Here is a 57,671-nt window from a genome sequence, read left to right as displayed (position 1 = left end):
TGCTTCCGAGCAGGATGCCAAGCAAAAGGACGGGCGCCGCAAGGGTCTGATCGGGGCCTTCCAACGCGGCGGCAAACGCGGGGCTGCCACGGAATCCGCCGCCGAACTGAGCAGGCGTCAGGAAGCCCAGCAGGACGACGTCGTTGAACCCACCCCACCTCAGAGCACCGGGGACGCACCGCGAGATGTGGACACCGCGGACCAGATTGCCCAGCAAACCCAGGCCGCAGAGGAGGATGAACCCGCCAATGTGATCGACGCCGCCGCCCGCGGTGCCAGTGAGGGTCTGGGTCTGGCGCTGAATGTGGGCGCCATGCTGCTGGCTTTCATTGCCTTGATCGCCCTGGTCAACACCCTATTAGGGGCTGTGGGTGGGGTGTTCGGGCTGGAAGCGCTGACCATGGAGCAGATCTTGGGTTACGTGTTCGCGCCGGTCATGTTCCTGATCGGTGTGCCGTGGAACGAGGCTGTTGACGCCGGCAGCTACCTGGGCCAAAAGCTGGTGCTCAATGAGTTCGTGGCCTTCAGCGCTTTCGGTCCGGAGGTGGAGAATTACTCCGCCAAGACGCAGGCTATCGTGACCTTTGCGCTGACCGGCTTTGCCAACTTTGCCACCTTGGCCATCCAGATCGGTGCCTTGGGTGGACTGGCTCCCACACAGCGCAAGCGCATTGCCAAACTGGGCCTGCTGGCAGTGCTTGCCGGGACTCTGGCCAACCTGATGAGCGCCGCGATTGCGGGCATGCTGATCGGCTGAGCGAGTTCTGGCGCCGTTGGCCCGGGACCATTGGGGGCCGGGCGGTGGGCGCTGACCGCCCCATCCCCAGCCGAGTTCGCAGTTTTGAGGCTGCTGACCCAATCACGGGCCCAGATATTGCGCATTGGGCACCGATCAGTAGCGTGGTTGGCATGACCGGCGTCAACAGGCCCACACCAGAAAACTCCTTCGACCACGTCAGAGCCTCAGACGGTGAGACGGTCGGCACAATCTTGATGACCGACGACGGCGCATTCCTCCCCATCGACCTCCTGGGACGCCCCCTGGGAGAACCCACTGACCTGGCAACAGCGGAAGAGCGTCTGGAAGTACAGGGTCTACGGCACTTGGCTGAATCCTGGTGGATCGACGTTACAGACGGGCGCCGGGTCAAGGTCACAATCCAGGAAACCGGGCCGTTCGGCGTCCTGGTGCGAGTGGATGACTTTGGTGCCATGGACCTGTATGGGACCACGCATGTCATCAAGTCCCCAGCCACGGACCTCCACAGCTCCCCATGATCCGCACCTGATTCTCATTTCACACCTGCCCGTGCAACCCTGACTGGCCCCGCCACAGGTGCGCCGGCCCGCGACGCCGAGTTCTCATGTTTGAGGCTTCTGCCGCGCTCAGGGACCACAGATGTGCGCATTCGGTGACCGGAAGACGCAAAACTGCGCATTCGCCACTAGAGAGTATGTGGAACTCCGAGTCCCACCAATCGTGGATTCTTGCGTACAGTAGTGATCCGGCCCACACGGCTTGCTCCACTCAGTCTCATCGCAGACTGCCCGTACCGCGCCATAGGATCCAGATGACCCGCTACCCGCACCTGTTCACACCCGTCACCCTGGGCCACCTCACCTTGCCCAACCGCGTGATCATGGGGTCCATGCACACCGGGATGGAGGATGACCCGGAGCAGTTCCCGGAACTGGCGGCCTACTTTGCCGAGCGCGTGCGCGGCGGCGCCGCACTGGTGGTCACCGGCGGCTTCAGCCCTGATGACGCAGGTGTTCTTTACCCCGGCGGCGGCCAGTTGACGACGACGGCGCAAGCCACCCAGCACCGCACCATCACGGACGCGGTGCATCACGCCGGGGGCAAGGTCCTTCTGCAGCTGCTGCACGCCGGGCGGTACGCAGCCCACGAACAGGCGGTGGCACCGTCTGCCTCCCAGGCCCCCATCAACAGGTACCCGGCTGAAGAAATGACCGCCCAGCAGGTGACTGAGACCATCAGCGCTTTCGCGCGAGCTGCCGCCCTGGCCGCTGAAGCCGGTTACGACGGCGTGGAGATCATGGGCTCGGAAGGGTATCTGCTCAACCAGTTCTTGGCGGAACGTACCAATCAGCGGACGGATGAGTGGGGCGGGGACGGTGAGCGCCGTCGTCGTTTCCCGGTGGAAGTGGCCCAGGCTGTGCGGGCGGCGATCCCGGACGCCATGGTGATGTACCGGATTTCGCTGCAAGACCTGGTGGACGGTGGACAGAGTTGGCCGGAAGTTGTGGCGCTGGCCCAAGAGCTTGAAGCCGCAGGTGTGGACGTGTTCAACACGGGCATCGGGTGGCATGAGGCGCGCGTGCCGACCATTGTGACTTCCGTGCCCAGAGCGGCCTTCACGGAGGTCACGGGGAACCTGCGCGCGGAGGTGAACGTTCCCGTGGTGGCATCCAACCGCATCAACATGCCGGAGACCGCCGAGCGCATCCTGGCTTCCGGGCAGGCTGATCTGATCTCCATGGCACGTCCGTTTCTGGCTGATCCGGAGTGGGTCACCAAGGCTGCTTCTGGGCGTACGGATCAGATCAACACGTGCATTGCCTGCAACCAGGCCTGCCTGGATCACACGTTTGCGCACAAGCGAGCCACGTGCCTGGTCAATCCGCGCGCCGGGCACGAAACCACGTTGAACCTGAGCCCCACCCGCACCGCCAAGCGCATTGCAGTGGTGGGAGCGGGGCCTGCCGGAATGTCCTGTGCGGTGGCTCTGGCGCAACGCGGGCACCGGGTGGACCTGTTCGAGGCCCGCGATCACTTGGGCGGCCAGTTCGCCCTGGCTCAGCGCATTCCTGGCAAGGAGGAGTTCGCAGAGACCATCCGGTATTTCACCCGGCAGTTGGAGCTCCACCATGTGGCGGTCCACCTGTCCCTGGAGGTTGATGCGGAGCACTTGGCCAGTGGCGCGTTCGACGACGTTGTGGTGGCAACCGGCGTGGCTCCCCGTGTTCCGGAAATCCCCGGGCTGGATCACCCATCCGTGATGACCTACCCGGAACTGTTGACCGGCGCCCGCACGGCTGGGCAGCGCGTGGCCGTGATCGGTGCCGGCGGGATCGGGGTGGATGTCTCAGAGTTCCTGACTCACGCCGATTCTCCAACGCTGGATCTTGCAGCGTGGCGGGGGGAGTGGGGCGTTGGTGATGGTCAAACCCCGGGTGGCCTGGGGACGGCGTCGCCGGCACCGTCCCCGCGGGAGGTGTTTCTGGTGCAGCGCCGCTCCACGGCCATTGGCAAGGACCTGGGCCTGACCAGTGGTTGGGTGCACCGTGCCTCCCTCAAACACAAGGGAGTCCAGTTCATCACCGGGGCCACCTACGAACACATTGACGACGACGGCCTCCACCTCACCATCCCAGCCGATCCCACTGCTCCGGAGGGGAGCCAGCGGACGGACATGGTGCTGCCCGTGGATTCGGTGGTGATCTGTGCGGGTCAGACCTCACGCAACGAGCTGGCGGCTGACCTGCAGCAACGCGGTGTTGGGGTCCACGTGATCGGCGGTGCAGACGTGGCTGCGGAGCTGGATGCCAAACGTGCCATCAACCAGGGCACCCGACTGGCGGCACAGCTTTAATCCCAGCCGTGAGATCACCGGTTGTTGTTGAGAACACCGGCTATAGGCGGTGCTCTCAACAACAACCGGTGATCTCGGCGGGAGAGTGGTCAGACGAAACGCACCCAGTTGGCGCCCTTGCCCGTTTCCGCACGGTCCAACAGCGTCAGCTGCGCTCCGTCCACGCTGTAGAGAGAAACCTCCGTGGAACGTTCGCCGGCAGCCACCAAGAGTGAACCGTCCGAGCTGGTGGCAAAGCCGCGGGGCTGGCTTTCGGTCACAACGTACTCCGACGACGGTGTCAGGGAACCATCCGCGGCAACATCCACCGCGGCCAGGGTGCTCTCGGTCCGCTCGGAGACCCACAGGTGACTTTGTCCGGCGCCCCAGTGGATGTCGGCGCCCCAGATGGCGTGTTCTTCCAGGGGGTCTCCGTCCAGGACACCGCGCTGCAGGTCAGCCTCCGGATTGACGGAATCTGTGGCATCCACTGCGGTCAGCTCACCCGTGGTGGTGTCCCGGGCAAAACGCAGTACCTCCCCGGAGAACTCGGTCAGCACATAGAGGGTGTCTTGGGCATCGTTGAAAATCAGGTGGCGCGGGCCGGAACCTTCCGGTGCCGCTACGGTTTCGGAGGCCAGCGGGGTGAGCGTGAGGTCATCCTCCAGTGCGTACTGCGCCACCGCATCCGCACCCAAGGACACAAAGTAGGCGAACCGGCCGTCCGCGCTCGTGGCAACCGAGTGGAGATTGGGGAACTCCACGGTTGCCACTGGATCGCCCACAGTGCTGCCATCAACGGGTGCGGTGAAACCGTAACCAGCCCCGTATGCAGCACCGAGCAAAGCGGTTCCATTCCTGGTCAGCCACAGGTAGTTCATGCCACCTTGCGGTAGGTCTACGCGACCCACCTGCTCCAATGCACCGGTCTCTCGATCCAGGCTCAAAGTGACGATCCCCGCGGGATCACCCTTGACGGCAGCGTGCACCAGATTGCGCTGCGCATCCACCGCGAAATTGGAGCAGCCCGTCAGCCCATCCGTCACGGACAAACGCTCCAAAGAACGCCCGTCACAGCGGAACACGGAAATGCTCCCCTCACCGGCGTTGGCCACCAGGACCAGGGATTCAGTAGTCATGAGTCAACTCCCATATACGACGTCGGACAAGTACAGAGTGCTGGACAAGGCCCTGATACCCGGGCCCGCCTTTGACTCACGGAGCCACCGGGTAACCACTGCGGATGGCCACCCGGTTCCAGGCATTCATCACGATCACGATCCAGTTGACGGCGGAAACCTGATCGTCAGTCAGTGCACTGGTGTCCACAGTGCGCCCCGGAACACTGAGTCGCGTGACGTCCTCCGCCAGCATGAGCGCTGCCTGCTCTGCCTTGGAAAAATACTGCGACTCCCACCAGGCCGCCACCACTGCGAGTCGATCGGTGGACTCCCCCAACTCCAGGGCATCACGGGTGTGCATCCGGAGGCAGAACGCACAGCCATTGATCTGGGAAACTCGAATCTTGACGAGCTCAACAAGTTTCTTGTCCAGCCCAGCTGCGGCGGCAGCCTCCTCCGCGGCTGCGCTGAGCCCCACAACTTGTTGATAAACCGCAGGATGTTTCTTACTGATATTCACTGTGGACATTTTCTCTCCGCCCCTCCGTGTGATCTGTTCCTTACACCCATGCTCCCACGCAGCATGTGCCCGGTCGAGAAGCACATACTGCACGTCCCAGCTTTCACTCCCAGGCCAGCTCCGCAGCCCCGGGGTAGGCGGGCGGCTGCCGGTAGTCGAGTGGCTCACCGCCGATCATCAGTGGTGGAGGTACGTACTCCAAGACACCGAATGCACTGTTCTTGTGTAGCAGCTTGGGCACCGGGGCGGCAGCTGTCTTCGGCTCAGCCACGGTCTCAACGGCGGCTTTCGGGGCCGAGAGACGCATGAGTTCGGTTGCCGTACGCGCCAGGGACAGGTGAACGCGGCCCCCGCAGCCGGATTCACGACGCCGGGCCAGCAGACCAAGTACCCCAGCGGCAATGCCATACCCGGTGGCGTGATCCAACGCCTGGCATGGCAGCGCCCCAGGGCGGGCGTTGTGGTCCCGGTACATCCATGCAATACCGCTGGCGGCCTGCACAATCGAGTCGAATCCACGCAGTTCACCCCACGGGCCACGAGTGCCCCAGGCATTCAACTCAGCCACCACCAAGTGCGGGAATGTGGCCAGCAGCGCTGCAGGTTCCAAGCCAAACTTGGCCAGCGCCCTGGGCCGGTACCCCATAACCACGACGTCGGCCGTCCCCACCAGCTCCATCACCCGCGCCTTGACCTGCGGGTCCGTGAGATCGGCGTAGGTGCTGCGCTTGTCAAATCCGGCGTCGATCTGTTGATCCAGCAACTCCGGCATCCCGGGTGGGTCAATCCGCAGGACATCAGCGCCCAGGGCACCCAGCAGCCGCGTGGCGATGGGGCCAGCGATCACCCTGGTGAAGTCCAAAACCCGCAGGCCGGTCAAGGGATAGCGGGGGTCATCGCTCGGAGCCCACGACCTGGTACTGACGGCAGCCGTGGTGGGACCGGTGGCTGCCGGGTTCATTGCGGGCAGGGTTGAGGTTGTTGCGGGCGGAGTTGCCGTGGATGCGGTTGTTGCAGAGCGTTCCAGCAGAGGTTCAAGCTTGATCCAGGGCTCACCCGCAACCACTCGGGCCATGACGCTCTCAGCCCACTCGTCAGGTGTCCGCACACGAGCAGCGATACCCCCGGCGGCTTGGATTCGGGCCTCCGCATCAGCACCCGCCAACGCGGACAGAACGGGGACCAGATGAGCTGCGGCGTCGTCGTCGGGCAGGTGGGGGTCGAGACCAAGGGAAGACAGTAGGCGGCGGGCATGGTGCGGGTAATTGCCGTGGGTGCGCAGCCATCCGTCGCGGGTGCGCCAGAAACCGGACAGCGGCGCAAAACCCTCTGGCCGGCGGCCGGCAATCCGCAGGTGTCCCAGGGAGTCGAAGGCGGCAAAAGTGGCCGGGGCGGACACCGTGTAGCGGTCGGTGGAGTCCGTCAGCCTTCCCAAAGCCTGAGTCACGGCCTCCACAGACTGCACCGCCAGTTGCTCAACGGCCAGAGGACCGTCCCACACTCGCTGAAATCCGGTCACCGGCACCACCCCAACGGCCCCTTATGAAGTGGCGGGAAGTTCAAAGTCAAAGTATTTGACCAGGACTCGGGCAATACCTTCATCGTTGTTGGAGGTGGTGACCACATCCGCAGCCGCCTGCGCCTCCGGGATGCCGTTACCCATGCAGACCCCAAGGCCCGCGCGGCGCAGCATGTTGACGTCGTTGCCGTTGTCGCCAAAGGCGATCACCTGATCCACGGTGAGCTCGTTGGCATCGCAGTAGTCCTGGATGGCAGAACCCTTGTCCACGCCGTATGCCGTGGCCTCCAGGTAGATGGGCGAAGAAAAAGCCAACTCGATCCGGCCCGTGAAATCCTCCACCAACTCTCGGTAGAGAGGTTCCATGGCCTCCCGGTCGGCGCAGAACAACACCTTGGTGGGCCCTTCAACTTCCGTCAGGTCGGCCACCACCTGGATGGCCAGATCATTACCTGCGGCCTCGTACTGCACGCGCGGATGGGAACCATCCACCACAATCAGCTGATCCCCGTGCGGCAACATGACGGTGATGCCGTGAGCTTCAGCACGCCGAATCAGCTCGGTGGAAACCGCTTCAGGAAGTGGATGGCGCGCAATCTCTGCACCCGTGGCCTGATCCACCACCACGGAGCCGTTCATCCCGGCGAACACCAGGTTCTCCCCCAGGTCCAACGTGCGGGCCAGCATGCGCAATCCCGGAATGGGGCGCCCGGAAGCCAGCATGATCCGGGTACCTGCGGCGTGCATGGCCTCAAAGGCGCGGCGTGTTCCCGGCTGAATCCCGCGGGAGGAATCCAACAGGGTCCCGTCCATGTCAAAAGCAACCAGGCGATAGTTGGTCATGGGGTGCGTGCTCCTTGGGTAGCTGGGTACTTTCGAGCCTATCGGGAACCACCGCCCCCTCCGCCCTCCCTGCCCCCTCTGCCCCCCCTGCCCTCCCCGCCTGCCCCCTCTGCCGAGTGTTTGAGTTTGGTCGTTTTTGGGCCCTCCTGACGACCAAAGTCACACACTCGGCAGGGAGGTGGGGGGGGTCAGACCCGGGGGTCCGCTACTACTCGGGCTATGTGTAGGGCCAGATATGCCGTTTCATCCGGTGTGACGGTGGTGTCCAGGCGCAGATCCAGCAAAGTGGCCACCAGCTCAGCGCAGCGGTACGCCTCCGGCTGGGATTCACGGATCGCTTTCCCGACGGCGGAGGGCTCCCCCTCCAACTGCTTGCCCGATTGGATACGGACAAACAGGTAGCGCAGATGCGTGATGAAGCGGGCCACGCTGATGCTGTGGTTGTCCAACGTCCGCCCGTAGGTCTCTCCCACCACATCCAAGAGTTGCTGCAGGATGCCGGTGAGTTTGTAGGTGTAAGACAGATCACCGGTGGTGAAACCTACGTTGACCAGGTGCAATGCAATGGCAACGGCCTCACCGTCCGGTAGCTGGACCTCACTTTCCGCGTTGACCGCTTCCAAGACTCTGCGCGCCTGGGCCAGTTCGGTGGGGAACAGATGCCCCACTTCCGTCTCCAACGGGTAGTCCAAGCGGATGTCTTCCCGGACCCGTTTGATGGCAAAACTCAGGTGATCGGACAGGGTGACCAGCAGGGACGGGCTGGTGTCCGCCACATCGGAGAGACCGGCGGCCTCCAGCGCAACTACCGCCAGCTTGACGTGCTCCGGTGGAACGGCGGCAACCAGCTGGCCCAGGTGGTCAATATCGCGTCCATCCACCGGCGCAAAGGTCCGAACCACTTTGGACTGATCCACGCGCTGGCCCGGTTTGGCCTGGAAGCCCAGGCCACGGCCGGTCAGCACGACGTCGTCGCCGGCAGCCGTTCTGGCCAGTACCACGTTGTTGTTGAAGACCCGCAGGATCTCCACGTCTCCCCCTCCCTCCAGACCCACCAACCCACCGCCCCCCCTACCTTGCTGCCGAGTGTCCGAGTTTGGTCGATTTCGGGGCCTGGAATCGACCAAACTCGGACACTCGGCAGCAAGGGGAGGCAGGGGAAAGGGGTTAGGCGGTTAGGGAACCACCGTTGGTGGCGATGACGTCCTTGTACCAGTCAAAGGACTTCTTGCGGTAGCGCGCCAGGGTGCCCGTGCCGTCGTCGTTGCGGTCCACGTAAATGAAGCCGTAACGCTTGGACAACTGCGCGGTGGAGGCAGAAACCAGGTCAATGCACCCCCAGGTGGTGTAACCCAGCAGGTCAACGCCGTCTTCCAAGGCTTCGCCCACCTGGTAGAGGTGCTGGTTGAGGTAGTCAATGCGGTAATCATCCACCACGGTCTGAACTCCATCCACCTCCACCAGTTCATCCTTGGCGCCCAGGCCGTTCTCCACGATGAACAACGGCTTTTGCCACCGGTCCCAGTAGTCATTGAGCACAATGCGCAACCCCACGGGATCAATCTGCCAGCCCCATTCGGACGCCTTCAGAGTGGGGTTCTTGATGCCACCCATGATGTTGCTTTCGCCAAGCTCCTGGGAGGGATCAGCGGATTCGCAGATGCTGCTGTAGTAGCTGAAGGACACAAAATCCACCGTGTTCTTCAAGTCCTCACGGTCCTGATCGGTGATTTGCAGCTCCACTCCGTTCTCACGCAGGGCGCGCAAGAAATACCCCGGATAGTGGCCGCGGCAGTGAACATCCCCAAAGGCATAGTTGGAATGCTCCGCGTGCATCACTTTGAGCACATCCTGCGGGTCCGGGGTCAGCGGATAAGTGGGCATGGCGATCAGCATGCAGCCCACCTTCAGATCAGGGTTGATCTCATGCGCCAAACGAGTCACCCGGGCCGATGCCACCAATTCGTGGTGAATGGCCTGGTACAAATCCTGCTTGGTCAGCTGCTCCTTGGGCGTCAGGATGCCACCAGCCATCAGCGGGGCGTGCATGATCGCATTGATTTCATTGAAAGTCAGCCAATACTTCACGCGCTTCCCAAACCGCTCAAAGAGCACACGGGCGTAATGCTCAAAGAATTCGATCAGGCGACGATCCGTCCAGCCGTCGTATTTCCGGGCCAGATTCAACGGTGTTTCGTAGTGAGAGATGGTCACCAGCGGCTCAATACCGTGTTTCTCCAGCTCATCCAGTACACGATCGTAGAATGCCAGACCTTCCTCATTCGGCGTTTCGTCGTCGCCATTCGGGAAAATACGGCTCCAGGCAATGGAGAATCGGAAAGTCTTGAATCCCATCTCCGCAAACAGGGCAATGTCTTCTGCGTAGCGGTTGTAGAAGTCAATGCCTTCGAGTTTCAGATTTTCGGGCGTGGGCTCGTCCGTGGGCGGCCCCACAATGCCCTGCGGCATGATGTCCTGAATGGACAAACCTTTACCGTCTTGGTTGTAGGCGCCCTCAAACTGGTTGGCAGCGGTGGCACCACCCCACAGGAATCCTTCGGGGAATGTGACAGACATGGTTTTCTCCTTACGTTGTGTACGTCAGTTTCTCAGTTGCTTGCTGTTACAGTCACGGAATCACGACGACGGCCGGCGCACCAGCCTCCACCGGGCCCGCCACCGCTGGAGTCACTTCCTGCAATTTGGCGGTATTGGTGACGGTGACAATGGTGGTGGTGTCGTACCCGGCTGCCTGCACGGCGGCAAAGTCCACCTCCGCCAGAATCTCCCCGGCATTCACGGTCTCACCCTTGGCCACTTTCACGGTGAAGTGCTGGCCTTTGAGTTCAACGGTGTCAATGCCAATGTGCACCAGCAGTTCCACACCGTCGTCGGACTTCAATCCAAAAGCGTGCCCGGAGGAAGCCACGGAAATGACCTTGCCGGTGATCGGCGACCGAACAGTGCCTTCATCCGGCACAATTCCCACACCTTCACCCAGCGCCTTGGAGGCAAATACCTTGTCCGGCACCTCTTCCAAGACCACCATCTGCCCGGACACCGGGGCAACGACGTCGACCACCCGGTGGCGCGTAGCCGTGGCAGTTCCAGCGGCTGCAGTAGCCACAGCCGGGTTGACGCCGGTGGGCGCGGAGGGGTCCTGCGGGGCCGGTGCCACTTGGTCCGGCGGGGCCGGAACAGCAGCTTCAGTGGCCGTTGCTGCGACGTCGTCGGGGGTTTCGCGGTCCATGAACAGGAACGTGAGAACGAAGGCAATCGCCATAGCCACACCGCACCCAATCAATGTGAGGGCAAAGCTTCCCACATAAATGTAAGCGGGCAGGGCGAGCGCGGAGGGCACCACGAAGGTGTTGGCGGCGCCGCCACCGAGCCCGATGATGGCACCACCCACGGCACCGCCGACCACACCGAAGTAGAGCGGCCGCTTCAGGGGCAGGTTCACACCGTAGATCGCGGGTTCGGTCACACCGGCCATGATGCCGGACAGGGCTGCGGGACCAGCCACTTGACGGCGCTTGGCACTGCGGCTGCGCAGGAATACGGCCAGAGTGGCTGCCCCCTGAGCCAGAACCGCTGCGATGACCGGTCCGAAGAGCAAGCTGTAGCCCACGGTGGTGAGGTCATTGATGGCGATGGGAACCAGGCCCCAGTGCAGGCCAAAGATCACCAGGACTTGCCACAAGCCACCCATCAGAGCGCCGCCCAGCCAGGGGGCCAGATTGAACAGATAGGTGATGCCACCGGCCAAGCCCTGCGCCGTGTAGGTGGAGATGGGACCGATCAGAATCAGCACCAGTGGCACCATCACAAATAGGGAGATCAACGGCTTGGTGAAATTCCGGATGGCGGTTGGCAGCACCTTGTCCATGCCGCGCTCCAGATAGCTCAGGAGCCAGCCGGCAACGATGATCGGGATGACCGATGACACGTAGCTGGTCATCACCACCGGAATACCCATGAAGTGCACGGGCTCTCCAGTCTCATTCAGCGCAATGATGGTCGGGTAGAGCAGTGCGCCTGCAATGGCCACCAGGACAAACTGATTGACGCCGAATCGCTTGGCCGTTGTGATGGCCAGTAGAACCGGCAGGAAGTAAAGCACCGAGTCAGCTGCGGCATCCAGAATTACAAAAGTTTGGGACTCCGCGTTGAGAATGCCCAAGGTGACAGCCAAGGCCACAAAGGCCTTGAACAAACCTGCACCGGCCAGGGTCCACACCACCGGCAGGAAGATGGCGGAGATCAGCTGAATGAACTGATTGAGCAGACTCTGCTTCTGTCCGGTGCCCTGCTCTTCAACATCACCCGCTGCCGCCTTGTCAGGCAGATGCTTGACGAAAGCGTCATACACCGTGGTGACATTGTCCCCAATGACCACCTGGAACTGACCACCCGTGGAAACTGTGGTGATCACACCCTCCAGCTGCTCAACAGCCTGCTTGTCCACTTTGGAATTGTCCTTCAGGAACAACCGCAGTCGGGTAATACAGTGCGTGGCACTGTCCACGTTCTCAGCTCCGCCGACTTTGACCAGAATGTCGTCGGCAAGTGCTGGATAGTTCACCTTTGCCATGGTGCTCTCCCTTGTCAGTTCCGCCCCGTACGTCGTCGTCGGGGTCCGTGGTTGCGCTCGTGAGGAGTGTTTCCGGGCAATAAAAAAGACCTGAGACGCACGCGCAGTGCATCTCAGGTCTTGCCTTGGGCCAACTCCCCGCCGGGAGGCCAAGTAACAATCCTGTGAGCGTTAACTCACCGTGAACTGTAGACGTAGATCACACGGGTCGCAACCGGTTGCCCACAAGTTGCCACCCCCGGCCCCACACGGCTGCCGAGTGTCCGAGTTTGGTCGTTGCAGCGCCCTGGAATCGACCAAACTCGGACACTCGGCAGTCGTGGGCGGGCAGGGGCGTTAGAGGGGTGGCCAGGGGATGCGGTAGCCGCCGGTTTCGTCGAACGGCAACACGCCAGCTTCCAACAACTCCCGCGCTCGCAGCTGGATGGCGTACTGCTCCACCGGAAACAGCAATTCCTCCAGTTCTTCCGGCAACCCTTCCAGCAACCTTTCAAGGTCGCTCACCAAGTCAGGCGGGATTGACTGCCCCGCAAACTCCCAAATCACCGTGCGCAGCTTGAAGGGTGCAGAGAAGCACAACCCCTGGTCAATTCCCCACACCCGACCGGATGTATCCAGCAGCACATGGCCACCCTTGCGGTCGGTGTTGTTGGCAACGACGTCGAACACCGCCATCCGCAGCAACTCCCCATGAGTTTCCGGGTGGGAATCGTAGAGCGTGAAATAGTGCTGGGCCGGGTTGTGCGGAATGAATTTCTGGACGGAGCCGGGGCCGAACGGGGCGTCGTCACGCAGCACCGTGGGCGGAATCAATCCCCACCCGAGCGCCTCCGAAAGCACGTAGGCCGCACGTTCGCGCCGGTAGATTCTGGGTGGGAAATCCCGCAGCGGCCGCTCCCCTTCTTCGGGTTTGTAAACCGCCATGGTCTGCCCGGATTCACCGTTGACCTGCACCAACAGAGCGGAGTTGCTGCTGGACTCGATCAGCCCCACCAGTTCGATCTCACCGGTGGTCAGCAGGGCTTCGTCGTCGTTCATGGGGTGTCAGGGCTCAGAAAACCAGCGGCGCCACAGGACCGTCCGTGGAATTGACCCGCAACACCTGCGGGGCCTGCCCGGGGTGATAGGCGATCACGGACACCGAACACGGGTCCACCACAATCCGCTGGAACTGATCCAGATGGCTGCCCAGCGCGTGGGCCAGCACTGCTTTCAGAGGGTCGGCGTGGGAAAAACACACCACAGTTTGCCCGGGGTGCGCCTCCCGAATCCGGTCCACAGCATCCACCATCCGCGCCTGCATGTGACTGAAGCTCTCCCCGTTCGGAAAGCGGAACGACGACGGCGCCCGCTGCACCGCCGACCATTCCGGCAGCTTCATCAACTCGGACAGAGTCCGTCCGGTCCAGTCACCGAAGTCGCACTCGATGAGGTCCGGCTCAATGCGGGCGGTCAGGCCGGTGGCTGCCTCCGTGGGTTCGACAGTCTCCCGGGTACGTTCCATGGGGGAGGTGTAAATAGCGCTCACCGGTACACCTGCTAGTCGGTCAGCCACGTGTAACGCCTGGTCAAGCCCCTGTTGGGACAGATGGAGCCCGGGCGCGCGACCCGGTAGAACCTGGCCCGTGGTGGGCGTCCGGCCGTGGCGCACCAGGATCACGGTGGTGGGCTTGTCCTCGGCTGATCCGGTGCTGGGCTGGCTGTGGGTCACAGGCTCCACGCTACTCGTCAACGCACTGTCGGACCGAGATAGCCCCTTGCTATATTGTGGTCATGAAGGAGTTCGACACTTCCCGAGCCGCCGAATTGGTGCGACTGGCTCGCACAGACGCCCAGCTGACGCAGGCCCAACTGGCGCAGCGCACGGGGATGCGGCAGCCCAGTCTTGCCCAGATTGAACTGGGTACCCGCAAGGTGTCCTCCGAGATGCTGGAACGGATTCTCCGTGCTGCCAATTACCGCCCGTCATTGCCGGTGGCAGAGCACGCCCAAGAAATCAAAGCCGCAGCCCAGAAGTACGGTCAAAGCAACGTCCGAGTATTTGGGTCAATGGTCAGGGGGCAGGATGACTTCAACAGCGACATCGACCTCTTGGTGACACCATCACCCGAGACTGACTTGTTCCACCTTGCCCTGTTCGCACGCGACGTTCAGCGGCTCACCGGCTTCCCCGCCGATGTTGTGGCCGACACCAGCGTTATCCCGACCATGAGGGAGATCCAAGCCGAAGCTGTTGCCCTGTGACACCGGAAGATCAGGGGAGCGGCTTTACACCCCGGCCTCGCAGGCAACCTGAGCATAGAACTCAGACCGACGCGCAGAACCTTCGCCTGGAATTGGAGCGCATCCTTCAACGAACCACAGCGGTAGCGGAATCTGATCGCCGGGTCTTCACAGAAGGCAGCACAGCGTACGACGTTGCGAGCATGGCCATCATCCGCCTTGCCTCCCTCTTGGAACGCCCGGAATTTGAGCGTTTGGCGCAATCTTTGGAAGACCATGAGGTGGCGGCCATCCGCACCACCCGTAACATCGCAGCTCATGGTGGCTATACCGGCATGAATGACGATCTTTTCTGGGCCGCCGTGACGGCGCGCCTACCGCCTATCATTCAACGACTACTTAGCGAGATTTGACCCCATGGCTTGGCGTGATTTTGGAAACCTTTAGCACGCTACTCGTCAGAGTCCGAACCTCGAATGCGTCGCCACATCGCGTGCAGGCGCTCAACAGCCTCTTCCTCTGTCATTGATGCAATGTCCCGCGCCGACAATCCGCCCTTGCTGAGACCATCGACCACGTACAGCGGCAGAGACGGTGAATCGCGCTGGACCGGTCGGCTCCGACTGGGCACCACGTGTTCCCGTGCGCATGCCCAGAACTCATGGGCCGTGACTTCCAACTGGTCACGTAAAACGTGTGTCCACAGGGAAGGGCGATATTGCGTTCGATCCACTGGCCGTGAAATACGTGTTCGCAGGATTCGCCCGTCGTGAAGGCTGAGTTCATAGGTGCGATGATGTGCAACCGGCTTACCCGTTGCCCCACGCACCAGGACCCACCCTTCGGTGATGCAGAAGTCGTCGTGATCCTCACGTGTGGCCAGAGGGTATTTACTCACCCCTCCGCCTTGAGCCAGTCGCCTCCGCTTTGAGCCAGTCAATGAGTTCCTGGTCTGAGGAGAGATTGATCAGTTGGACCAGGCCCCAGCGGTCTGCGTGGTTAGGGGCCAGTCGAAGTCGTGCACCCCAGTCTGCCGCGTATTCACGCAGCACCACGATCAGGTCATCAAGTGCCTCTTGCAATGTGGATCCCTCCGCAGCAAAGGGCAGACCCTCCATGAAGATCACATACCCGTTGTCCTCCAGGACCGTCCGCGCATGGGCCGGGCACGTCAGCTCCAGGTAGCGGCGTAGGTGTGGTGCAGAAACCAGCGCCGTGTGCGCGGAGCCCCGCCGCACCGACACCAAGAAGTCATTTTCAGCAGCGTCCAGAACTTGCTTGAAGTTCTGGCGAGCTTCCGAGGACGAATAGCTCAGCTGAGGAGTGGCAGTCATACCCCAATGATCAACTTGTACATTCTGTACGTCAACCATTGGCGCAGCCTCATCCGCCGAGCGTCGAGTTGTGCCGCCCATCAGCGCTGATGGACTGCGCAACTCGACGCTGGGCGGGGGCAGATGGGAGGAGTCAGCAAGTCACCCACTTGACGCAAGGTCTAGCGTTGGAACTGTGACTGAGCGCCCCAGCATCAAGACCCTTGGCGAACTGCGTGCAGCAGGGATCGAGTACCGCCCGCTGCGTGAGGAAATCCGCTACAACCTCCTGAGCGCCCTTGCGGAAGGCCGTGATCCGTGGCCCGGCCTCCACGGCTTGAGCAACACCGTTCTGCCCCAGGTGGAGCGCGCTTTGATTGCCGGACATGACATGGTGCTGCTGGGCGAACGCGGCCAGGGCAAGACCCGTCTGCTGCGCACCATGGTGGGACTGCTGGACGAGTGGAGCCCGGAAGTTGAGGGTTCTGACCTGCACGAACACCCCCTGGACCCCATCACGGAAGCCACCCGAACCCGGGTCGACAACGAGGGGGATGACCTGCCCATCACGTGGCGCCACCGGGACGAACGCTACGTGGAAAAGTTGGCCACTCCGGACACCTCCGTGGCCGACCTGATTGGTGACGTTGACCCCATCCGTGTGGCCGAAGGCCGCCGCCTGGGAGACCCGGAGACCATCCACTACGGCCTGATTCCACGCGCCCACCGCGGCATTGTGGCCATCAACGAACTCCCTGACCTGGCCGAACGTATCCAGGTGTCCATGCTCAACGTCATGGAGGAACGCGATGTCCAAATCCGCGGATACGTCCTGCGCCTACCCCTGGACGTCCTGGTGGTGGCCTCCGCCAACCCGGAGGACTACACCAACCGCGGCCGGATCATCACCCCGCTCAAAGACCGGTTCGGGGCTGAAATCCGCACCCACTACCCGCTGGAACTCGCAGATGAGATCGCTGTGATCCGCCAGGAAGCTGAACTGGTGGCCCAAGTCCCGGACAGCCTCCTGGAAATCCTGGCGCGCTACACCCGGCTGCTGCGGGAGTCACCGGCCGTGGACCAGCGTTCCGGTGTCTCCGCCCGGTTCTCCATTGCCGGTGCGGAAACCACGGCTGCCGCAGCTCTGCGCCGGGCCACCGTCCACGGTGAAGACCAGGCAGTGGCACGTCTGGTGGACATTGAGGCCGCCGTGGAGGTCTTGGCCGGCAAGATCGAGTTTGAATCCGGCGAAGAAGGCCGGGAGTTGGCCGTCTTGGAGCACCTGCTGCGCCGAGCCACCATGGAAACCGTCCAGTCCGCCTTCCGCGGCATCAATTTGGGCCCGCTCATTGAGGCACTGGATGGCACCGTGACCATCAGCACCGGCGGCAACGTCCCAGCACAAGAGTTCCTGGGTGCACTCCCCCCACTTAACAACGACGACGAACCGGGCCACCCCACGGGTGAGGACACCCGAGAGAGTGAGCGGGGCGTCGTCGTCAATCTGTATGACAAACTGGCCGCGCAATTGGAGGCCAAGACTGCCGGTGAGCGAGCCAACGCGATTGAGCTGGCTCTGGAGGCGCTGTTCCTGTCCCAGAAAATCTCCAAGGATGCTGATGCGGAAGGGACCATCTACGGCTGAGCCGCGGATTCGGAGAAGATGATGGCAAGGCATCGCCACTACAGCAGATACGGCCGCTACACGGGTGGACCGGATCCCATGGCGCCACCGCCCGATCTGACGGAAGCTCTGGAAACCATTGGGCGTGACGTCATGGAGGGCTACTCCCCGCAAGAGGCCCTGCGGGAGTTCCTGCGCCGCGGTGGCCGCAATCAACGCGGCCTGGACGACCTTGCCCGCAAGGTTCACCAGAGGCGCGCTGACCTGCTGAAACGCCACAAACTGGGTGGCACGTTGGACGAGGTCAAGAAGCTGCTGGACCAAGCCCTGCGCTTGGAACGCGAGCAATTTCTGCGGGATGCGCGTATGGACCCCATGGACCGGCAGTTTCGTGAAATGCAGTTGGACGGGCTTTCCCCCTCAACAGCGGCGGCCGTGAGCGAACTGACCGACTATGACTGGGCCTCCCCATCGGCTCGGGAGAAGTTCAATCAGATCAAGGACCTCCTGGGCCGGGAGGTCCTTGACCAGCGGTTTGCAGGGATGAAACAAGCCCTGGAGAACGCCACGGATGCGGACCGCGAGCGCGTGAGCCAGATGCTTGGCGACCTCAATGATCTGCTGGCCAAGCACGCTCGAGGTGAGGACACGGAGACGGACTTCCAAGAATTCATGGACAGACACGGGGAGTTCTTCCCGGAGAACCCGCAGTCCGTGGACGAGCTGATTGATGCCATGGCGCAACGTTCTGCCGCTGCCCAACGCATGATGAACTCCATGACACCTGAGCAGCGGCAGGAACTCATGCAGCTCTCTGCCCAGGCTTTCGGTTCGCCTGAGTTGATGGCGCAGTTGGGTCAGCTGGATGCCAATTTACAGGCGTTGCGCCCGGGTGAGGACTGGACGGGTTCTGAGCGGTTCGAGGGCCAGGAGGGCATGGGCTTGGGTGACGGCACGGGGTTGCTGCAGGACATCGCTGACCTGGATGCTCTGTCAGATCAACTGGCGCAGAACCATCAGGGTGCGGGGCTGGATGACATTGACGTTGAGGCTCTGGCGCGTCAGCTGGGTGATGAGGCCGGGGTGGATGCCCGCACCCTGGCGGAGTTGGAGCGTGCGCTGCAGGATTCCGGGCTGTTGCAGCGTGCTTCCGATGGTTCCCTGAAACTTTCACCCCGGGCCATTCGCCGGTTGGGGAAGTCGCTGCTTCAGGACACCGCCCGTCAGCTCAGCGGACGCACCGGTTCCCGCGATACCCGCCAGGCCGGTGCCGCCGGGGAGCCCACCGGGTCCACCCGGCCGTGGCAGTTCGGCGACGTCGAACCGTGGGACGTCACGCGGACCATCACCAACGCGGTGCAGCGCACGGTGGCCGACGGCAGTTCGGCAGCCCGCGGGGTCCGGGTCCACGTGGACGACGTCGAAGTCCAGGAGACCGAGGCCCGCACCCAATCCGCCGTGGTGCTGCTGGTGGACACCTCCTTTTCCATGGCCGCCGAAGGCCGGTGGCTGCCCATGAAGCGCACCGCCCTGGCGCTGCATCACCTGGTGTCCACCCGGTTCCGCGGGGATGCCCTGGAGCTGATCACCTTTGGCCGCTGGGCGCACAGCATGGACGCGGAGGAACTGACCGCGCTGCCACCCGTGTACGAACAAGGCACCAATTTGCATCACGCTCTGCTACTGGCCAGCCGCTTCTTCCGGAAGCACCCGTCCATGCAGCCGGTGCTGCTGGTGGTCACCGACGGCGAACCCACCGCTCACCTGATGCCCGACGGTGACGCCTACTTCAACTGGCCCACCAGTCAGCACACCCTCAACCACACCGTGGCGGAGCTGGACAAACTCGCCCGATTCGGGGCGCAGACCACGTTCTTTCGGCTGGGTGATGATCCCGGGTTGGAGCGCTTCCTGGCAGCCATGGCCAGGCGGGTGGATGGTCGTGTGGTGGCCCCTGAGTTGGATGAGTTGGGGTCTGCGGTGGTGGGCGAGTACTTGTCCCAGCGGTTCTGATAAGAAGAGTTCCATGACATCGCATTCCGGCTTCTCCCCCCGGTTCCTCAATCGCCGCACCCTGCTGGGAGGTGCGGGGGCGGGCGCCGTCGTGGTCCTGGCAACCGGCTGCGGTCTGATCAATGGTGGACGCGGCAGTGACCAGGCCCATGAACTCGCGTTGGCGCTCACGGACCGGGACGTTTCCGGGATCACTTTTGATGGAGTGTCCGGGGCCGATGCCCAGCAGCAGTTTGACCGCATTGTGGCCAATCTTCCCGGCGCCACGTGGAGCGTTGAGGTTGATTCGCTAGGAGACATTTCCGACGACGGCGTCAGGCCCGCCACCCTTTCCTGGCGCTGGGACATCCCGGGGCTGGATGAGCCGTGGGAGTACCAAAGCGCTGTGGAGATCACCTCCGATGGTGCGGAAACTTGGACGCCGGTGTGGTCACCTGCGGTGATCGAACCATCGTTGGCTGCGGATGAGGGGCTGCGGCTCAGTAGTGAGCCCGCAGAACGCGGCAACATTCTGGGGGCCTCCGATGAAGTGATCGTGGCTCAGCGTCCCGTTCATCAGGTGGGTTTGGACTTGGGCAAGGTCAGTGAGTCGCAACGCGAAGCTGCTGCCCGCGCGCTGGCCGATTTGGTGGGTGTGGATGCGGATGCCTACGCGGCCACGGTGACCCAAGCCGCTGGAGATGCGTTTGTGCCCGCGATTTCTTTGCGTGAGGACGCCTACCGGGACCTGGACTCTGCGGCGGCTTCCGGGATCGCGGGGTACACCGTGCAGGAAACCACCATGTCACTGGCTCCCACCCGCACCTTTGCCGCCAGCACCCTGGGGCGCGTGGGAGAGGTGACTCAAGAAGACATCCAGGACTCGGATGGAGAGTTGGTTGCCGGTGACCAAATCGGGCGGGGAGGTTTGCAGGCCAGTTTCAACCAGTGGCTTGCCGGAACCAACGGTGTTGTGGTCTCCATCAGCCAACTCAATGACGACGGCGCCCCCGTCACCGGCACCTCCCGAGTGATGCTCAGCAGCGATCCCGTGGCTGGGCAAGATCTGCACATCACGTTGGACAAACGATTGCAGGAAGCAGCGGAGTCCACGCTGGAAGATGTGGAATCGGCGTCGGCCATTGTTGCCATCCGGCCCTCCGATGGGCACATCCTGGCACTGGCAGATGGTGCGGGATCGCAGATGTACCCCACGGCGGCCCAGGGACAATACCCGCCGGGTTCCACCTTCAAGGTGGTGACGTCCCTGGCCATGGTGCGCTTGGGGGACACCATGGAGTCCACGGTGAACTGCTCAACCTCCATCACCGTGGACGGCACCCGGTTCAGCAACGCCCCCGGTTACTCCCCCCAGTTCATCGGCGAAATCCCCATCAAGGATGCTCTGGCGCATTCCTGCAACACCGCCTTCATCTCCCAGTACGACCGCGTCAGCCACACGGATCTGCTGCAAGCCGCCGAGTCTTTGGGGCTGGGGCAGACGTACGCCTTGGGAATCAACGCCTTCAGCGGTTCCATGCCGGCGGAGGAAAGCGGGGTGGCCCACGCAGCATCCCTGTTCGGTCAGGGACGAACGCTGGTTTCCCCGCTGGCACTGGCTGCCATGACGGCCTCTGCGGTGGCCGGGTCCACGGTGACGCCGGTGTTGGTCACCGACCGTGAAGCCTTTTCTGAAGGTGACGCCGAATCTGTTTCTGAATCAGCCTCGCCCAGCCCGGATGCTCCCGGCCCAGATGCTCCCGCGCTGACAGCTGACGAGGCTGAGCAACTGCGCCGTGGCATGCGGGAAGTAGTCACCACCGGGTACTTGCAAGACCTACAGGCCCTGACCCCGAACACCGCTATGGGCAAGACCGGAACCGCCGAATTCGGCACGGATGACCCGCCCAAGACTCACGCCTGGATCATTGCCGCGCACGAAGACCTGGCCATCTCCGTGTTCGTGGAGGACGGCGAAGGCGGTGCCGTGACGGGTGGGCCTCTGGCATTGGAGTTCTTGGAAGCCGCCCAGGGTTAGGGTCTGGGCTGCGTCTGGGCCGACTGCCCCCGCTTCTCCCAGTTTTCTCCAAGTGCAAATTGGACTTGGAGAAAATTAGGAAAAGCGAGGCCAGGAGTCACCACACGGCATGAACCCGGGTACATCTCCCCCGTGGTGCTGCATTTGATGGTCGACTACGACCACTATTTTGCCAACGCAAACGGGTAGTCCGTGTAGCCACGGGCCCCTGGCGTGTAGAAAGTCGCCGGATTGGGCTGGTTCTCCTCCAACCTGTTGCGCCACCTCTGCACCAAGTCCGGGTTGGCAATCACGGGGCGTCCCACAACGACGGCGTCCGCGATCCCATCCTCCACAATGTGCTCGGCCTCTTGGCGGCTGGTCTTGACGCCAAAACCACTGTTGAGCATGAACGCCCCCTTGAACCTGTCACGCAGATGGGCCACGAACTCGCCGTCCACATCTGCATGGAGCACAGACAGATAGGCCAAACCCAAGTGGTTGATCTGGTCGATCAGGGCATCGTAGGTGGCAACGACATCGTCGTGATCGGTCTCCGGCACACCCTGGATGTTGTGTTCGGGGGAAATGCGCACGGCCGTGCGGCCCGGCCCGATCTCTGCTGCCACAGCCTGGATGACTTCGGCCACGAACTTGGCGCGGGCCGCCGGGGAGCCGCCGTATTCGTCGTCGCGCTGATTGGTGCCGGGGCTCAAGAACTCGTGAAGCAGATAGCCGTTGGCGCTGTGCAACTCAACACCGTCCATCCCGGCGTCGATGGCGCGGCGGGACCCGGCCACAAATTCGGTCTTGACGCGCACCAAGTCCTCAGCAGTCAAGGCGCGTGCGGGGACCACCTCCTGCTTACCGTCGTAAGTGCGGATCTCACCCCTGTCCGTGGACGTGGCACCGGGTGCTTCCGGCTGTGCGCCGCGGGTCAAGCCGGGGTGGGTGACGTGACCCGCGTGCATGATCTGCATGACGATCGTTGCGCCCTGCTCATGCACGGCATCGGCAACTCGGGACCAGCCGGCCTGTTGCTCATCCGTGAGGATGCCCGGCTGACCCACGAACGCGCGGTTGGTGAAAGCCGGGAACGTGCCTTCGGTGATGACCAAACCAACCCCTGCCCGCTGGGTGTAGTACTCCACGTGTAGATCGGTAGGGACACCGTCTTCCCCAGCCCGCGAGCGCGTCAACGGCGCCATGACCACGCGATTACGCAGCTGCAGATCGCCGGCGGTCAGGGGATCGAACAAGGTGGGCACGGTTACCTCCAGTACGAATGAGATGTGTTCCGGAAGGTTCAACCGCGCCATTGCACAGACGTATTCCTGCATGTGATCCAGGGATCAACCGACGCTAGGGACGAGCGAAGCCAGGTCCGTCGACTGGACCAGGCCGAAGATGAAATGCGCTCAGCAGTGGTTGACCTGACCGATCAGAATCCGGATGACTTTCAAGTGGTCGTTCATCCGCAGCCGCCGGAACTAGAGGAAGTTTTGCTCACCGACACCATGGATGGAGGGTCCGGTGAAATCGTAGGCGCGGCCGTGACCGAAGCCGCCCGACATGATCACCGTGAATTTGGCCCGTCTGATCCCAGTGGGCCTTGCTCTGTGAAACACCGCGATGGGAAGCTGACCGCATGACTACCACTGATCTGGATCGCAACAAGGAAACCGTCAAAGCGTTCTACGACTTGATGTTCAACCAATGCAAGCCACGCGAGGCATTGGAGCAGTACTCCGGGGCGCAGTACCGGCAGCACAACCCGCATGTTGCCGATGGCAAGGAGGCATTCGTCGAGTACTTCGAGCGCATGGCGCGTGAGTACCCCGGCAAGCATGTGGATTTCGTACGGTGCTTTGCAGAAGGTGATCACGTGGTGCTTCATTGCCACCAGACCTGGCCTGGCTCTGACGACTACGCAGGCATCGACATCTTCAGGCTGGACCAAGATGGAAAGATCGTGGAGCACTGGGATGTCCTCCAGGTCATCCCGGCTACCTCCGCCAATGACAACGGCCTGTTCTGAGCCAGGCCATTTCTGTGCTTCAGGGGCAGGTCACCTGCCCCTGAAGCACAGATTCTGTCTAAAGCCTCCCCAAGAACCGAGTGCTCCAGTCAGCTGACAAGAGTGAAGCGACGCATCACCATGGAGCCCTCTTCCATGCACGACATCTGTTCGGCAGCTGCCGGAGCCTGCTCGTACGAGGCCATCGAGGCATCAGCGGCCGCCGTATCCGCCCAGTGCACAATCACTACCCACCCATCGTCTCCCTTGGCTGTCTCACGACTGAGAAATCCAGGTTGGCGGCTGACGTAATCGCGGCCAACGGCAGCATCAATTTGGGCGAACTGAATGGGATCGACCTCTGCCTTCACCCGAAAAGAAACAATCTCGACGACACTCATTCAGCACCTCTGGTTTGTCTGGGAACAGCGCTAAGACTGCGAGCATACGCTCTACCTTGGTGCGCAACGCATCACCGGCATGGGCCGTGCTGGTCTGGCACTAGGCACGTTGGGCCAGAACAAAGCCCTGATCATAGTCCTCCAGAACAGCGCGTCGCGTGACCGAGGCTGTCACGGTCCACCCCGACCCGGCGGCCACTGCGGCAAGCTCATCCGGCGAGTACAGCCAGGCCGTCATGGAGCTGGTGGTTCCGTAGGCATTGATGATCTGGCGCGAGCCGCTACCTACCTGGAACCCCACCAGCAACGGTCCAGCGGGTGCAGTGACCCGCGCCAATTCTTGCAGTGCCTCAGCCAGTCCCGGATAGTCCAGGTGGATCAGGGAGTACCAGGCGATCACTGCACCAAATTCGCGGTCGCCATACGGCAGCGCTCTGAGGTCAGCCACACGGAAGTCCACCCCGGGTTCACGACGACGCGCATGCTCAATCATTCCGGGGGCAAGGTCAACACCCTGCGGAGACAGGCCTTGCTGCACCAATTCAGCAATCATGCGGCCGTTTCCACATCCGGCATCCAACACCCGATGGTTGCCGGATACACGAACCTCCTCACAGAACGCACTGATCATGGCGCGATCTACAGGCTGTTCCACCCGCAGGTCAGGCAGAAGTGTGTTGTAAGTCCCGGCTGCGGCGTCGTAGACAGATCGGAGATGGTTCGGTGAAGTCACGACTATCCACTATGCCCCCTCCACCTCCGCCGAAAACATGGTTTGGCGGGAATCCAGGGCCGAAAATTAGGTCAAACCATGTTTTCGGCGGAGTTTAGTTGCGGCGGGCGGCGATCCGGTTGTCCACCACCAGCAGGATGGCAACCACAATCAGTCCAGCCAGACCGGCCATCAGCAACACGGGCCAGTCAGCGGCGGGGGCGTGGAGGTTGCGCTCGTCGTCCTGCCAAGGCCACAGCGAACGCAGAGCCCCGATCATCAGTCCCACAAGCGCGATCATGGTGCCACGGTGATGGTGCTCCAACAGCTTCTGCAGGGCTTTGACAATCACGATCATGCCCAGCACGGCACCCAGGAAGAACAAGCCCAGGTAGCCGAAGTCCAGGTTGTCCACGGCCCGCAGCGTGGGCTGGTAGAGCCCGATGGTCAGCAGAATGAAAGACCCGGACAGACCCGGCAGCAGCAACGCAGAAACGGCCACCGCGGCGGCAAGAATGATGATCCACGGCTGCGGTTCCAGGGTGGTCGCCGGAATGGACACCAGGAAGAACGCAACCACGGCAGCGCCGATCCCCAGAAGCCAGTCAGCCCAGGTCCAGCCCCTACCTGCCAGGGACAGCGGGACCCACAGCGAACCAACCACCATGCCGAAGAAGATGGCGCGCATCAGTTCCGGATGCGTGTCCACCAGGTGCTCCATGGGACCGGCCACCAACAGCAGGGCCGCCACCATGCCGATGACCACCGGGATCACAACTCGCCAGTGGACGTTGGCCATGTGCTTCTTGAACCCGGGCGCACGGTCTGGACCCAGCAACAAAGCACGGAACGCGGAAATCACCTCACTGGCAGACCCAATCAGCTGGTCATAGATTCCAACCACCAGCGCCACGGTGCCACCGCTGACACCCGGCACAGTCTCCACGGTGCCGATCATGGCGCCGCGCACCAGGTTTCCAGGGATGCTGGTCTTACGGGTTGGCGCGAGTGCACCTTCTTCGGCGGCAAGATGCGGGGCAGGGTGAGACAAGGCTGGTCCTTTCCGTGGGTTTCCAACAGGGTAACGGGACATGTCCCCTACCAGGTCGCTTTGAGGCAGACCCCACACGTCCCCGGTTTGGCGCAGGACGCCAACGACGTCGCCCTACCCGGCTCAGGCGCTCAACCCGCCAATCGCCACTCGATCCGGTGCCTACGCACCCGCCCGGGGCGCAGCACCGGGTCTCCCAACTCCGGACGGTTGGGGGTGTCCGGGTGGAACTGCGGCTCCAGCGCAATGCCATCGCCCTGCCGATAACGGGTACCGGAGGTTCCCACCGTGCGACCGTCAAAAAAGTTGCTGGTGTAAACCTGCAACCCCGGCAGGTCTGAATGCACCTCCACGGAACGCCCGCTGACCGGCTCCGTCAGCGTGGCGGCGTAACGCACCCCGGTGCCAGAAATGGCAAACGAGTGGTCCACACCGTTGTGCACCTGCGGATGATCGGCACGCACCACATCTCCCAGTGCAGCGGGTGTTCTGAAATCCAAGGGTGTCCCGGCCACGGAACGTAGGGGGCCGGAGGGTAGGCCGTCGTCGTCGACCGGCAGGAATTGCTGCGCCGCCACGGTCAAGACGTGCCCGTCTGCACTCCCGCGGCCCTCCCCGGCAAGGTTCCAGTAGACGTGGCTGGTGGGACCAAAGACCGTGGCCCGGTCTGCTGTGGCCTCCACTTCCACAACGACGACGCCGCCCTCCACCGAGTATCTGGCCCGCACCACCATTTCACCGGGGAATCCCTGATCCAGGTGGGGACTGGTGAGCTCGAACGTGGCGCTGTTCGGCGTGACCTCCGTGATGTCCCAGACACGGTGGCTGAAACCCTCCGGCCCTCCGTGATGGCAGGCCGAGCCGTTGTTGGCCGGCAGCTCATACTCCTGTCCCTCCAGTTCAAAGGAGGCACCGGCAATCCGGTTTGCGTAGCGACCCACCAGCACACCCAGGTAATCCTGGGCAAAGGCTGCGTAGCCTTCCGCATCGGCGTGGCCCAGGACCAGGTTGACCCTGCCGTCCTGATCGGGGACCAGTAAGGACTGCACGGCCGCACCCAAGTCAAGAACAGTGAGTTCAACACCTTTGGGATCGCCCAAAGTCACGGCATGGACGGGCAGACCATCTGACGTATGACCGAAAGGGCGGATCTGCGGGCTCATGACCTACACACCACGGTCATCGGAACTGAGGTTGATCGGCGTTGTGGCCCCACGTGTCAGCGCAAGCCACGGAACATGCGGCGCAGCATCACGGACTGACCGCGGCCAGACTTCTTCTTGCCACGCAGTTTTGCGCTGCGGGACACAGTGGCGCTCATCAAGAGCATGGCCACGTACATGGTTCCGGCCAAAATCGCCAACGACAACACAAGAATGCCCAACAGGCCCCAGGTACCCAAGAGCAACCACCTTTCACGGTCAAGAGATTGTTGTCTCCAAGGGTACCGGGCTGATTCAGCGTGAGCGCAGGAGGTCGTACACGGAGGAGTCGTCCCGACGCCCCAAGCCTTCGCGGCGTCCGCGCACGTAAACCTGCTCGGCGGCTGATGCCAGCGGCACCGGTTGCTGCACAGCGCGGGCTGCATCCGTGACCAGACCCATGTCCTTCACAAAGATGTCCAGGGCGGAACGCACCTCAGCGTCCTCCCCTTCCAACATGCGCGGCCCACGATCGCCAAACATGAACGACGCCGCAGCACCACCCTGCAACACCTTCAAACACTGCTGCGGATCCAGGCCCATGGAATCTGCCAGCGCCAGCGCTTCCCCCGCCACGGCAATGTGGACCCCGCACAGCAGCTGGTTGACCACCTTGAACCGTTGGCCATCACCCACGGTTGAACCGACCACGGGAGCCTGAGCGGCCATGAGGTCGAGCAACGGCTGCACCTTGGCAATGCCGGTTTCAGCTCCACCCACCATGATCAACAGATCACCGGTGCCCGCGCGGGCCACACCACCGGAAACCGGTGCATCCACCACGCCCACACCCTGCAGCGCCAAGCGGGTGCCGGCACCTTCCACGGCTTGCGGCCCCACGGTGGACATGACCAAGACCACCGCGCCTTCTGCTAGTTCATGCGCAATTCCGGTCTCCGGGGCGAACAGCACGGAATCCAGCTGAGCCCCGGTGGCCACCATGACCACCACAACGTCTGTGCCAGACACGGCGGCGCGGGCGGTGGGGAAAAGGGTGACTCCCTGCCCCACGCGATCCGCAGCGTCCGGAGCCAGATCGAATGCCCGGACCTCCACCCCGCCCTTACCCAAAACCGTTGCCATGGGCGCACCCATGGCGCCCAAACCGATCCACGAAACTTGAGTCATCACATTCTCCTCTGCTGTATTCACTTGCTTTGAAAGGCCAGATTCACTTGCTTTGACTGGCCAGGCGGGTGGCTTCCGCCAGGACTTCGACCACATCCGCCACGGCTGATTCCGTGCCCACGTTGCCCGGGAACACCACGAACGGGCAGCCTTCGGCCTCCGGATCGGCTTGGATCGGCATGAATTGGGAGGTTTGGCCCGGAAAAAACTGCCCGCCCACCCGTGCACGTCTGATGCCAAGCCCCTTGTGAGCCACTTCGTGAGAGGTGATTCCACCCTTGGCAATCACCCACGCGGGCCTGCCTTTCATCACGCCGCGCACCACTTCCACCACCGCATCGGACACGGAGCGGGCAATGGCCAGCGATTCCTGGGGGTCCTCCGCACGCACCAGGTCGCGGCTGGTGTAGACAACGACGTCGGAGCTCACCAACGCCTCATCCGCCTGGTTGATCGCCCACTCCAGATGCTCTTGACGTTGTTCCGTGAGCAAAGTTGGGACGTCCAGTTCGATCTCAAACAATCCGCCGCGGTCCTTGACCACCTGCAGTTGACGATTGGTCAGCCCCACGTGGGAGCCCACCACCAAGAGCCCGTGCGGCTTGCGGTCCGGGCCGATGGTGATGTCGGCAGGTTCCAGAACCTTTGCTTGCTCAATCCCCGCAAGGGGGCGCACGAAAGATGGCCCGCACCGGGTGATGAACGTCCGCCCGGCAGCTTCCTGGAGTTCAAGCGCTGCCGCCACCACCTCTTGGTGGGAGTAGTCGGTGCCGTTGACCACCACCCAGGTGCGGTCCGTGGCCCGATCCAGCACCGAGGACACCGCCTCCACGCCAGCATTGATGTCATCCAGCGCGATGGACAGGATGTCCTCTCGGCGCAGGGAGCCGCCGGAGCGCTCCACCAGGAAGTCCTTGAGGTTGGAGTTGCTGTAGCCGAAGGTGGCGTCCTGGGCAAAGTCCGTGTCCCCCACCTTCACCTGTTCGCCTTGGAGAACGGCCCAGTGAGTGTCCTCCACCGTGTAACGCCCGGCTTCAAACATGGCCGGGGCAAACAGGAACCCGTTGACCTGAACTCCACGTTCCGCCAGCACGTCTGCCAGGCCATTGGGTTCAGCCAGCACGTGGCCACGCAAGGTGGAATCGCTACGGGAAACAAGGTGCGGAAAGGTTCCGCGGGGTAGACCATCCAGGATTTGGCGGAGCAGATCCGCCTGCTTGGCCACCGCCTGATCTTGGTCAAGTGCCCGGCTGTTGGTGAGCACAAAACAGGTTGCGCCATCCGGGGCCAGGGCCTCGATCACGGGCTGGGCTGCGAGCTCCAGCACGACGTCGACGTCGTGAACAGCTTGCGAACCGGTGGGGTCGTCGTCGAAAACCAGCAATCTGCGGGTCATGAGCGGCACCTTTCATGTCTCAGGAAGTCGGGGAAAGCAGCAGGTCAGAGAACAGCAGCAACCAGCATCCACATGATCCAGACCGCCACCAGTCCGGCCACGGAGGCGGCAGTGGAGACCACGGTCCAAGTCTTCAAGGATGTGGACACGGGCACTGCAAAGTAGCGGCTCCAGATCCAGAACATGGAGTCGTTCACGTGGCTCAGGCCCATGGTTCCGGCACCGATGGCCACGGCCACCAGGGCAATTTGGATCGGCTCAAGTTCCATGGTGGTCAGCAACGGAGCCACCAGCGGAGCCGTGGTCAACATGGAAACGGTGGCCGAACCCTGGGCGGCCCGAATCAGCAGTGCCAGCAACCAGCCCAGGAAAATCACCGGGAGGCCGGTGGAACCCAGGAGATCGGCGACGGCGTCGGCCACCCCGGTCTCCCGCAAGGTGAAGCCGAACATGCCACCGGCACCCGTGATCAAAATGACGGCAGCCACAGGCGGCAGGGCCGAGTTGATCACGTTCTCCACGTCATCGCGGCTCCACCCAAAGCGGAAGCCCAGCACGGCAGCGGCGTACACCACGCCGATCAACAGCGCCACGTGTGAGGCTCCGATCAGGGAGAACACCGCAGTCACGGGGCTGTCCTCGCCCAGCACCACGGCGAACGTGGTGCCGCCCATGATCAAGGCCAGGGGCAACACGATGGTGGAAAGCACCAGCGCAACGCTGGGGGCCCTGGTCTTGACAATGTTCATGGGGCCGGTGCCGCCAACGGCTTGGAGGGTGTCGGCGTCGCTGACCGGAACAAAGTTGCGAGCAGCCAGCGGCTTGGCCACAAAGTGCGCCACCAACCACATGGGCACCGCGGCAATCAGACCGAAGATCATGACCAAACCAATGTCAGCGCTCAGCAGCTGAGACCCGCCCACAATGCCGGGGTGCGGAGGCACCACGCAGTGCACCGCCAGCATGGCACCGGCAATGGGCAGCGCGTACGTGAGCATGTTGCCCTTCAGACGGCGTGCCACCCCGAACACGATCGGAATCAACACAATCAATCCGACGTCAACAAACACCGGGATGCCAAAGATGAAGCCGGTGGCACCGAGCGCAAACGGTGCGCGTTTTTCCCCAAAGGTGTTCAGCAGCCAACGCGCCAGCACATCAGCACCGCCGGAAACCTCAATGATGCGCCCCAGGATGGCGCCCAGGGTCACAATCAGGGCCACGCTGCCCAAGGTGTTACCCATGCCGGTGATGAGCAGCGGCGCCACCTCCGCCAGCGGGATTCCACCCACCAGTGCAAGGACCAGAGCCACGGACATGAGGGTGATGAAGGGGTGAACTTTGCCCTTGATGATCAGCAGCAGGATGGCCGCAATGGAGCCCAGCCCCAGCAGCAGGAGAGTTGTTGTAGTCATGAGCCTTCTTTTCGGATCACATCCGGGATGCACCGGAGGACGGAGATGCGCGGCGCCGAAAGGTGGAGCCGCAAACCAAAGTGTGATGCTGGCAACAGATCTGATGTCTGATAACTGAGAAGTGTGGTGTAGTGATGTCAGGCGTGTCAAGAGATCCGTGAAAGAAAGTCAGGTCAGCCGTGCAGCGACGTTCCGAAGTAGGGGTGAAAGCCCTCCTGGACATGGTTGTTTCCGGTGCCCTGAAACCCGGAGAGGTGCTGCCGCCGGAGTCCGAGCTGGCCGAAGTCTGGGGCATGTCCCGCCTCTCCGTGAGGGAGGCGCTGCAGGAACTGGCCAGATCCGGCGTCGTGACGGTCCGGCACGGCAAACGCGGCCTGCTCAATCCCGTGGATGCCTGGTCCCCGTTGGAACCCCGCATCCTCCAAACACGGGGCACCATGAGCGGTGACCCGCTGGAGATTCCGCGGCAGATGATTGAGGCCCGCCGGGCCATTGAAGTGGAGACCACCCGGCTGGCTGCCACCCATCCACAATCGGAGGAGATTCCGGAGGTCAAACGGCATTTGCTGACCATGGAAGCCACCATCCATTCCGATCCGGCAGCCTTCTCCCAAGCGGACCTGGAGTTCCACGCCGCCCTGGTGCGGGCTGCGGGCAATGTGTATCTGGCCTCGGCCTACGCACCGCTGGAGGAGGTGCTGCACGCAGTGCGCGTCAAAACCTCCAGTCAGCCGGATATTCGGCGCAGGGCCTTGGAGCATCACACCGCCATTTATCGAGCCGTGGCGGCGGGGGATGTTCAGGCCGCGGGGGACGCCATGCTCTCCCACATGGACCAGACCATGGATGACGTGATCAACAGCCTGGGCGCTCAGGCATTTCAGTGAGCCGTGCGCAGTTTGATACCTCATCAGCGCTGATGAGGTATCAAACTGCGCACGGCTTGTTGTCGATGGGTGGTAGTGCTCGGCCTCATGCACTCCTATACTCGCCGCATGGTGACTAGTTCAGATTTTGAAATAAACGACGGCGATCCCTCCGGTCCCCGCCACTCGGAGCCTCTGGAACCCCTGGAGTTCACGTTTCCGGACCGGGTGGTCGAATCTGTCCAGCATCCACCGGAGGGATTGGTCCTGGTCACCGGATCAACCGGCTACATCGGGGGTCGCCTGGTACCGCGCCTTGTGGCGGCTGGTGCGGATGTCCGCGTGGCAGTACGCAACCCCAGCAAGTTGGACCACGTTCCGTGGGCGGAGGCCGTGGACGTGGTGGAGGCAGACCTGCAAGATCTGCGTCAAACGCTGGATGCCTGCCGCAATGTGGACACCCTGTACTTCCTGGTCCATGCCATGGGCAGCTCAGGCTCCTTTGAAGCCACGGAGGAGGCCATGGCCCATGTGATCGCGCGGGCGGCTCACGAGGCCGGGGTCAAACGCATCATTTATGTCTCCGGCCTGCATCCCCAGGACGATGACCTCTCCACGCACATGCGTTCGCGCGTGAAAGTTGGGGAGGTTCTGCTGCAACATCCAGTTCCCGCCGTGGTGTTACAGGCGGGAACCGTGATCGGATCGGGTTCGGCGTCGTTTGAAATGATCCGCCATTTGGGTGATCGGCTGCCGGTGATGCCAGCCCCCTCCTGGGTGAAGAACAGAATTGAGCCAATCGCCATCCGGGACGTGCTCTACTACCTGATCCATGCCCTGGACCTGCCCCAAGACACCAATCGGTCGTTCGACGTCGGCTCCAGGGACGTGATGACCTACGCCCAGGCCATGCAGCGCTATGCGGAAGTGGCGGGGCGCCGCAAGCCGCTGGTGTTTGCAACCCCGCTGCCGGCTCCGCGGTTGTCCGGCTTCTGGATCGGCATGGTCACCCCCATTCCGCTGGGACTGGCCATGCCGTTGGTGCAGTCTCTGCGGCACGACGCCGTGGCTTCCGAAACCGACATTGACCAGTTCATTCCGCTACCGCCGGGCGGGCTGACCAACTATCGGGACGCCTGCAAACTGGCCCTGGAACGGATTGCCGCCGATGATCTGGAGAACGACTGGGCCACCACCTATGACCTGATCTCCATGGATGCGGCTGCCGATCCACTGCCGTCGGACCCCGAATGGGCGGGTCGGACGGTGTACGTGGATGAACGTGAAGCCGAAGGTGAAGCCACACCCGCGCAGGTGTGGACGGTGATCGAATCCATTGGTGGGGAGAACGGCTGGTATTCCTGGAAGCTGGGCTGGCTGGTGCGCGGGTGGATGGACAAGCTGGCCAACGGTCCCGGGCTCAACCGCGGGCGACTCAGCCGCACCCGTCTGCGCGTGGGCGACCACGTGGACTGGTGGGTGGTGGAAAAAATTGAACCCGGGCGCTTGCTGAGATTGCGCGCCCAGATGCTGGCCCCCGGTAAGGCATGGCTTGAGCTCAGCGTGGAACCTTGCGGCACCGGGTCCAGATACCACCAGCGCGCGATTTTCTTTCCGGACGGCTTGGCCGGTCACGCGTACTGGTATGGCGTGCTGCCCTTTCACGCGTTCATTTTCCCCACCATGGCCAAGAACATCTTGGCCAAAGCTGCCGAAGATTCACAGACACGGGAACGTTGAGGGGAACCGGGCATCCGCCGTCGTTGTTCAGTGTGGTCGGCGGAAACTAACTAGGCGATTCGCCCCGGAACAGGGAGGCGAAAAGCCATGCCAGGGCACCAAGTGCACCTGCCATCAACAGCATCCAGAAAACACTCGCCTGCCCTAGCGGGTGGGGATTGCCCACGGCAAAAATCCCCGCCATGCCAATACTGAAACCAGCCACTGCAAGGACCGTGAAACCGTTGAGCAACCACAACGGAAGCCAATGCTTCAAAGAAGCATGTGAGGCCATCAGCCCAGCCACGAAAAATCCACCGAGCACCGGAAGCAGCACCAAACCCCAGGTGTAGGTCACGCGCCATTCGCCACCGACCAGGAACATGGCAAAGAGCAACCCAGTGACGACTCCGGCGGTGAGTGCGCCTAGCGTTGGCACATCCCGCCACCTGATGCCCGATCCTGTGACTGGATGTGCCGGTGACATGCGAAATCCTCCTGACAAGATTGAACCCACCCTAGCTGCCACCCCGGTTCCATTGCCGACGCATGGGCTTTTACGGGACAAGCCCCCGAAACCACCGGGTCTCACATAATGTGTACCCATGGCCCAACTGCACGAACTCGTCACCCCAGACTCGATCCGACTGGGTGTCCGCGCGCGCAACTGGCGATCCGGTATCCGCGCTGCTGGGAAGTTGCTCTCCCACGCCGGGGTGACATCACCCGCCTACACGGATGCCATGATCAAGAACGTGGATGAGCACGGGCCCTACATTGTGATTGCACCCGGCTTTGCCTTTGCCCACGCCCAAGCTCCTGGACTGGTCAAGCACACCGGTATGTCATGGGTACGGCTGAAAAAGCCCGTTAAATTCGGTAATGAACTCAATGATCCCGTGACCTTGATTGCCGCCTTGGCTTCAGCGGACAGCACCCAACACATCCAGGCCATGCGGCAGTTGATGGCCGTGGTGGACAACAACCACACGCGAACCCGTCTTCAAACTGCCGTTGATGTTGAGGAGTTCTTGGCCATCCTGGGGCGCGTTGAAAAACAGTGAACACTGAATTTCACTCTTGACTCACGCAGGTTTCACGCAGGCCACACCCAGCAAATTCGGCGTAGGCTCAGATCCGTGAGTTCATCCACGTCATCCCCCAAAACCAGCCCCTGGTCGGACAGCTTGGGGCGAGCTGCCATTCGGGGTTTACAGCTCTTGGTCCTTGTGGCCGTTGTTGCCCTGCTCATTTACGGGCTGCTGGCCGTAAAAGTGGTGGTCATGGCCTTGCTGGTTGCCCTGATCTTGGCCTCGGCAGTCCGCCCCGTGGTGGCTTGGTTGGAGCGCCGCAGCTGGCCCGGGTGGGCATCGGCGCTGTTGGTGTTCGTGGGCTTGATCCTGCTGCTGGGAAGCGTGACCACCGGAGTGGTGTTCGGTATCCGGGATGGGTGGTCCAACCTCATGTCCTCTGCCACCTCCGGGTGGCATCAACTCCAGAGCTGGATTCATGACGGTCCGCTGCCGATTCCCGTTGACGCCAACACGGTCAATTCGGCGCTGTCTCAACTACAGTCCGCACTCACCAGCACTCAGGCCGAACAGAGCGCCATTGCGGGTCTCTCCGTGGCCTCTGAGGTTGTTGCCGGCACCATCCTGATGATCGTCGCTCTGTTCTTCTTCATCAAAGATGGGCCTGGCATGTGGGCATTTGCCCTCAGCTGGATTCACGGGCCGTCCAAGGACAAGTTCGACGCCTCCGGGCAGCAAACCGTCAAGACTCTGGGTGGTTACACCCGCGGTATCGCCTTGATTGCCACGGTGGATGCTCTTCTGATCGGCGTGGGGCTGTGGATCTTGCAAATACCTCTTGTCATTCCCCTGACCGTGATCATTTTCGTCACGGCTTTCATCCCGATTGTGGGCGCTCTGCTTGCGGGCACACTGGCCGCGCTGGTGGCTTTGGTGGCCAGCGGGCCGGTGGCCGCGTTGATCGTGGTGGCCATTGTGGTGGTGGTTCACCACATCGACGGCTACATTCTCCACCCCCTCATCATGGGCAAAACCTTGCATCTCCACGGCTTGGTGATTCTGCTCGCCGTGGCAGCCGGTACCTTGTTGGGCGGGGTGGCCGGCGCCATCTTGGCCGTACCGATCACCGCAGTGGCTTGGGCCGTCGTCAAGATTTGGACCGCCAGGGACGCTGGCCCCGCTCCCACCCCCGCCGTCGTCACCGCGAACGACGACGACGGCGCCCCGGGACCACTTACAGCACCGGATGATCAAACAGCGGTTCCACAATAGGACCGGTTCAAGGCTTACCCAGCGCGACCACAATCTGGTTCCAGTAGAACTGCTCCAACCCCTTTGTCCTGTAGCGAGTCTTCTGGGTTATAGAGTGCGCAGGCTTTGAGGCTGAGGCACCCGCATCCAATACAACCGTCCAGACGATCTCGTAGCCGTTCCAACCGTTGAATTTGTTGATCGAGTTTGGGTCGCCAGGCTGCGCTCAGCCGATGCCAATCGGACTTGGTGGGAGTTCTACCGTTGGGCAAGGTCTCTAGCGCTTCTCCGATTTCATCCAAGGTCAGACCCACCCGCTGCGCGGCACGGATGAACGCCACTCTGCGCAGAGTGGCTTGGGCGAATCGGCGCTGGTTACCGCCCGTGCGGTGTGCCTGAATCAAATCCAAGTCCTGGTAGTACCGCAAAGCGGAGGTGGCTACACCGGACCGCTGCGCCAGCTGACCAATCGTCAGGTCCATCTCTACTCCCTTGACTTCAAGTGAACTTGAACTTGAAGACTATCCTCATGTCTCGATCACTGACACTCAATACCCATCAACTGATGAGTCGGCTCACTGGCGACGAGAAACACTCGGCTGCTGCAACCTCCACTCTGGACGTTCTGGAAGTTCTCTACGAACATGTGCTGAACGTGTCACCCGCCCAGTTGAACGATCCAGAGCGAGATCGCTTCTACCTCAGCAAAGGGCATGGACCTGCGGCCTATTACGCGGTCCTGGCCAAGCGAGGTTTCTTCCCGGTCGCCTGGTTGGACACCTTCGGAAAGTTCAACTCTCCGCTGGGTCACCACCCAGACCGCAACTTAATACCCGGAGTCGAGATCGCATCTGGCTCCCTGGGACACGGTCTTCCTTTGGCTGTCGGAACGGCTTTGGGTCTAAAGGCCCAAGGGTCATCGGCGCGAGTCTTCGTCCTGGTCGGTGACGCTGAACTAGACGAAGGCTCGAATTCCGAAGCCATAGAGTTCGCTCCTGCAGCAGGATTGAACAACCTCACGGTGATTGCAATTGACAACCACTCATCGTCCTACGCCATCCGTGGGCAAATGGCGCGCCGTTTCGCTGTGAATGGGTGGCGCACCCAAACGGTTGATGGGCATGACCAGGACAGCATCCAAGCTGCGTTGTCAACGCAAGATTCGGTGATCCCTACAGCCATAATCGCCCAGGTGGAGGACAAATGATGGACACTCGACAACAGTTCACTTCGACCGTTTCAGAGTTCGTTGAGCAGGAACACGATGTAGTGGCCCTCTACGCGGAAATCTCTGGTCAATACTTGGATGAGGCTCGACAGCGCCACCCAGACCGGGTCATCAATGTAGGAATCAGAGAGCAATTACTGGTGAGCGCTGCCGCTGGAGTTGCCCTGTCCGGGATGCGCCCTATTGCACACACCTTTAGTCCTTTTCTGGTGGAACGAGCATTTGAGCAGATCAAACTGGATTTCCTGCACCAAGGTGTGGGAGGTGTCTTGGTTGGCTCGGGTGGGTCCTTTGACATGTCTTCAGCCGGACGCACGCACCAGTCTCCGGGGGATGTGGCAATTCTCAGCTCCCTACCCGATGTCACCATTCATGCCCCCGGCACTACAGAGGAAGTTGATGCCGTCATCAAACATGCGATCGCTCAGAAGGGGCTTCACTACGTGAGGGTGGAGGCCCACACTAATTCGATCGCCCATACCGTCTCGACAAAGCTCCAGATCATCCGCCGGGGAGACGGGCCCGTGGTACTTGCACTCGGCCCCATCCTTGATGAGGTGCTGGCGGCATCTGACGATCTTGGCCCAACGGTCTTGTACGCCAACCAAGTCCATCCCCTGGACACTGATACTTTGGGTCAGCTCGCTCTCGGAACCCAAGAGGTTATAGTCGTGGAGCCCTGGTTGGAGGGTACCTCCGCCCATGCGGTGGCGCAGACCCTCAACACTCACCCCCATCGACTCTTGTCAATCGGCACCCAGCACCAAGAACTACGCCGCTATGGCAGTGCGGCAGAACATAGAAGAGCTCACGGGTTGGATACTGATGGCATCCGGAATCGACTTCAGCGCTTCCTGGCTCAATAGTTTCGCTCCTCGCCCAACCCAAGAGGCCCACTCATACCAAGTCATAGGTAACGTTCACTCATGGAGTCCCTTGACCTTGAAGCTCACCCAGACCAGGCTACCAGGCTATGTCTGGCATCCCAGGCGCGCTTCATGCTCGCTGCCGATGCCTTGAGCGACGACGACGTAACCGCCCCAGTATTCTTCCTGGTTGGTCACGAGCCCACGTGATCACCCACGTAGCTCGAAACGCTGACGGTCACACTCGTCGGTTGGAAGGGGTGCTCAGGAACGACGATGTCGCTCGCTACCCTGGCGGTTCCGAACAGCGCTGTTCGGAGATCGAGGCGGGCGCGAGTCGCTCGGCTGCCGAGCTTGCCGCAGACCTTCGCCGATCACAAGATCATCTTGTAACTGTCTTGCATCGGTGTGTGGCCAGACGATGGCCGTACGCTGAACTGATGGCACAGGATTCTTACCCGGTGCGTGGCTGTCCCGCGCACCGCCTGCGTGAAGTCGAAATGCACCACGTGGATTTGAACATCGGGTACACCCCGCACCAGTGGCCACAAACACTCCCCCTGGATCACCGCACTCCGTAGGCTTAGCTCATGGTGACACTGCACGAGCTGGCAACCCCTGACTCCATTCGATTAGACGCCCAAGCCGGTGACTGGCGCCAAGCCATGCAGGCAGCCGGCGACCTTTTGGTGGCTGCGGGAGTCAGCAAGGATTCCTACACCGAGTCCATGATTGGCAACGTGGAGCAGCACGGGCCCTACATCGTGATTGCCCCAGGTATTGCGTTCGCCCATGCCCGCGCCAACAACGACGTTCACCGCACCGGCATGGCCTGGGCGCGCCTTGCTGAGCCGGTCGCCTTTGGCCACGACTCCAACGACCCCGTGACACTGGTGGCTGCTCTGGCTGCCAAGAACAGTTCGGCGCACATCATGGCCACGCGGCAACTGGCAACCCTGTTGGAAGACCCCCAGAAGCGCGCTGCCTTGGACACAGTGGGCACACCGGAGGAATTTCTGGCTGTGTTGAGGTGAGCCCCGATCGTGGTTCCCTCGGACGATTGAACGGAGCACAGCGTCCCTCAGCCCAAGGCAACAGCATCGCCACGGGGAATGCGCGTAACAACCACGGCAACTCATCGTTGCACACCCCGTGAACGCCTACGGTTCTTCTATGGCAGCCCTCCATGAACTCTCGAACTCTGAGTCCATCCGCCTGGACGTTTCCGCCAACAGTTGGCAGCAAGCCATCCAAGCTGCGGGTGATCTACTGGTTGCCACCGGGGTCAGCAATGACTCCTATACCCAGGCCATGGTGCACAACGTGGAGCAGCACGGGCCCTACATCGTGATTGCCCCAGGGTTCGCCTTTCCGCACGCTCGTGCCCAGGGCAATGTGCACCACACGGGGATGTCTTGGGTTCGACTGCGTGAACCAGTGAGCTTTGGGCACCCAAGTAATGACCCTGTCACGTTGCTCGCCGCATTGGCTGCACCGGATGCCTCTGCACACCTACAGGGCATGCGGCAACTCGCAACCCTGCTGAGCGATCCAGACACCCGCCAAGAGCTGGATGATGCCGCAACACCGGAGAACTTCCACGCCATTCTGCGTGCGGCTTCGGTTGAAGCAGCAGCCCCTCGCAACACCAACGACGACGCCGGAGGCGCGCCGTCGCTGTCCAACGCCGACTCCACTGCGGCGCAAGCCAGTTCCCAGAAGACCAAGAACCACATCCTGACGGTTTGCGGCAACGGGCTGGGCACCAGCTTGTTCTTGAAGAACACCTTGGAGAAAGTCTTGGATGAGTGGGGGTGGAGCCCCTATCTCTCCGTGGAGGCCACAGACACCATCTCCGCCAAAGGCAAGTCCAAAGATGCTGATCTAATCCTGACCTCCGGTGAGATCGCTCGCACATTAGGTGATGTGGGTATTCCCGTAAAAGTGATTGCCAATTTCACTAGCACCCAGGAAATTGACGCAGCATTGCGTGATTCCTACGACGTCTGAAATCCACCAACGTTAGGGGCAAAGCACCATGAACTGGCTGGTAGCCATAGCGGAATTCCTGGTCAATGAAATCCTTTCCGTACCTGCGTTTCTGATCGGCATCATCACCGCCGTCGGTTTGATCGCATTGCGCAAAGGTGCGGGTCAAGTCATCGGTGGAGCCATCAAAGCCACCCTGGGCTTTCTTCTGATCGGCGCCGGAGCCACCCTGGTGGTGGCCTCACTGGAGCCCTTGGGAACCATGATTCAGGGGGCAACCGGCGCGCAGGGCGTGGTGCCGACCAATGAGGCCATCGCAGGCATTGCCCAGGCCGAGTTCGGCGGCCAAGTTGCCTGGTTGATGATCTTAGGCTTTGTGGTCTCGCTGATCCTGGCCCGTTTCACACCGCTGCGCTACGTGTTCCTGACCGGCCACCATGTCTTGTTCATGGCCACCATGTTGACCATCATCTTGGCCACGGCTGGTTACAACAGCACGTTGGTTGTGGTGGTGGGCGCAGCACTGCTGGGCATCCTGATGGTGTCCTTGCCCGCTCTGGCCCACCCGTGGACCCGACGGATCACCGGGGATGACAGCATTGCCATCGGGCACTTTGGCACGGCCGGTTATATCGCGGCTGGTGCCACGGGTCGTTTGGTGGGCGGCAAAAGTCCCTCTACGGAAGATTTGAAACTGCCGGAAGGACTGCGCTTTCTACGCGATTCCATGGTGGCCACGGCCCTGTCCATGGCAGTGATGTACGTGGTGTTGGCAGTTCTGTTCATGGCGCGCGCCGGGACTGACGCAGCGTTTGAGGCTTTTGAAGGTGGTGCCGCCAGCGTTGGTAATTACCTGATGACCTCCGTAACTTACGGGCTTCAATTCGGTGTTGCTGTGGCCGTGATTCTGTTTGGTGTCCGCACCATCTTGGGGGAATTGGTTCCCGCGTTTCAAGGAATCGCAGCCAAAGTTGTTCCGGGTGCAATCCCGGCCCTGGATGCACCGATTGTTTTCCCTTACGCCCAGAACGCCGTGCTACTTGGTTTCATATCCAGTTTTGCGGGTGGTCTGATCGGCTTGGTCGTGCTGACCGCGTGGCTCAACCCGGCGTACGGAATCGCGCTGATCCTTCCCGGTCTGGTGCCGCACTTTTTCACGGGTGGCGCCGCCGGCGTTTACGGCAATGCCACGGGTGGTCGGCGTGGTGCTCTGGCCGGCGGTTTTGTGAACGGTCTGATCATCACGTTCCTGCCCGCGTTCTTGTTGTCCGTGCTCGGCACGTTCGGAGGAGAGAACACAACCTTCGGTGACGCTGATTTCGGCTGGTTCGGTCTGGCCGTGGGCTCGGCCGCGCGTATTGGTGAAATCGGCGGACTGATCGTGATCCTGCTGATCGGCCTTGTCCTGCTGGGAGTCGCCATCCTGGTGCAGCGCAAAGTGGTGGATCGCGGCTGGGACCCAGCGCCCAACAGACCCCGTCCGGGCGCCGACGACGCCCCGCCGCCCACCGCTGGCACGCAGTCCTACGCCAAGATTCCACCGCCCGCAGGCGCACCCAAGCCACCGCCACCGTCATCGCCGACAGCGTGAGATGCGGCTCCGAAACCGACGAGTTCTGATCAGCGCGGGAGCGGCACCATGTGGTCTCAAACCAGCCCAAGAGCCACTCCAGCGGCGGTGGTGCTCAGTCCACAACCTCAGCCAACGTGATCCGGTCCATGGATTGGCTGCGCGTCACACCGGTCCACAGACGACACACCTGGTTTTCTGCGGTACGGACCAACACGGCGTCGTCGTTGGGCTTGAGCAGGTCCGGCTGCTGGCCATGGATCACCTGATCGAACAGTGACCGCGCCTCTGCCTCTGGTAGTGGATCAGAGCTGCGGATTCGGTAATTGAGGTTGCTGCTGCGGAAGTCAGCTTCCACCAAGACCACAAATGCACTCACAATTCATATCCTCTCGTCAGGCATGTCCCCGCCAACCTGGTCATTTGCCCAAGCCATATGAGGCGCACTGTACTCCCACTGCACCACCACACGTAATCTGAGATACATTGACCCCTATGGGACGGTTCAGTTTCTTGGAGTGGCCAGTGGTGCGCCAGCTGCGTACCGCTGACTCCACGGCGCGCAGTTCCGCCACCGTCTCCGAACACACCCGGGAGCTGAGTTCGCGCAACGCCACCGCGGACTCCGTGGTGCAGAGCGTATGCCCCTACTGCGCAGTCGGTTGCGGGCAGAAGGTGTACGTCAAGGACAACAAGGTCATCCAGATCGAGGGTGATCCGGACTCCCCCATTTCCCGCGGCCGTTTGTGTCCCAAGGGTGCCGCCAGCGAACAGTTGGTCAACGCGCCGGGACGGCAGTATCACGTGCTTTACCGAGCCCCGAAAGCCAAGGACTGGCAACGGATGGAGCTCAGCAAGGCCGTGGACATGGTGGCCGAGCGCTTCATCGAATCCCGCCGTAACACCTGGCAGGACAAGGATGACCAGGGCCGCAGACTCAACCGCACCATGGGCATTGCCTCCCTGGGTGGGGCCACCCTGGACAACGAAGAGAACTACCTGATCAAAAAGCTCTTCACCGCGGCGGGTGCCCTTCAGATCGAAAATCAGGCGCGTATTTGACACTCCGCCACGGTTCCCAGTTTGGGAACCTCGTTTGGCCGCGGCGGCGCCACACAGTCGCTACAGGACATGGCAAATGCGGACTGCATTGTCATTCAGGGTTCCAACATGGCGGAGTGCCACCCCGTGGGTTTCCAGTGGGTTGCTGAAGCCAAGGCGCGCGGTGCTCGGATCATTCACGTGGACCCCCGGTTCACCCGGACCACCGCCATTGCGGACAAGCACGTGCCCATCCGGGCCGGCTCCGACGTGGTACTTCTGGGTGCCCTGATCAACCACGTGCTGAGCAACAATTTGTGGTTTGACGAGTACGTTCGCGCCTACACCAACGCCACCTACCTAATTTCTGAGGACTTCCAGGACACGGAGGATCTGGATGGGCTGTTCTCAGGATTTGACCCTGACAAGGGTGCCTACGATCTCACCTCCTGGACCTACCAGACCCGCGATCGCGGCCAGCGTGCGAACGCTGAGCACACGAATACCGAGCACCACGACGCCGGTGCGCGGCCGACGTCGGAATCCTCCACAGACGGTGCGGACCTCAGCGATCATGCCGAAGGCGAGTCCCACGGCAGCGGCGGACCGCCCACTGCCGCCGAGCCGCTACGGGATGAGACCCTGCAGGACCCAAACACGGTCTTTCAGATCCTCAAACGCCACTACCAGCGTTACACGCCAGAGATGGTGCGGGAGGCCTGCGGGATTTCGGAGGAGGATTTCAACTACCTGGCCCATTCCATCACGGAGAACTCCGGGCGTGAACGGACCACGTGTTTTGCCTATGCGGTGGGCTGGACCCAGCACACATTGGGTGCCCAGTTCATTCGCACGGCGGCCATCTTGCAGCTGTTACTGGGGAACATGGGCCGCCCCGGTGGTGGGATCATGGCGTTGCGTGGTCACGCCAGCATCCAGGGCTCCACGGACATCCCCACCCTGTTCAACCTTCTCCCGGGGTATCTGCCCATGCCAACGGTGGAGCTGCAGAACTCCGACGAGTACATCAACTCCATTGCCTCCAAACAGCAAAAGGGCTACTGGGCCAACGCGGACGCTTATACGGTCAGCTTGCTCAAAGCCTGGTGGGGGGATGCGGCACGTCCGGAGAATGACTGGGCCTATGACTACCTGCCCCGCCTGACCGGTCCGCACGGCACCTACCAGACGCTGACCGCCATGCTGCGTGATGAGGTGGAGGGCTACTTCATCCTGGGGCAGAATCCCGCGGTGGGCTCTGCTAACGGGCGCATGCAGCGCATGGGGATGTCTCACCTCAAATGGCTTGTGGTGCGTGATTTCAGTCTGATCGAATCTGCCACCTGGTGGAAGGACGGCCCGGAGATCGAGTCCGGGGAGCTGCGCACGGAGGACATAAACACGGAGGTTTTTTTCTTCCCGGCAGCCACTCACGTGGAGAAATCAGGCACTTTCACGCAGACTCAGCGCGTGCTGCAGTGGCGGCATCAAGCATTGCCACCGCCCGGGGACGCGGAAAGTGAACTGAAGTTCTTCTACGAACTCGGCAAGCGCATCCGCGAGCGCTTAGCAGATTCAACGGACCCGCGGGACCGGCCGCTGTTGGACTTGACCTGGGATTATCCGCTTCACGACGACGGCGATCCCGATGCCGAGTCGGTGCTGGCCGAGATCAATGGAAGGTTGCTGACTGGTCCGGATGCCGGCCAACCCTTGTCCAGCTACACCCAGATGAAGGCTGACGGTTCAACCTCCGGTGGATGCTGGATCTACACGGGTGTGTACGCGGATGGGATCAACCATGCCGCAGATCGGGTTCCGGGCCGCGAGCAGGATGAAACCGCCGCCCAGTGGGGTTGGGCGTGGCCTGCAAACCGCCGGATTCTTTACAACCGGGCATCGGCGGATCCCCAGGGGCGGCCGTGGAGTGAACGCAAGAAGCTGGTGTGGTGGGATGCCGACAGTGGGAAATGGACGGGCCAGGACATTCCTGATTTCCCCGTGGACCGCGCACCGGGGTCAGTGGCCGCGGACGGTGCCGGTGGACCGGATGCGTTGGACGGGGATGACCCCTTCATCATGCAGGCCGATGGCAAGGGCTGGCTCTTTGCCCCCAAGGGCATGGTGGACGGGCCGCTGCCCACGCATTACGAACCGCAGGAATCGCCGGTTCGTAATCCGCTCTATGCGCAGCAGCCCAACGCCACCCGTGAGTTGTTCCCCCGGTGGGACAATCTCACCGCAGCCAGCCAAGGTGATCCAGGGGCCGAGGTCTACCCGTACATGTTCACCACCTACCGACTGACCGAACAGCACACGGCCGGCGGCATGAGCCGCTGGCTGCCCTACCTGGCGGAGCTGCAGCCGGAGATGTTCTGTGAGATCTCCCCGGAACTGGCCGCCGAACGTGGGCTGGAACAGAACGGATGGGCCACCTTGGTCTCCCCGCGCGGTGCCATTGAGGCAAAGGTGATGGTCACCGAACGCATGACACCGTTGAACACCGGCGGTCGCACGGTGCATCAGATCGGTCTCCCCTATCACTGGGGGGTGGGCAACGACGCCGTGGTCAGCGGGGACGCTGCAAACGACCTCATGGGCATCACTCTTGACCCAAATGTGCACATCCAGGAGTCCAAAGTGGGTCTTTGTGACATTCAGCCCGGCCGCCGCCCGCGCGGCGCCAAGTTGGTGAAACTGGTCAACCAGTACCAGCAACGGGCAGGCTTGACCCCAGCAACCGGCAACACCCGCGTGACCGACCCAGCCAAGGAGGAGGACCGATGAGCACCCAGCCCCGTGACGGTAATCCCACCGCGGACGCGCATTACGATCACCCGCATTCCCGGCGGGGATTCTTCACGGACACCTCCATCTGCATTGGTTGCAAAGCCTGTGAAGTGGCGTGCAAGGAATGGAACCGTAATCCCGCGGATGGGGATTACAAGATCCTGGGCTCCTCCTATGACAACACCGGCGCGCTGGGTGCAGACACGTGGCGTCACGTGGCTTTCATTGAGCAGGAGAAAGAGCGGATTGAGCAAGCCCGCGAATCAGGGCGCAAGTTGGTCAGCCTGGGGATGCCTTCCGTGGGGGCACCGACCCCTGCCACCCAACAGACGGCTTCCGCCGGTGGGGGTTGTGGATCGGGGGGATGCGGTGCGGCGTCGTCGTCGACTTCGGGTGCCACCCCGGACACCCCGGAGTTCCGGTGGCTGATGTCCTCTGACGTGTGCAAGCACTGCACCCACGCGGGCTGCCTGGATGTGTGCCCCACGGGCGCGCTGTTCCGCACCGAATACGGGACGGTGGTGGTCCAGGACGATGTCTGCAATGGCTGCGGAACGTGCGTGGCGGGGTGCCCGTTCGGGGTGATCGAACGGCGCGACGACGGCCTGGTCACCACCCCCGCCGGCCGTGACATGCCGGACACCGTCAAGCGACCCGTGGACGGCGTGGCCCAGAAATGCACCCTGTGCTACGACCGCATGAAGCACGACGAAACGCCAGCCTGCGCCAAAACCTGCCCCACCACCTCCATCAAGTACGGGGACCGCGCGGACATGCTGGCCGCAGCCCAGCAGCGTGTGGCTCAGCTGCACCAGGAGGGTATGACGGAGGCTCGGCTGTACGGCGCCAATCCCAATGACGGCGTGGGTGGCACCGGCTCCATCTTCCTGCTCCTTGATGAACCAGAGGTCTACGGGCTGCCGCCCGACCCGCGAGTTCCCACCGCTGATCTGGCCCACACGTTCAAGCGCGCGGGCGTGGCCATGGCCGGGATGGCACTGGCCACGGCCGCGGCTTTTGTGGCGGGTGGCCGCAGGTGAGTGTTTCGGAGTTTGACAGTTACCGTCCGCCGGAGGGACGGCGTCGTCGTGGTCGCCGGTCCGGCGGACGGCCCGGGGGCCGTGGCAGCTGGTTCAGACGCGGCAACGACGGCGCCCGGGAGATGCCCGTGGTGCCGGATGCCGAGGTTGAGCCGTACACCTCCTACTACGGCCGCCCCGTGGTCAAGGCTCCCCCGTGGAAAAAAGAGATTGGCAGCTATCTGTTCCTGGGTGGTGTGGCCGGTGGCTCCGGGTTGCTGGCGCTGGGTGCACAACTGACGGGACGGCCGGTGTTGAGGCGCAATGCGCGATTGGCTGCCCTGCTCGGCTCTGCTGTTGGCAGCACGGCGCTGATCGCCGATCTTGGGCGGCCTGAACGCTTCTTGCACATGCTGCGCACCATCAAACCCACCTCACCCATGAGCCTGGGTTCCTGGATTTTGGTTTCCTTCAGCACGTGCGCGGGGGTGGCTGCGGTGTCTGAGGTGGACCATTGGACAGGTTCGCGGCTGCCGCTGGGGCCGTTGCGGTGTGTATTGCGTGCCGTGGAACCCGTGGCTGGGGTGGGTGCCGGGCTATTCGGTGCGCCCCTGGCCGGATACACGGCCGTGCTGCTTTCTGACACGGCCATGCCCACGTGGAACGCGGCGCGGGAGGATTTGCCGTTCGTGTTCGTCAGCTCTGCCTCCCTGGCCTCCGGGGGACTGGCCATGATCACCACCCCCGTGGATGAAGCGCGCCCGGCCCGATATCTGGCGCTGGCGGGTGTGGTGGGGGATGTGGTGGCGCAGAAGGTCATGGAATCCCGGATGGACCCGGTGGCGGCAGAGCCCTTGCACCAGGGAATGCCCGGTCAGTTGTTGAAGTGGACCGAACGGCTCCTGCTGGTGGGTGGTGTGGGCACGCTGGTAGGTGGCCGTCATCGGGGGCTTGCCGCGGTGTCCGGACTGGCGCTGTTGGGGGCATCAGCCTGCACTCGCTTTGGGGTGTTCTACGCAGGCTTGAACTCCGCCGCAGACCCCCGGTACACGATTGAACCGCAGCGGCGCCGGTTGGAGGCCCGCCGCGCAGCCGGCCAGACGGACGATTCCATCACCACGGTGGGGTGAACCTGGCGCCGTAGCCCCGGCCGCACCCTCGGGCACGCCGAGTGCGCAGTTTTGGGGCCCCTGCGCCGCCTTCTGCCCTGCCTCTCCCGCCGAGTTCGCACTTATGTGGCTCCCTGCGCCGCTCTCCGCCTACCTCCCACGCCGAATGGCCAGTTTTGGGGCCGCTGGAGCTGTCAGGGGCCATGACATTGCGTATTCGGCGGAAGATGTCAGTCAGAGGATGGCGATAGTTCCGACCGGCGCATCGTTCGTGGCGGCCACGGTCTCTCCGATCACAGGGTGGCCCGGAAGCTCACCCACCACCAGCAGGCCGCCTGACGTTTGGGCATCTGCCAGGAACAGCAGATCTTCCTCTGTGGTGCCGGAACCCACGTCAAGGTGTGGGCGCACCCAGTCCAGATTGCGTCGGGTACCACCGGAGACGAACCCATCACGCAGGGCCTCCGCGGCACCCTCCACCGCAGGCACAGCTGCACGGTCAAGCACCGCACTCACCCCGGAAGCCCGAGCCATTTTGAACAAGTGACCCAACAGGCCAAAGCCCGTCACATCCGTGGCGGCCTTGATCCCGGCTGAGACGGCAGCCCGGGACACATCCCTGTTGAGCTGGGTCATGGTGGCAATCGCCGCCTGGAACACCTCACCTGTTTGCTTGTGCCGGTTGTTCAACAGACCCAATCCGATGGGTTTGGTGAGGGTGATGGGTAACCCGGGCTGGGCGGCGTCGTTGCGGAGGAGATCATCCGGGCGCGCGGTTCCGGTGACGGCCATACCGTATTTGGGTTCGGGGTCGTCAATGGTGTGGCCACCGATCACCGGGCAACCGGCTTCCCGGCCGATGTCCAGACCCCCCTGTAGAACCTCTGCCATCAGCTCCATGGGGAGTACGCCACGCGGCCACCCCACCAGGTTGATGGCCACCACCGGGGTGCCTCCCATGGCGTAAATGTCGGAGAGCGCATTGGCCGCTGCAATCCGGCCCCAGTCATAGGCGTTGTCCACCACCGGTGTGAAGAAGTCCGCAGTGGAGAGCACCGCAAGGTTGTCCTGGATACGGACGGCAGCGGCGTCGTCGCCGTCGTCCAAGCCCACCAGCACGTCAGGGTGAGACTGCCCGGCCAAGCCGGCCACGGCTTCCTCCAGCTCCCCCGGCGGAATCTTGCACGCGCACCCGCCCCCGTGGGCGTAGCTGGTCAGGCGGTTCAAGGTTGTCGGGGTCTGCGCGTCAGCTGGCATGAACCCACCGTACTCCCGCACGCCAGAACCCGGTGATAAGGGGCCCTTATGGGCTTGATGGAGGAGTATGGGTCGGCTAGGCGCAGTGAGGAAATTCTGCGCCTTCGGCGCCTCCTGGCCCTCCGCGCCATGGCGGCCAGTGGACTGTCTCAGCGTCAAATTGCAGCGCACCTTGGCCTCACTCAGTCGGCAGTGAGTCAGCAGCTCAAGTCCGCACCAGATACCCGAGCGGTGCACCCAGAAATCCTGCTCCAAGCAACAGCCCCCGTGCTGAAGGAGCTTGCAGCCAATCACGGCTATACCAAGCTCGCCATTTTCGGTTCTGTGGCCCGTGGTGAAGCTCGACTCAACTCAGGTATTGACCTCTTGGTTGAAGCACCCGAAGGGACATCATCGTTTGGGTTCATGCAGTTCAAGAGTGTCTTGGAGCTAACTCTGGGACGCGCCATAGATCTGGCCCCCTACGCAGCCCTGACGTCGCCAGCATCCTCTGACATAGGCCACGAGGCGGTGATGCTGTGGGAAGCGGAAGCGCTTTCGGGAGCAGTCGAGCCAGTCAGCAGGCCTGTGATTTTTGGTGATCTTGCTGGGCAAATCCACATAAGCGACGACTTTGACTCTGGATCGGTGTTCGATTCGGCAGACTGAGCGACGCATTCACCCACACCTGACCCGGTGATAGATTCGAGTGACGGAGGCGTCCGTGTTCCTGGTGGGCACCCCGGTCTTCAAAACCGGTGAGACCGAGTATCTCGGTCTGGCGGGTTCGATTCCCGTCCGCCTCCGCCAAGACTTCAGGCACCGCGGCCGCAGCACGACGACGCCCCGTGCCCCACCCCGCACAAAGGTGAGCCAGTGGCACGGAAGGTGAGTGACGTGGCACAGGACGATCCCCGGCGGGCCATCCCACGCACAGATGGTCTGATGAGATTACCTGAGGTCCTGGCCGCGATGGAGCGCTTGTCCGCCACCACCATCAAAGCCCGCATCCGAGCAGCGCAGGACCGTGCCCGGTCAGGTGAGATCACCCCGGACGCCGTTGTGGATGAGGTGATTGGTTCGCTGGAGGACCGCGGCGCCACATCGTTGACACCGGTCCTCAATGCCACGGGGATTGTGGTGCACACCAACTTGGGGCGGGCTCCCTTGTCTGTTGCCGCAACTCAGGCCATCACGGATGCAGCCGGCTACGTGGATGTGGAGATGGACTTGGTCTCCGGGCGCCGGTCAAAGCGCGGTATAGGGGCCCGGCAAGCGCTATTGGATGCTTGTCCGGCAGCAGAAGATGCCCTGGTGGTCAACAACGGCGCCGGTGCGTTGGTCCTGGCCACCACAGCTTTGGCCTTCCAGCAAGAGGTGATCATCAGTCGCGGTGAGTTCGTGGAGATCGGTGCCGGATTTCGACTCTCCGACCTGATGACCTCCACCGGCGCTGTTCTGCGGGAGGTGGGGACCACCAATCGGACCCACGTCAGCGACTACACGCAGGCCCTCAACGATCACACCGGCTGCATTCTGAAGGTCCACCCCAGCAACTTCAGGGTCAGCGGCTTCACCTCCGGGGTGGAGATCGCCCAGTTGAGTGATGTGGCACGTCAGGCAGGGGTTCCCCTGATCGTGGACGTGGGCAGCGGCCTGCTCCATCACGACCCCGCCTTACATGACGAACCCGATCTGACCTCCGCTTTGGAGGCCGGGGCCGATGTGGTGATCGCCAGCGGGGACAAACTGTTGGGCGGCCCGCAGGCTGGGCTGCTGCTGGGTCGCACGGAGATCATCCAGAAGTTGGCCAAGCACCCGTTGGCCCGCGCGGTGCGCTGCGACAAACTCACCCTGGCCGCTCTGGAGGCCACCCTCAACGGACCGGCAACCCCCGTTCACCAGTATCTTCACTCGGATCCGGAAGCTCTCAAAGTCCGCGCGGAGCGTTTGGCGCAGTCCATTGCGGCGGCCGGGCACAAATCCGTGAGCGTGGTCCCCCATGACGGCCGCGTGGGCGGCGGTGGCGCCCCGGGAGTTCCCCTGCCCGGATGGGCCGTGCGCCTCCCCGAATCCGTGGCGGGAGTCCTACGCTTGGGCGACCCAGGCGTGGTGGGTCGCATACACAACGGCGCCTGCCTGCTCGACCTCCGCTGCGTCCCAGAGCACGACGACGACCGCCTGGCCCACGCTGTGATCACGGCGATGAGCAGGATTCAGTACCGGGCACAGCCCAATAGATGACCCTGGCAGAAGGTTGACTGGGTCAAGTAGCCTCAACATTCAAGCAAGAAAAAGCCCCGGGCGCTTGCATCAGAGGCACACACGGGGCGTTCAATCAACAAGATAGCACTGCGAGGTGGCCATGGTCGAGTACTCATCCGAGGCTGTGTGCGCCGCATTCTCTGGCCAGCGCCTGGAGCCCTATGCGAACCGCTCTGCCGGTGATCTGGACCGCACGCTGGACCTCTACGCATGGAATACGAGGATGTCAGCAGCAGCGTTCGAGACAGTGGCTCATCTTGAAGTGCTATTTCGTAACGCCATCGACCGTGAACTTTCGCTTCACTTTCAAGAAAGAACCAGGGGAATCCCATGGTTCTTGTCTCAACCACCTGTGACCGCGGAGATGACTGCATCCATTGATGCTGTTCGCCAACGCCTCCGGCGGGAGAATATCGACAACCGACACCAAATTGTTGCCGGACTGTCCTTCGGATTTTGGGCCGGAATGTTGGGAGGTAGGTATGACGAGCTCTGGCGATCTGCGTTGCACCGGGCGTTTCCTCGTGTGTTGCATCGAAGAGACGATGTGCTGTGGACCGAAGAGCACGCAGCTCACCTGGAAACATCTTCTGATCGGAACGATCGAAAAATAGCAAGAATCATTCGGTCTTCTCGTCAACACGTATGGACCGAGGGTATGTACCAGGTGTTTCTCTTGTCCCAGTCAGGCGACCCAGACCACCGAACACTCCCCGGCCCCGTGGTCAACACGGCTTCAGGGCGTGGCAGTGCATACGTACAGGGTCAGCGATACACCTCGCTACATGCCTTAGAAACAGCGAAAAGCACAGAAGACCTTTGATGAATCACGTGGTGGCCACCGCCGGGCACGTGGATCACGGCAAGTCCACGCTGGTCAGGGCACTGACGGGCATTGAACCGGACCGCTGGGCAGAGGAGAAACGCCGCGGGCTGACCATTGATCTGGGCTTCGCCTGGACCACGCTGCCATCCGGGCGGGAGGTCTCCTTTGTGGACGTACCCGGTCATGAGCGGTTTCTGGGCAACATGCTGGCTGGGCTGGGACCGGCCCCGGTGGTGTGTTTTGTGGTGGCCGTTGATGAAGGCTGGCAGGCGCAGTCCTCCGACCACCGGGATGCCGTGGCGGCCTTGGGCATCACCCGCGGGGTGATCGTGCTGAGCCGGATAGACAAAGCTCCGGACCTGGTGGAGGCGGTGACCCGGGAGGTTCGCCGGGAGCTGGCGGACACAGGACTGCGTGATGCCCCGGTGGCTGCCGTCTCAGCCGTGGATGGCACCGGGTTGGATCAGTTGCGTGACACGTTGGACCGGGTCTTGGCCCAGAACCCGGTGCCGCACGCCGACCAGAGGGTTCGTCTGTGGGTGGATCGGGCCTTCAGCATCAAGGGTGCCGGCACCGTGGCCACCGGAACCCTGGGCTCAGGCGCCCTGGCAGTGGGGCAGAGCCTCACCGTTATCAGTGAGACCAGCACCTCAGTGACGATCCGCGGCCTCCAGAGCCACAAGAGCACCACCGATCAGCTGTTGGCCACCACACGCGCCGCCGTGAATCTCCGTGGAGTTTCTGCAGGCGAGATCAACCGGGGGGATGTTCTGGTCACCCCGGGTGCTTGGCCCACCACCCAAGAGTTCGACCTTCACCGCACCACCGGACCCGCCTTCACCCAGGTGCCTTCGGAGGTTGTGCTGCACGTGGGCAGTGCTGGCATCCCTGCCCACCTCCGCCCGTTCGACGATCATCACGCCCGCCTCAGGATCGAGCGCCACATCCCCGTGATTCCCGGCGACCGCGTGATCTTGCGTTACCCCGCCGCAGAAGTGGTCCTGGGTGGGGGCCGCATCCTGGACATCAACCCCTACCCGCTCAGCCGCCGCGGTGACAGCGCCCGCCACACGGCGTGGTTGCGCACTCTTCCCGACGACGGCGATGCCAGCTCCCTGGTCATCCGCCACGGTGCTGTGTCCAGGGCCCACCTCATGCAGTTGGGGCTGCTGGCCCAGGCTGACTCCACGCCAGATTCACCCGAGGTTCAGGAGGTGGCGGGGTGGTGGATTCACCAGGCTGAACTCACCCGGTGGGTGGATACGGTCCGCGCCGAGGTGGCCACCATCCATGCGCGGAGCCCCATGGCACCGGGGATGGCCGTGGGCGCAGTTCCAGAACTGTTGGGCATCACGGATTCCGCACTGGTCAAAGCTGTGATTGGAAAATCCGGGCTGACTCAGAACGGCGGCTATCTGGCCCATCGGGACCATCAACCAGACCTGGGGCCCGCGGAACTCGGTCTCCAAGCGCTGGAAAAACACCTGGCGGTCAACCCCTTTGATTCGCCGGAGGCCCACGATCTGACGCGGTGGGGTCTTGGCTCCAGAGAGCTGGCCACCGCCGAAAGGTTGGGTCGGATTGTGAGGGTGGGCGGGGGCGTCGTCGTACTGCCGAACGCCCCCGCCCTGGCCATGCGTGAACTGGCCAGGTTGGAGCAACCCTTCACCGCAAGCCAGGCGCGCCTAGCCCTGGGAACCACGCGCCGTGTGGCCATCCCGCTGCTGGAGCACCTGGATGCCCGCGGCTGGACCCAACGTGTGGACGGCACACGGCGCACCATCCGGCGTTGACCTGAGCGTGGTGCGCCCCGGTCACCCAGCCATGCGATTCAGTCCGTGAACAGCTCCCGGTAATACTGCGCCTGAGAGGGGTAGTAATCCGTGAAAGCCACTGCCGCCGGATCGCCGCCGGTCTCCGCGGCCACCAGCCGGTCCAGGTAAAACTCCCACCCGGGACCGGCCTGACTGGCCAACTCGGGATCGGACAAGCGGTGTGAAAGCTCCACGGTGACCCCACCGGATGGGTGATCCACCACATCCAGCTCCAGATGCCACCCGCCGGCCGCCTCCCCAGTTTCCAGCACCAGCTTGCGCGGGGCATCACACTGCAGCACCCGCGACTCCATTTCCGGGTGGCCTTCCTCAGCCATCATCTGCACCGTAATCACGCCGGATGCAGGGTCACCGTGCCACGGACCAAACCACTGTTCAGTACGGGAAGAATCCGTGACAGCATTCCAAGCGTCCTGAACATCGGTGGCGAATTCCCTGGCCAACACCAAATACGAATCCGTACCATCCTGACGGCGACTTCCTGTGGGCGTGGGTGACACCGTGACCTCCTCGGGTGTAGTCATTTCAGTTGGCGGGCAATTCCGCTGCATGAGTCCAGTTGGACGGGAACTTGGGCTGGGCAATATCGGCCATTTTGGCGCACACGCGAACCACCTGGCTGGAGTACCCGAATTCGTTGTCGTACCAGGCGTAAACCACCACGGTTTTGTTGTTGACCACCGTGGCCAACCCGTCCACCACACACGCGTAACGCGAGCCCACAAGATCGGAGGAGACCGTTTCCGGGGAGTCCGTGAAGTCAATCTGCCGACTCAACGGAGAATCCAGGGAGGTACCGCGCAAGAACTGGTTGAGTTCCTGCGCATCCGCCGGAGCCTGATCCAGTTGCAGGGTCAGCACCGCCATGGACACATCCGGAACAGGCACCCGGATGGCGTTGCCCGTGAGCTTGCCTTCCATCTCCGGCAATGCTTTGGCCACGGCCTTGGCGGCACCGGTTTCCGTGAGCACCATGTTCAGCCCGGCAGCCCGGCCTCTGCGTTCGCCCTTGTGGTAGTTGTCCGTGAGGTTCTGATCATTGGTGAAGGCGTGAACGGTCTCCACGTGGCCCTGCTGAATGCCGTAACGATCATTGATCACCTTGACCACCGGCGTGATGGCATTGGTGGTGCAGGAGGCTGCGGAAATGATCCGGTCATCTGATTCAATGTCTGAATCATTGACACCGCACACAATGTTTTTCATGGCGCCCTTACCGGGGGCGGTGAGCAGCACCTTGGAGATACCGGGTGATTCCAGGTGCCGAGCCAGCCCTTCAATATCACGCCAAACGCCCGTGTTGTCAATCAGAATGGCATTGTCAATCCCGTAGTCGCGATAATCAACTGCTGCCGGTGAATCCGCGTAAATCACTTGGATGTCCACGCCGTTGGCGGAAATCACATTGCGCTGTTCATCCACCAGGATGGAGCCGTTGAACTTGCCGTGAATGGAGTCACGGCGCAGGAGGGACGCACGTTTGACCAGATCATTGCCCGGCTTTTTGCGCACCACCACAGCGCGCAGCTTCAATCCGGTCCCGTCAAAGCGCTCCACCAGAATGCGGGCCAGCAAGCGGCCAATACGGCCAAATCCGTACAGCACCACGTCCCGAGTTTCCGGGGTGTTCTGACCCTGCTGATCCACCACGGAGGCCAGCTGTTCCCGCAGGTACTGCTCGGTGTCTTCGCGCTGGGACTCAGCCAATCCGGCAGCCAGCTTGCCCAGGTCGATCTGGCACGTTCCCAGCTTCAAGCCCTGCAAGATGTTCAGCATCTCCCAGGTGCTCTGCGTGGTCAGCTCTTGACCCACCACACGGCGAGCAAACCGATGCGCTTTGAGAATGTCCGTCACGGATTTGTGAACCAGCGAACGACCGTGAATGCTCAACACCACTTTGTTTTCGCGGTAGAGCTTGCCGATCATGGGAACCATGGCCTCCGCGCGGGTTTCGCGTTCGGCCCATGTTTCAACTGCAGACACTGATGCCCTGCTTCCTCGGCCGCACGTCCTTGTGACAGCCGCTTTGTTGTATCGAGTGCTGGTGGCATCACGGCCGACGCCAAGGGTGAGCGCCCGCCGTTGAGATCGCCGCCACTGATCCTACCGGTGCCATCTCACCCACACACACCTCCGCCGTGCCCTCCCAAAGGTCCACCTTTCACGCCGTCTTTTGCGCCGCGGAGGGTTTTGTTTCCGCCCACTGTGTGTTGACTGCACGTTCACACTCTGGAACACAGGCGGGAAGTTTTGGTCACAAGGCCGCAGCGGAGTTGACTAGGCAAGTACCTGAACGCCTCCCGCAAGGATGGACATGTCACAGACACCTCCCGAGAACACCGGCTCCACCAACCCGGAGCCTCACAACAACCCCGGCCCGCCGCACTACCAGACTCCGCAAGGTTCGGAGCAGCCCACATCTCAGCCTTCCGGCGCCCCGGTGGCGGGACAACCCGCCTACAACCCCGGGCAGCAAGCCAACACAGGTTATGGCTACACGCCCCAGCAGAACCAGGGATTCACTCAGCCCGGAGGTTCTCCGGCACGCGGTGCCGGCACCGGCGAGCCCAATTTCTTCAAGGCGTTGTTCGACTTCTCCTTCAAGAACTTTGTGACCATCCGCTTTGCCGGTGTGCTCTTTGGCGTTGGCTTGGCAGCGATTGTGCTGGGTTGGTTGATCTTCACCATCGCAGCCTTCACGGACTCCGCAGCTGCGGGCATGTTGATGTTCGTGTTCGGCGCCGTCTTCGCGTTCGTTTACATCATCCTGTTCCGCGTGACCATTGAGTTCTACGTGGCCATGGTGCGCACCGCGCAGAACACCAGCCTCCTGGTGGAGCAAAACAAGCGCTAACCCCGGGCCCCTTGCTGCCGAGTGTCCGAGTTTGGTCGTTTCCAGGGCATGGAAACGACCAAACTCGGACACTCGGCAGTAGTGGGGAAGGGGGTCAGGCTAGGGTCAGGGCGATTTCCATCATCTGGGTGAAAGCTGTCTGACGCTCCTGCGGCGTGGTTTCCTCCGCCCGCATGATGTGGTCACTGACCGTGAACAGAGCCAACGCATTCACCCCCGCAGCGGCGGCGTTCATGTAGAGCGCCGCCGCTTCCATTTCCACGGCCAGCAGTCCCATGGCCGCCCACCGACCATTGACCTGATCGTTGGCGTTGTAGAACACATCGCTGGAGACCACGCCGCCCACATGGGTCCGCACGCCCAGATCATCGGCAGCTCGCTTGGCCTGTTCCAACAGCCCATAGGAGGCCAACGGGGCATATGTCCCAGGCAACTGATACTGGCTGGCGTAGTTGGAATCCGTGGAGGCACCCTGCGCCAGTACGACGTCGTACAGGTTCAGCTCATCCTGCAACGCGCCGCAGGAGCCCACCCGGATCAGGTTCTTGACCCCAAACACGTTGATGAGTTCCCAGCTGTAAATGCCCATGGAAGGCATGCCCATACCGGTTCCCATCACGGAAACCTCGCGGCCCCGGTACATACCGGTGAAACCCAACATGCCACGAACCCGGTTGAACTGCTGAGTGTTCTCCAGATAGTTCTCCGCAATGAACTTGGCCCGCAGGGGATCACCCGGCAGCAGGATGGTCTCCGCAATGGGTACGCCGTCCGGCTGGATGTGCGGCGTGGACTTGCCTGCGGTGTCAATCATGAAAATCTCCCGAGTGGTTCAACTGTGCAGCGTATGGTCACGTGCCTGCGCCTGGATTCATCCGTCAGCATGTCATGTCTGCTCAGTCACCTCCCTGTTGCCGTGCCTTGAACATCTGAGGAAGATGGATTGCGGTTACATCCACACAAGCCACTGACACACGCACTGGAGGAAAACATCATGGCAAGCGTTTACACAGCAGAAGCCATTGCCACGGGAGCGGGCCGGGATGGTCACACCCGCACCGTGGATGGCCGCATTGACCTTGATTTGGCCGTTCCCAAGGAGATGGGTGGTTCTGGCAACGGTGCCAATCCCGAGGAACTGTTCGCCGCCGGATATGCCGCCTGCTTCCACTCCGCTCTGCAGCTGGTGGCGCGGAAGGAGAAAGTTGACCTGGGTGATTCCAGCGTTGGCGCTCGGGTGGGCATTGGTCCCAACGACGCCGGTGGGTTCGCTTTGGAGGTCACACTGGAAATCGTGATCCCCGATCTGGACCACGACAAGGCCGTTGAGCTGGCAGAAAAGGCCCACCAGGTGTGCCCGTACTCCAACGCCACCCGGGGCAACATTCCCGTTGAACTGGTGGTCACCGACGACTGATCTGCCTCCGACCGCCGAGCATCGAGTTGTGGCGCCCCCCCCCCCCGGGGGGGGGGCCCCCCCCCCGGGGGGGGGGGG

At 62.3% G+C, this 57,671-nt stretch carries 55 protein-coding genes and 1 tRNA gene (1 of these 56 running past the window's edge); 29 read left to right on the top strand and 27 right to left on the bottom strand.

Features of this window, described 5'->3' with window-relative positions:
- The 3 genes from Q4G32_RS04970 to Q4G32_RS04960 form a co-directional block, all read left to right on the top strand.
- A protein-coding gene (locus Q4G32_RS04970; RefSeq protein ID WP_303349667.1) for a NupC/NupG family nucleoside CNT transporter crosses the window boundary here: on the top strand, window positions 1-757 show its 3' portion. It extends 683 nt beyond the left edge of the window; 757 of the gene's 1,440 nt are visible here — the last part of the coding sequence; its start codon lies off the left edge, out of view; it ends in the stop codon at window positions 755-757.
- A gap of 152 nt (window positions 758-909) precedes the next feature.
- Window positions 910-1,278 carry a hypothetical protein gene (locus Q4G32_RS04965; protein ID WP_303349666.1) on the top strand — a complete coding sequence of 123 codons (369 nt, stop codon included), beginning with the start codon at window positions 910-912 and terminating at the stop codon, window positions 1,276-1,278.
- A 293-nt stretch (window positions 1,279-1,571) separates the two neighbouring features.
- Entirely contained in the window at window positions 1,572-3,614 is a 2,043-nt protein-coding gene (locus tag Q4G32_RS04960) for an NADPH-dependent 2,4-dienoyl-CoA reductase (protein WP_303349665.1), read from the top strand.
- Between the two features lie 89 nt (window positions 3,615-3,703).
- Here Q4G32_RS04960 and Q4G32_RS04955 read toward each other — a convergent pair whose 3' ends face one another.
- From Q4G32_RS04955 to Q4G32_RS04915, 9 genes are all read right to left on the bottom strand, one after another.
- The gene (locus Q4G32_RS04955; RefSeq protein WP_303349664.1) at window positions 3,704-4,732 is read right to left on the bottom strand and encodes a lactonase family protein; all 1,029 of its coding nucleotides are present in this window, start codon (window positions 4,730-4,732) and stop codon (window positions 3,704-3,706) included.
- Between the two features lie 76 nt (window positions 4,733-4,808).
- Window positions 4,809-5,243: a carboxymuconolactone decarboxylase family protein gene (locus Q4G32_RS04950; protein ID WP_303349662.1), complete on the bottom strand. Its 435-nt coding sequence runs from the start codon at window positions 5,241-5,243 to the stop codon at window positions 4,809-4,811.
- Window positions 5,244-5,337: 94 nt separating this feature from the next.
- The gene (locus Q4G32_RS04945; RefSeq protein WP_303349660.1) at window positions 5,338-6,753 is read right to left on the bottom strand and encodes a CoA transferase; all 1,416 of its coding nucleotides are present in this window, start codon (window positions 6,751-6,753) and stop codon (window positions 5,338-5,340) included.
- A gap of 21 nt (window positions 6,754-6,774) precedes the next feature.
- Entirely contained in the window at window positions 6,775-7,596 is an 822-nt protein-coding gene (locus Q4G32_RS04940) for a Cof-type HAD-IIB family hydrolase (RefSeq protein ID WP_303349658.1), read from the bottom strand.
- Between the two features lie 188 nt (window positions 7,597-7,784).
- Window positions 7,785-8,627 carry a PRD domain-containing protein gene (locus tag Q4G32_RS04935; protein ID WP_303349657.1) on the bottom strand — a complete coding sequence of 281 codons (843 nt, stop codon included), beginning with the start codon at window positions 8,625-8,627 and terminating at the stop codon, window positions 7,785-7,787.
- 136 nt (window positions 8,628-8,763) lie between these two features.
- Entirely contained in the window at window positions 8,764-10,173 is a 1,410-nt protein-coding gene (locus Q4G32_RS04930) for a glycoside hydrolase family 1 protein (RefSeq protein WP_303349656.1), read from the bottom strand.
- Window positions 10,174-10,225: 52 nt separating this feature from the next.
- The gene (locus Q4G32_RS04925) at window positions 10,226-12,190 is read right to left on the bottom strand and encodes a beta-glucoside-specific PTS transporter subunit IIABC (RefSeq protein WP_303349655.1); all 1,965 of its coding nucleotides are present in this window, start codon (window positions 12,188-12,190) and stop codon (window positions 10,226-10,228) included.
- A 336-nt stretch (window positions 12,191-12,526) separates the two neighbouring features.
- Window positions 12,527-13,228: an SCO1664 family protein gene (locus Q4G32_RS04920; protein ID WP_303349653.1), complete on the bottom strand. Its 702-nt coding sequence runs from the start codon at window positions 13,226-13,228 to the stop codon at window positions 12,527-12,529.
- 13 nt (window positions 13,229-13,241) lie between these two features.
- The gene (locus Q4G32_RS04915; RefSeq protein WP_303349651.1) at window positions 13,242-13,901 is read right to left on the bottom strand and encodes an MSMEG_4193 family putative phosphomutase; all 660 of its coding nucleotides are present in this window, start codon (window positions 13,899-13,901) and stop codon (window positions 13,242-13,244) included.
- 62 nt (window positions 13,902-13,963) lie between these two features.
- Between Q4G32_RS04915 and Q4G32_RS04910 the strand changes: the two genes are divergently transcribed.
- Window positions 13,964-14,434 (top strand): XRE family transcriptional regulator, encoded by a 471-nt coding sequence (locus Q4G32_RS04910; protein WP_303349649.1) that lies wholly within the window; start codon window positions 13,964-13,966, stop codon window positions 14,432-14,434.
- A 182-nt stretch (window positions 14,435-14,616) separates the two neighbouring features.
- Window positions 14,617-14,826, top strand: coding sequence for a hypothetical protein (locus tag Q4G32_RS04905; RefSeq protein ID WP_303349648.1), 210 nt, complete (start codon window positions 14,617-14,619; stop codon window positions 14,824-14,826).
- Between the two features lie 38 nt (window positions 14,827-14,864).
- Here Q4G32_RS04905 and Q4G32_RS04900 read toward each other — a convergent pair whose 3' ends face one another.
- Both Q4G32_RS04900 and Q4G32_RS04895 read right to left on the bottom strand, forming a co-directional pair.
- On the bottom strand, window positions 14,865-15,311 hold the full coding sequence (locus Q4G32_RS04900; protein WP_303349646.1) for a cytotoxic translational repressor of toxin-antitoxin stability system: 447 nt from the start codon (window positions 15,309-15,311) through the stop codon (window positions 14,865-14,867).
- Window positions 15,304-15,747, bottom strand: a complete 444-nt coding sequence (locus Q4G32_RS04895) for a hypothetical protein (RefSeq protein ID WP_303349644.1) — start codon at window positions 15,745-15,747, stop codon at window positions 15,304-15,306. Before Q4G32_RS04895 ends, Q4G32_RS04900 begins: the two co-directional genes overlap by 8 nt.
- Before the next feature lie 175 nt (window positions 15,748-15,922).
- On the opposite strand from Q4G32_RS04895, the gene Q4G32_RS04890 reads away from it, so the two are divergent.
- From Q4G32_RS04890 to Q4G32_RS04880, 3 genes are all read left to right on the top strand, one after another.
- A complete protein-coding gene (locus Q4G32_RS04890) occupies window positions 15,923-17,371 on the top strand; it encodes a sigma 54-interacting transcriptional regulator (RefSeq protein ID WP_303349643.1) in 1,449 nt (482 codons plus the stop codon).
- 78 nt (window positions 17,372-17,449) lie between these two features.
- Complete coding sequence (locus Q4G32_RS04885) at window positions 17,450-19,363, top strand: vWA domain-containing protein (RefSeq protein WP_441327463.1); 1,914 nt, start codon at window positions 17,450-17,452, stop codon at window positions 19,361-19,363.
- 13 nt (window positions 19,364-19,376) lie between these two features.
- Window positions 19,377-21,380: a penicillin-binding transpeptidase domain-containing protein gene (locus Q4G32_RS04880; RefSeq protein ID WP_303349640.1), complete on the top strand. Its 2,004-nt coding sequence runs from the start codon at window positions 19,377-19,379 to the stop codon at window positions 21,378-21,380.
- Between the two features lie 164 nt (window positions 21,381-21,544).
- On the opposite strand, the gene Q4G32_RS04875 is transcribed toward Q4G32_RS04880, so the two are convergent.
- The gene (locus Q4G32_RS04875) at window positions 21,545-22,627 is read right to left on the bottom strand and encodes an alkene reductase (RefSeq protein ID WP_303349637.1); all 1,083 of its coding nucleotides are present in this window, start codon (window positions 22,625-22,627) and stop codon (window positions 21,545-21,547) included.
- Window positions 22,628-23,007: 380 nt separating this feature from the next.
- Between Q4G32_RS04875 and Q4G32_RS04870 the strand changes: the two genes are divergently transcribed.
- The gene (locus Q4G32_RS04870; protein WP_303349636.1) at window positions 23,008-23,397 is read left to right on the top strand and encodes a nuclear transport factor 2 family protein; all 390 of its coding nucleotides are present in this window, start codon (window positions 23,008-23,010) and stop codon (window positions 23,395-23,397) included.
- A gap of 89 nt (window positions 23,398-23,486) precedes the next feature.
- On the opposite strand, the gene Q4G32_RS04865 is transcribed toward Q4G32_RS04870, so the two are convergent.
- From Q4G32_RS04865 to Q4G32_RS04830, 8 genes are all read right to left on the bottom strand, one after another.
- The gene (locus Q4G32_RS04865; protein WP_303349634.1) at window positions 23,487-23,777 is read right to left on the bottom strand and encodes an antibiotic biosynthesis monooxygenase family protein; all 291 of its coding nucleotides are present in this window, start codon (window positions 23,775-23,777) and stop codon (window positions 23,487-23,489) included.
- Window positions 23,778-23,877: 100 nt separating this feature from the next.
- On the bottom strand, window positions 23,878-24,510 hold the full coding sequence (locus tag Q4G32_RS04860) for a class I SAM-dependent DNA methyltransferase (protein ID WP_303349632.1): 633 nt from the start codon (window positions 24,508-24,510) through the stop codon (window positions 23,878-23,880).
- Between the two features lie 94 nt (window positions 24,511-24,604).
- Window positions 24,605-25,540 (bottom strand): DUF368 domain-containing protein, encoded by a 936-nt coding sequence (locus Q4G32_RS04855; RefSeq protein WP_303349631.1) that lies wholly within the window; start codon window positions 25,538-25,540, stop codon window positions 24,605-24,607.
- Window positions 25,541-25,671: 131 nt separating this feature from the next.
- Complete coding sequence (locus Q4G32_RS04850) at window positions 25,672-26,703, bottom strand: aldose epimerase family protein (protein WP_303349630.1); 1,032 nt, start codon at window positions 26,701-26,703, stop codon at window positions 25,672-25,674.
- Window positions 26,704-26,759: 56 nt separating this feature from the next.
- Entirely contained in the window at window positions 26,760-26,942 is a 183-nt protein-coding gene (locus Q4G32_RS04845; protein WP_303349628.1) for a hypothetical protein, read from the bottom strand.
- Window positions 26,943-26,997: 55 nt separating this feature from the next.
- Window positions 26,998-27,870, bottom strand: coding sequence for an NAD(P)-dependent oxidoreductase (locus Q4G32_RS04840; RefSeq protein WP_303349627.1), 873 nt, complete (start codon window positions 27,868-27,870; stop codon window positions 26,998-27,000).
- A gap of 43 nt (window positions 27,871-27,913) precedes the next feature.
- Window positions 27,914-29,266 (bottom strand): four-carbon acid sugar kinase family protein, encoded by a 1,353-nt coding sequence (locus tag Q4G32_RS04835; protein ID WP_303349626.1) that lies wholly within the window; start codon window positions 29,264-29,266, stop codon window positions 27,914-27,916.
- 44 nt (window positions 29,267-29,310) lie between these two features.
- Entirely contained in the window at window positions 29,311-30,681 is a 1,371-nt protein-coding gene (locus Q4G32_RS04830) for a GntT/GntP/DsdX family permease (RefSeq protein WP_303349624.1), read from the bottom strand.
- 179 nt (window positions 30,682-30,860) lie between these two features.
- Between Q4G32_RS04830 and Q4G32_RS04825 the strand changes: the two genes are divergently transcribed.
- Together Q4G32_RS04825 and Q4G32_RS04820 are read left to right on the top strand one after the other, a co-directional pair.
- Window positions 30,861-31,568 (top strand): FadR/GntR family transcriptional regulator, encoded by a 708-nt coding sequence (locus Q4G32_RS04825; protein WP_303349623.1) that lies wholly within the window; start codon window positions 30,861-30,863, stop codon window positions 31,566-31,568.
- A 108-nt stretch (window positions 31,569-31,676) separates the two neighbouring features.
- Window positions 31,677-33,287, top strand: coding sequence for an SDR family oxidoreductase (locus tag Q4G32_RS04820; protein ID WP_303349622.1), 1,611 nt, complete (start codon window positions 31,677-31,679; stop codon window positions 33,285-33,287).
- Between the two features lie 46 nt (window positions 33,288-33,333).
- On the opposite strand, the gene Q4G32_RS04815 is transcribed toward Q4G32_RS04820, so the two are convergent.
- Window positions 33,334-33,705, bottom strand: coding sequence for a hypothetical protein (locus Q4G32_RS04815; protein ID WP_303349620.1), 372 nt, complete (start codon window positions 33,703-33,705; stop codon window positions 33,334-33,336).
- Window positions 33,706-33,871: 166 nt separating this feature from the next.
- Here Q4G32_RS04815 and Q4G32_RS04810 point away from each other — a divergent pair, with 166 nt between their 5' ends.
- A complete protein-coding gene (locus Q4G32_RS04810; RefSeq protein WP_303349619.1) occupies window positions 33,872-34,330 on the top strand; it encodes a PTS sugar transporter subunit IIA in 459 nt (152 codons plus the stop codon).
- 75 nt (window positions 34,331-34,405) lie between these two features.
- Complete coding sequence (locus tag Q4G32_RS04805; RefSeq protein ID WP_303349618.1) at window positions 34,406-35,569, top strand: AI-2E family transporter; 1,164 nt, start codon at window positions 34,406-34,408, stop codon at window positions 35,567-35,569.
- A 14-nt stretch (window positions 35,570-35,583) separates the two neighbouring features.
- Here Q4G32_RS04805 and soxR read toward each other — a convergent pair whose 3' ends face one another.
- Window positions 35,584-36,030: a redox-sensitive transcriptional activator SoxR gene (gene soxR, locus Q4G32_RS04800; RefSeq protein ID WP_303349617.1), complete on the bottom strand. Its 447-nt coding sequence runs from the start codon at window positions 36,028-36,030 to the stop codon at window positions 35,584-35,586.
- Window positions 36,031-36,113: 83 nt separating this feature from the next.
- Between soxR and Q4G32_RS04795 the strand changes: the two genes are divergently transcribed.
- The 7 genes from Q4G32_RS04795 (at window position 36,114) to Q4G32_RS04770 (ending at window position 41,222) form a co-directional block, all read left to right on the top strand.
- The gene (locus Q4G32_RS04795) at window positions 36,114-36,755 is read left to right on the top strand and encodes a thiamine pyrophosphate-dependent enzyme (protein ID WP_303349616.1); all 642 of its coding nucleotides are present in this window, start codon (window positions 36,114-36,116) and stop codon (window positions 36,753-36,755) included.
- Window positions 36,752-37,642, top strand: a complete 891-nt coding sequence (locus tag Q4G32_RS04790) for a transketolase family protein (RefSeq protein WP_303349615.1) — start codon at window positions 36,752-36,754, stop codon at window positions 37,640-37,642. Before Q4G32_RS04795 ends, Q4G32_RS04790 begins: the two co-directional genes overlap by 4 nt.
- Window positions 37,643-37,702: 60 nt before the next feature.
- The gene (locus Q4G32_RS04785) at window positions 37,703-37,852 is read left to right on the top strand and encodes a hypothetical protein (protein WP_303349614.1); all 150 of its coding nucleotides are present in this window, start codon (window positions 37,703-37,705) and stop codon (window positions 37,850-37,852) included.
- Entirely contained in the window at window positions 37,822-38,223 is a 402-nt protein-coding gene (locus Q4G32_RS13920; RefSeq protein WP_368660365.1) for a maleylpyruvate isomerase N-terminal domain-containing protein, read from the top strand. Before Q4G32_RS04785 ends, Q4G32_RS13920 begins: the two co-directional genes overlap by 31 nt.
- Window positions 38,224-38,232: 9 nt before the next feature.
- Entirely contained in the window at window positions 38,233-38,676 is a 444-nt protein-coding gene (locus Q4G32_RS04780; protein ID WP_303349612.1) for a PTS sugar transporter subunit IIA, read from the top strand.
- Window positions 38,677-38,815: 139 nt separating this feature from the next.
- On the top strand, window positions 38,816-39,652 hold the full coding sequence (locus Q4G32_RS04775) for a PTS sugar transporter subunit IIA (protein WP_303349611.1): 837 nt from the start codon (window positions 38,816-38,818) through the stop codon (window positions 39,650-39,652).
- A gap of 28 nt (window positions 39,653-39,680) precedes the next feature.
- The gene (locus Q4G32_RS04770; RefSeq protein ID WP_303349610.1) at window positions 39,681-41,222 is read left to right on the top strand and encodes a PTS ascorbate transporter subunit IIC; all 1,542 of its coding nucleotides are present in this window, start codon (window positions 39,681-39,683) and stop codon (window positions 41,220-41,222) included.
- 94 nt (window positions 41,223-41,316) lie between these two features.
- On the opposite strand, the gene Q4G32_RS04765 is transcribed toward Q4G32_RS04770, so the two are convergent.
- Window positions 41,317-41,580 carry a hypothetical protein gene (locus Q4G32_RS04765; RefSeq protein ID WP_303349608.1) on the bottom strand — a complete coding sequence of 88 codons (264 nt, stop codon included), beginning with the start codon at window positions 41,578-41,580 and terminating at the stop codon, window positions 41,317-41,319.
- A gap of 116 nt (window positions 41,581-41,696) precedes the next feature.
- Between Q4G32_RS04765 and fdh the strand changes: the two genes are divergently transcribed.
- From fdh to nrfD, 3 genes are read left to right on the top strand one after another with little or no spacing between them, the layout of a single operon-like run.
- The gene (gene fdh / locus Q4G32_RS04760; RefSeq protein ID WP_303349606.1) at window positions 41,697-45,029 is read left to right on the top strand and encodes a formate dehydrogenase; all 3,333 of its coding nucleotides are present in this window, start codon (window positions 41,697-41,699) and stop codon (window positions 45,027-45,029) included.
- The gene (locus Q4G32_RS04755; protein WP_303349605.1) at window positions 45,026-46,072 is read left to right on the top strand and encodes a 4Fe-4S dicluster domain-containing protein; all 1,047 of its coding nucleotides are present in this window, start codon (window positions 45,026-45,028) and stop codon (window positions 46,070-46,072) included. Before fdh ends, Q4G32_RS04755 begins: the two co-directional genes overlap by 4 nt.
- Window positions 46,069-47,181 carry an NrfD/PsrC family molybdoenzyme membrane anchor subunit gene (nrfD, locus tag Q4G32_RS04750; RefSeq protein ID WP_303349604.1) on the top strand — a complete coding sequence of 371 codons (1,113 nt, stop codon included), beginning with the start codon at window positions 46,069-46,071 and terminating at the stop codon, window positions 47,179-47,181. The genes Q4G32_RS04755 and nrfD overlap by 4 nt, the downstream gene beginning before the upstream one ends.
- A 213-nt stretch (window positions 47,182-47,394) precedes the next feature.
- Here nrfD and selD read toward each other — a convergent pair whose 3' ends face one another.
- Window positions 47,395-48,417, bottom strand: a complete 1,023-nt coding sequence (gene selD, locus Q4G32_RS04745; protein WP_303349602.1) for a selenide, water dikinase SelD — start codon at window positions 48,415-48,417, stop codon at window positions 47,395-47,397.
- Between the two features lie 48 nt (window positions 48,418-48,465).
- Here selD and Q4G32_RS04740 point away from each other — a divergent pair, with 48 nt between their 5' ends.
- The 4 genes from Q4G32_RS04740 to selB all read left to right on the top strand — a co-directional run bounded on the left by Q4G32_RS04740 (window position 48,466) and on the right by selB (window position 53,280).
- Window positions 48,466-49,065, top strand: coding sequence for a nucleotidyltransferase domain-containing protein (locus tag Q4G32_RS04740; protein ID WP_368660362.1), 600 nt, complete (start codon window positions 48,466-48,468; stop codon window positions 49,063-49,065).
- A gap of 45 nt (window positions 49,066-49,110) precedes the next feature.
- Window positions 49,111-49,206 (top strand) — tRNA-Sec (locus tag Q4G32_RS04735).
- An 87-nt stretch (window positions 49,207-49,293) separates the two neighbouring features.
- Window positions 49,294-50,640 carry an L-seryl-tRNA(Sec) selenium transferase gene (gene selA, locus Q4G32_RS04730; protein ID WP_303349600.1) on the top strand — a complete coding sequence of 449 codons (1,347 nt, stop codon included), beginning with the start codon at window positions 49,294-49,296 and terminating at the stop codon, window positions 50,638-50,640.
- A gap of 843 nt (window positions 50,641-51,483) precedes the next feature.
- Entirely contained in the window at window positions 51,484-53,280 is a 1,797-nt protein-coding gene (gene selB / locus Q4G32_RS04725) for a selenocysteine-specific translation elongation factor (RefSeq protein WP_303349599.1), read from the top strand.
- A 38-nt stretch (window positions 53,281-53,318) separates the two neighbouring features.
- Here the strand turns inward: selB and Q4G32_RS04720 are convergent, their stop codons facing one another.
- Both Q4G32_RS04720 and Q4G32_RS04715 read right to left on the bottom strand, forming a co-directional pair.
- Window positions 53,319-53,822: an SRPBCC domain-containing protein gene (locus Q4G32_RS04720; RefSeq protein ID WP_303349597.1), complete on the bottom strand. Its 504-nt coding sequence runs from the start codon at window positions 53,820-53,822 to the stop codon at window positions 53,319-53,321.
- A 25-nt stretch (window positions 53,823-53,847) separates the two neighbouring features.
- Entirely contained in the window at window positions 53,848-55,305 is a 1,458-nt protein-coding gene (locus Q4G32_RS04715; RefSeq protein WP_303349595.1) for a glyceraldehyde-3-phosphate dehydrogenase, read from the bottom strand.
- 331 nt (window positions 55,306-55,636) lie between these two features.
- On the opposite strand from Q4G32_RS04715, the gene Q4G32_RS04710 reads away from it, so the two are divergent.
- A complete protein-coding gene (locus tag Q4G32_RS04710) occupies window positions 55,637-56,176 on the top strand; it encodes a DUF4282 domain-containing protein (RefSeq protein ID WP_303349593.1) in 540 nt (179 codons plus the stop codon).
- Between the two features lie 94 nt (window positions 56,177-56,270).
- On the opposite strand, the gene deoD is transcribed toward Q4G32_RS04710, so the two are convergent.
- On the bottom strand, window positions 56,271-56,990 hold the full coding sequence (gene deoD, locus Q4G32_RS04705) for a purine-nucleoside phosphorylase (RefSeq protein ID WP_303349591.1): 720 nt from the start codon (window positions 56,988-56,990) through the stop codon (window positions 56,271-56,273).
- Window positions 56,991-57,170: 180 nt separating this feature from the next.
- Between deoD and Q4G32_RS04700 the strand changes: the two genes are divergently transcribed.
- Complete coding sequence (locus Q4G32_RS04700) at window positions 57,171-57,593, top strand: organic hydroperoxide resistance protein (protein ID WP_303349589.1); 423 nt, start codon at window positions 57,171-57,173, stop codon at window positions 57,591-57,593.
- Window positions 57,594-57,671: the final 78 nt, after the last annotated feature.

The organism is Kocuria sp. (assembly GCF_030538595.1).
In the GTDB taxonomy this organism is placed as follows: Bacteria; Actinomycetota; Actinomycetes; order Actinomycetales; family Micrococcaceae; genus Kocuria.
Note: the sequence above shows the minus strand (reverse complement) of the source record. Positions and strands in the feature narration are given on the sequence as shown.

Bases quoted from the DNA above. Each gene is read 5' to 3' on its own strand.
- Q4G32_RS04885 (WP_441327463.1), top strand. From the start codon at position 17,450: ATGGCGCCACCGCCCGATCTGACGGAAGCTCTGGAAACCATTGGGCGT.
- selD (WP_303349602.1), bottom strand. From the start codon at position 48,417: ATGCCAGCTGACGCGCAGACCCCGACAACCTTGAACCGCCTGACCAGC.
- Q4G32_RS04965 (WP_303349666.1), top strand. From the start codon at position 910: ATGACCGGCGTCAACAGGCCCACACCAGAAAACTCCTTCGACCACGTC.
- Q4G32_RS04905 (WP_303349648.1), top strand. From the start codon at position 14,617: ATGGCCATCATCCGCCTTGCCTCCCTCTTGGAACGCCCGGAATTTGAG.
- Q4G32_RS04920 (WP_303349653.1), bottom strand. From the start codon at position 13,228: ATGAACGACGACGAAGCCCTGCTGACCACCGGTGAGATCGAACTGGTG.
- Q4G32_RS04780 (WP_303349612.1), top strand. From the start codon at position 38,233: ATGGTGACACTGCACGAGCTGGCAACCCCTGACTCCATTCGATTAGAC.
- Q4G32_RS04950 (WP_303349662.1), bottom strand. From the start codon at position 5,243: ATGTCCACAGTGAATATCAGTAAGAAACATCCTGCGGTTTATCAACAA.
- Q4G32_RS04910 (WP_303349649.1), top strand. From the start codon at position 13,964: ATGAAGGAGTTCGACACTTCCCGAGCCGCCGAATTGGTGCGACTGGCT.
- Q4G32_RS04710 (WP_303349593.1), top strand. From the start codon at position 55,637: ATGTCACAGACACCTCCCGAGAACACCGGCTCCACCAACCCGGAGCCT.
- Q4G32_RS04830 (WP_303349624.1), bottom strand. From the start codon at position 30,681: ATGACTACAACAACTCTCCTGCTGCTGGGGCTGGGCTCCATTGCGGCC.
- Q4G32_RS04940 (WP_303349658.1), bottom strand. From the start codon at position 7,596: ATGACCAACTATCGCCTGGTTGCTTTTGACATGGACGGGACCCTGTTG.
- selB (WP_303349599.1), top strand. From the start codon at position 51,484: ATGAATCACGTGGTGGCCACCGCCGGGCACGTGGATCACGGCAAGTCC.
- Q4G32_RS04865 (WP_303349634.1), bottom strand. From the start codon at position 23,777: ATGAGTGTCGTCGAGATTGTTTCTTTTCGGGTGAAGGCAGAGGTCGAT.
- Q4G32_RS04755 (WP_303349605.1), top strand. From the start codon at position 45,026: ATGAGCACCCAGCCCCGTGACGGTAATCCCACCGCGGACGCGCATTAC.
- Q4G32_RS04820 (WP_303349622.1), top strand. From the start codon at position 31,677: ATGGTGACTAGTTCAGATTTTGAAATAAACGACGGCGATCCCTCCGGT.
- Q4G32_RS04895 (WP_303349644.1), bottom strand. From the start codon at position 15,747: ATGACTGCCACTCCTCAGCTGAGCTATTCGTCCTCGGAAGCTCGCCAG.
- Q4G32_RS04925 (WP_303349655.1), bottom strand. From the start codon at position 12,190: ATGGCAAAGGTGAACTATCCAGCACTTGCCGACGACATTCTGGTCAAA.
- Q4G32_RS04870 (WP_303349636.1), top strand. From the start codon at position 23,008: ATGACTACCACTGATCTGGATCGCAACAAGGAAACCGTCAAAGCGTTC.
- Q4G32_RS04740 (WP_368660362.1), top strand. From the start codon at position 48,466: ATGGGCTTGATGGAGGAGTATGGGTCGGCTAGGCGCAGTGAGGAAATT.
- Q4G32_RS04835 (WP_303349626.1), bottom strand. From the start codon at position 29,266: ATGACCCGCAGATTGCTGGTTTTCGACGACGACCCCACCGGTTCGCAA.
- Q4G32_RS04785 (WP_303349614.1), top strand. From the start codon at position 37,703: ATGGAGTCCCTTGACCTTGAAGCTCACCCAGACCAGGCTACCAGGCTA.
- Q4G32_RS04795 (WP_303349616.1), top strand. From the start codon at position 36,114: ATGAGTCGGCTCACTGGCGACGAGAAACACTCGGCTGCTGCAACCTCC.
- Q4G32_RS04880 (WP_303349640.1), top strand. From the start codon at position 19,377: ATGACATCGCATTCCGGCTTCTCCCCCCGGTTCCTCAATCGCCGCACC.
- deoD (WP_303349591.1), bottom strand. From the start codon at position 56,990: ATGATTGACACCGCAGGCAAGTCCACGCCGCACATCCAGCCGGACGGC.
- soxR (WP_303349617.1), bottom strand. From the start codon at position 36,030: ATGGACCTGACGATTGGTCAGCTGGCGCAGCGGTCCGGTGTAGCCACC.
- Q4G32_RS04810 (WP_303349619.1), top strand. From the start codon at position 33,872: ATGGCCCAACTGCACGAACTCGTCACCCCAGACTCGATCCGACTGGGT.
- Q4G32_RS04850 (WP_303349630.1), bottom strand. From the start codon at position 26,703: ATGAGCCCGCAGATCCGCCCTTTCGGTCATACGTCAGATGGTCTGCCC.
- Q4G32_RS04840 (WP_303349627.1), bottom strand. From the start codon at position 27,870: ATGACTCAAGTTTCGTGGATCGGTTTGGGCGCCATGGGTGCGCCCATG.
- Q4G32_RS04770 (WP_303349610.1), top strand. From the start codon at position 39,681: ATGAACTGGCTGGTAGCCATAGCGGAATTCCTGGTCAATGAAATCCTT.
- Q4G32_RS04960 (WP_303349665.1), top strand. From the start codon at position 1,572: ATGACCCGCTACCCGCACCTGTTCACACCCGTCACCCTGGGCCACCTC.
- Q4G32_RS04775 (WP_303349611.1), top strand. From the start codon at position 38,816: ATGGCAGCCCTCCATGAACTCTCGAACTCTGAGTCCATCCGCCTGGAC.
- Q4G32_RS04700 (WP_303349589.1), top strand. From the start codon at position 57,171: ATGGCAAGCGTTTACACAGCAGAAGCCATTGCCACGGGAGCGGGCCGG.
- Q4G32_RS04955 (WP_303349664.1), bottom strand. From the start codon at position 4,732: ATGACTACTGAATCCCTGGTCCTGGTGGCCAACGCCGGTGAGGGGAGC.
- Q4G32_RS04930 (WP_303349656.1), bottom strand. From the start codon at position 10,173: ATGTCTGTCACATTCCCCGAAGGATTCCTGTGGGGTGGTGCCACCGCT.
- Q4G32_RS04790 (WP_303349615.1), top strand. From the start codon at position 36,752: ATGATGGACACTCGACAACAGTTCACTTCGACCGTTTCAGAGTTCGTT.